The sequence below is a fragment of the Rhizobium gallicum bv. gallicum R602sp genome (assembly GCF_000816845.1).
Classification (GTDB): domain Bacteria; phylum Pseudomonadota; class Alphaproteobacteria; order Rhizobiales; family Rhizobiaceae; genus Rhizobium; species Rhizobium gallicum.
Genome location: NZ_CP006877.1, coordinates 2,031,606 through 2,087,397 on the forward strand (window position 1 = coordinate 2,031,606; position 55,792 = coordinate 2,087,397).

A 55,792-nucleotide genomic window follows, 5' to 3' on the forward strand; every position below is an offset into this window, starting at 1 on the left:
TGCGCTTGCGATCTTGCGATCTCAAGCGTCTGCTTCGTAAAGTCATAGCCGAGATTGATGCGGCCGCCGGAAAGCTGCTGTGCGTCTCCGTCGACATAGATCGACCCGGGCGCAAGATCCGCCCTGGCGGCCAGGGACGGCGCAACATCGCCCGCACTCCGCACGGCGGAAACGGCAACGTCCGCAAAACTGTTTACGCCCTGCCGAATTTCCCCGAGCCCGTTCCTCTTCAAGGTAAATGGCGTCAGATCGGCATGGGTGAGCTTTGCCGTGAACCGCGACGCTTTCCCGGCGCTCCTTTCAGCAAGCACATCCAGCATCGCCACTTCGCCGTTGATTGCCACCTCGCCCGTCAAATGCAGCGAAGATGGTCCCGCATGCGCAAAGACCAGATTGTCGACCACGATCGAAAGCGGACCATTCGCGGTATCGGCGAGCTTGATGTCGATGCCGGAGAGACGCACCGTATCCGTACCCCCGCGCTCGACGAAATCGTCCAGGATATCGAGATGAGAAAACGCAGCTTCCATCGCCTGCGGAATTGCGTCGATGCGAAGCTTGCTTAAGTCCAGCGGGCCGCCGGACGGCAGAAGGGCCGTGTCGAGCGCAATATCGGCGGCTTCGATCGCCGTCACGGCCACCCGGCCGCGAAAAAGCGCAAACGGATCGAGCGCCATGCGCATCGCGCCTGTCGTCGACAGATGCTGCCCGCTTTCCTGATCGACCATATTGACGTTACGGGCTTCAAGCGCGAGCTGTGCACCGGACGTGAAACGGATGACGGTCGAGCCCACTTCTGCCCGGTAGCGGGGACCTATCGCCGAATTCAAGGCGGTCTGCGCCTGGCGCGACAGCGTCGCGTCGAACATTCCGCTTTCGATAGTGAAGATGATCGCCACCAGAAGAAAGAGAACGGCGGCAAAGCAACCAGCCGTCACATTGGCCGCACGCCGCATGCGTGAACGGCGCGGCGGCGGGCAATGCACGATGATGGGGTCTTCGGCCTGTGCGGAGGGAAGCTCATGCAGCGCGACGATGTCTTTTTTGCGAAACGTAACCTTTTCGCCGCGGATCACCGACATGCGCTTTGGATAACCCCGAGTTAGAATGTGGCCGTCCGGTCTGGCGGGACGATTTGAGCTTCAATATATATCCGCGGAACATAGTGTCATCCATAAACCCGGCAAAAGAAAGGTTTCCACATATGGCGGTTCTCGGCATCGGCGCCACGGCGCCGGATTTCAATCTTCCCCGCGACGGCGGCGGGCGGGTATCGCTTGCCGATTTCCGCGGAAAACCGCTGGTTCTGTTCTTCTATCCGAAGGACGATACGACCGGCTGCACCGCGGAATCGCTGGCCTTTACCGCTTTGGCCGACGAATTCGATGCCGCGGGAGCGGCGGTCGTCGGAATGTCCCCTGATTCGGTCAAATGCCACGAACGCTTCATCAAGAAGTACAGCCTTTCCGTTGCGCTCGCCTCGGACGAAGAGAAAACGACGCTGCAGGCCTATGGTGTCTGGAAGGAAAAGAGCATGTATGGCCGCAGTTTCATGGGCGTCGAGCGCACGACCTTTCTGATCCGCACCGATGGTACCGTCGCGATGATCTGGCAGAAGGTCAAGGTACCCGGTCATGCCGAAGACGTTTTGAAGGCCCTCAGGAACCTTACCGCGTGAGCACGCTTTCGATGCCATCTCTGCGCGGTGGCGCGATCGAGGCCATCGGGTCCGCCGATCTCGATCGCAAGACAGCTCTGGCGCAGGAAGCTGCGACCCGCTGGTTTGCACGAAGAATTTCCCTACGTTCGCCGCGCGATGCGTCGCTGCCGGATAGGCCGGGCCGCCCGGATAAGCCGACACTGGTACCCCCGACGCAGGTCGAGAGACGCTCGCTGCACACCATCAACGGTCGCATTGCGCTTCTTCACGCGATCGCCCATATCGAGCTCAACGCCGTTGACCTGGCACTCGATATCGTTGCGCGGTTTGCCACCGAATCGGTTCCCAACTCTTTCTTCGACGGATGGATGCAGGTTGCCTTCGAGGAGGCGAAGCACTTCCGCTTGGTGCGCGGGCGGCTGCGCGATCTTGGCGCCGATTACGGTGATATGCCCGCGCATGACGGCCTTTGGCAGGCGGCGCACGCGACCAGAAACGATCTGACGGCGCGGCTTGCGGTCGTTCCCCTGATTCTCGAGGCCCGCGGCTTGGATGTCACGCCCTCGCTGCAGGCGAAGATGCGTGAAACCGGCGATCACGAAAGTGCGGCCGTCCTCGATGTCATCTACAATGACGAAAAGGGGCATGTGGCAATCGGCGCAAAATGGTTCCGCTTTCTCTGCGCCCGCGAGCGCCGCGACCCGGCCCAGACCTTCAAGGAGCTGGTGCGTGCAAACTTCCGCGGTCCGCTGAAACCGCCATTCAACGACCTGGCGCGCGCCGAAGCCGGCCTCACGCCTTCTTTCTATCGTTCATTGACGGCGACCAGCAATCTGTAAACCTGTGCGTGCATGAATATGCCCGCTAAGGCATTTGTTAACCATAACGGTGTGTAATCATTCCTGATCGAAGCACGGGCGCATCAATTGGGAGATTCTCCGTGACGCATGCACAGCAAAATCGCGTATTCGGCAAGCGCTCGCAGGAACATATCCTCATTCTCGCCAGTGGCGACAAGGTCCGGCACGTAACCATAAAGCCGTGGATGGCAGCCCTCGGCTTCTGTTTTTCCGTCGTTTTCGTGATCGGCTATCTGCTTGCAACCTCCTACCTCGTCCTTCGCGACGACCTGATCGGCGCCACCATGGCGCGCCAAGCCCGCATGCAGCATGATTATGAAGATCGCATTGCGGCCCTTCGTGCGCAGGTCGATCGGGTCACCTCGCGTCAGCTGCTCGACCAGCAGCTGGTGGAAGACAAGGTGGACAAGCTCATGCAGCAGCAGATGGCGCTGACCTCGCGCCATGGCAAGTTTGGCTCCCTCCTCGACCGTGCGGAACATTCCGGCCTGACGAAGAAGGATGCGATGATACCGGCTCAATCCCTCGTGCCCGAAGCAAAGGACAAGCGTGCGTCGGTTTCACCCGGCGCCCGGGCGATCGACATGCTCCTGGCAGGCACGGACGAACCCGCCGACGCAACGCCCGACAATTCCGCGCTCGCCTATGCCCCCACACCCGAAACCGTCGGCGATCGCGCCGACCGCCTGTTCTCGAAGGTCACGCTTTCACTGAAAGGCGTCGAGGAAGAGCAGCGCGCCCGCGTTGAGCAGCTGACTGTGGATGCGGGCGATGCCGCCAGCAATATCGAGAAAGTCCTGACCCGCTTCAAGATTGCCGTACCGGAGCAGGCAGCCGTCAAGCCCGATGATGATGATGATGACAGCGCTGTCGGCGGCCCCTATGCCGAGCCGGAAAACGGCGACAACTTCAACAATTCCCTCGCGCAGCTCGATACCGCCTTGACCCGGCTCGAAGCCGTTCGCAGTACGGCGGAAGCCCTGCCGTTCCGCAATCCGGCCATCGGCAAGGAAATCACCAGTCCCTTCGGCAATCGGCGCGATCCTTTCCTCGGACGTCTTGCCCTTCATTCCGGCGTTGACTTTCGCTTTGCTGCGGGCGAAACGATCCGCCCAACAGCCCCCGGCAAGGTCGTCAATGCCGGCTGGACGGGCGGCTACGGCAACATGGTCGAGATCGATCACGGTAACGGCATTTCTACCCGTTACGGCCACATGTCGGAGATTCTGGTGAAGGCCGGCGACATGGTCGGCCGCTCGGATGTGATCGGTCTTGCCGGAAGCACAGGCCGTTCGACGGGCACCCATTTGCATTACGAGGTACGCCAGAACGGCCGCGCGGTCGATCCGGTGTATTTCTTGAATGCAGGCTTGAAACTCGCGACTTATATCAAATAAACGACTGCGGTAACCACAGTTTTACCTGTTCGACGGCTGCAGAGCCCGTATTCCTTGACTTGCAAGCCGTTTGGGACTATGTCGCGCTGCATTGCGGCATGCAATCCCGCCGACTCAACCAGAGTATGGCCGAACCTGAACGGAAATAGTTTTCCCCTTGACGACATTTGCTGACCTTGGCCTGAGCCAAAAAGTGCTTTCCGCCGTTACCGACGCCGGCTACACGATCCCCACTCCTATTCAGGCAGGAGCAATCCCGTTCGCCCTGCAGCGCCGTGACATTTGCGGGATCGCGCAGACAGGAACGGGCAAGACGGCATCCTTCGTCTTGCCGATGTTGTCGCTGCTGGAAAAGGGCCGCGCCCGCGCCCGCATGCCACGAACGCTCATCCTCGAACCGACGCGCGAACTCGCCGCGCAAGTCGCGGAGAACTTCGAAAAATATGGCAAGAACCACCGATTGAACGTCGCGCTGCTGATCGGCGGCGTTTCCTTCGAAGACCAGGACCGCAAGCTCGAGCGCGGTGCAGACGTTCTCATCTGCACGCCCGGCCGCCTGCTGGACCATTTTGAGCGCGGCAAGCTTTTGATGAGCGCCGTCGAAATCTTCGTCATCGACGAAGCCGACCGAATGCTCGACATGGGCTTCATCCCGGATATCGAGCGTATTGCCAAGCTCATCCCCTTCACACGCCAGACACTGTTCTTCTCGGCGACCATGCCGCCGGAAATCCAGAAGCTCGCCGACCGGTTCTTGCAAAATCCGGAGCGAATCGAAGTCGCAAAGCCGGCCTCCGCCGCCAAGAACATCACGCAGCGTTTCGTTGCTTCGCACGGCAAGGACTATGAGAAGCGCGCCGCACTGCGCGATCTGGTCCGCGCGCAGGAGGACCTGAAGAACGCCATCATCTTTTGCAACCGCAAGAAGGACGTGGCCGACCTCTTCCGCTCCCTCGAACGCCATGGCTTTTCCGTCGGCGCACTCCACGGCGACATGGACCAGCGCTCGCGCACGAATATGCTTCAAAGCTTCCGTGATGGGCAGCTGCAACTACTCGTCGCCTCCGACGTCGCCGCCCGCGGCCTCGACATTCCGGATGTCAGCCACGTCTTCAACTTCGATGTGCCGATTCATGCCGAGGATTACGTGCACCGCATCGGCCGCACCGGCCGTGCAGGCCGTTCCGGCGCTGCCTTCACCATTGTCACAGGCCGTGACCAGAAACATGCCGACGCGATCCAAAAGCTGATCGGCGAGACGGTCGAGTGGCTGCATGGCGATCTTTCCGCTCTTCCGCCTCCGGAACCCGGCCGCGAAGACGATCGCCCACGCCGCGCAGGTACCCGGGATCGCGACAAGGGCCGTGGCCGCGTCAAGGAGCGCCGGGGTCATAAAACTGATATCGGCGCCGATGATAATGCCGCCGAAGCCATCGAAGCAGCAGCACCAGCAAAGGCCGAAAGCGTGAAGCACGAGCGCAAAGCAGAAAACAAGCCGCAGAACAACGCGCGCAACTCTCGGCCCTATCCGGCGAACGATGACAATCGCGAGCGCCGCCGCTATCGCGACCACGACGACGGCCCGACGCCGGTCGGCTTCGGCGACGACATTCCCGCCTTCATGCTGATCGCGGCAAACGCCAAGGTCTAATCTTCCGATGGGCAAACCTGGCATTCATTTTCCAGGTCTCGGTGTCGGCCTGGTGATTTTGCGCGACGGCAAGATCCTGCTTTACAAGCGCATTCGTGTGCCTGAGGCCGGTCATTGGAGCATCGTCGGCGGCAAAGTAGATCATATGGAGCCAATTGCCGAAGCCGCGCGCCGGGAAGCCGAGGAAGAAACCGGATTGACGATTGCTCGCACCGAACTTCTCGGTCATGCGGAAGTGATTTCAGGCGCCGATGCGCAGCATTGGGTCTCGTTTCTCTATATAGCTAGAGAAGTCAGCGGCGATCCGCAGTTGACGGAACCGGAAAAACTCTCGGATTTCGGCTGGTTCACGCGATCACAACTGCCGACACCACTTTCCGACTTTGCCAAGGCCGCAATCGGTTATCTCGACAACGAAGACTTCCGCTGATCATTCGGCTCTAAGCGCCGCCTCATAGGCAAGCCGCACCCATTTCGCCATTTCATCCGGATCGTCATAAGCCGCGTCCGGGATCGACCAGTAAGGCATTTTTACCGGATTGCCCTTCTTGCCCTCATAGAACCATTGGCTGGAGCCTGCTGCGGCAAACTCGGGCGAGCTCTTGTCATCGGCCTTGAGCAGCACTTCGCCTCCAACTTCGACCGCGACGATACGGCCGAGGTGATAGATGCCCTTGCCGCCGAACATACGCTTGATCGTCACGGGGCCGAGCCCCTGAAACATTTCCTCTATACCGGCCGCGTCCATTGCTATTCCTTCAATATGCCGCCTGCTGCGGCAATAGCCTCCGGCGTATCCACGTCAAGATGCGCACTCTCGCCGATATCGACATCGACGACCGGCAGCCGCGCCGTCTCGACGATGTGGCGCGCGCCGACATCGCCTTCGAGTGAAAGCACTGCATGATACAATGATCGCGGCAGAATGACCGGATTTCCGCGTTTGCCTCCGCAGACCGCCCGAACGATCGCCCGGCCCTCGGCCTGCTCGAACGCGCTGATCAAGTGATCGAGGTCCGCCGTCGAGACCCCCGGCATGTCAGCAAGCATGACAAGGACGCCCTCGGCGCCGTTCGCATGGGCATGTGCGAAGCCGGCCGCGAGAGAGCTTGCCATGCCGGAGGCATAATCGGAGTTGAAGACCGGCTGCACGTTCAAGCCTTCAAGTGCTGCTTCAATCTCAGCACGGCGATGCCCCGTTACGGCCACAACCGATAAAGCCCTGCTGGCAACAGCAATGGATGCCGAGCGGCGCATCAGCGGCATGCCATCAAATTCCGCAAGAAGCTTGTGCTGGCCGCCCTCGCCCATGCGGCGCGCCCTGCCGGCGGCAAGCAGGACGATCGCAACGGAAGCGTCGGCGCGTTTCCTGGCAGGCACATCGCGCGGCTGCGGCCGCGATTGTATCTCCATTAGCAGGCCTCCGACGCCCATCCCGGTCACCTCATGCGCACTCGGCTCTTCACCGGCCAGAATGCGGTCGAGGACCCAGTCAAAACCATTTTCCTTCGGACTGCGGGCGCAACCAGGCGCACCGACGACATAAGTCTCGCCGATGCTGCCGAGGACCATCAGATTTCCCGGATCGACGGGCATGCCGACGCTCAAGATACGCCCGCCCGCCTCGCGTATTGCCTGCGGAATGACATCTGCCGCGTCGATGACCGCCGAGGCACCGAAGACGATGACGAGCTTCGGCACCTTCTCCGGGATCCTCATGATATCCTGGATCGAAGCGGCAAGAGCCTTGGTCTCATGCGGCACGCGCCGCTCCCGCAGCAGACGATTGCCGCAAGCAGCCAACCGCCGCTCAAGGATGCGCGCCGTCTTGTCCATCACCGACACTTTCAGCGAAGGCAGTTCCGTGGCAATCAGCGAAACGGCATGATCGGCAAACGGCTTCACCTGAAATGGCCCATTTGCGCGAAGCTCCGCACAGGCGGCAATTAACTTCGCGCCCGGAACCGCCAGGGGAATGATCTTGAAGGTCGCCACCATATCGCCGGCGCTGACACGTGTATGATCGGCAAGACAGGCGAGCGTGATCGCCGGATCGATGCGGTTCAGGCGATCGACGGCCTCCCGGTCAGCCACGAAAAGCCCGTCCGCCACGGCATAGATGTTGACGCGGCCGGTCGCAGCCTCCGAAAAGCGGAGATGATCAGGCGCGATTGCCTCACTCAGCCGTGCCGCCGCTTCGTCCTCGCCTAGATCGCCGTCCTCCAGGCGTGCGGCAATAATCTTCTCGATGCCCGAGTTCTTCAGCCGCTCGACGTCGACAGCGTCAACCACATGGCCTTTGGGTAGAGTCCCATCCGGCATCTTGACGGAATGGGCGAGTATGAGCCCTTCCGCACCGCCGACATCGAATTCGCCAAAGATCATGCTTTGTCACCTTTCGGCGAGGAGACGTCGCGCGAGCGCAAGGTTTGGATGATCTGCGCAAGGATCGCAACGGCAATCTCCGCCGGGCTGGAGGCGCCGATATCAAGCCCGATAGGGCCATTGATCCTCGCCAGTTCGCCGTCGGAACAACCCTCCTTCTTCAGTCGCTCAAGGCGCGAACCGTGGGTCTTGCGGCTGCCGAGCGCACCGACATAGAAACAGCCCGTTCGAAGCGCCTCGGCGATCGGGAAATCATCGATCTTCGGATCATGCGTGACCGCGACGACAGCGGTATAGGCATCGAGCGGACGGTCCTTCAGCACATCGACCGGCCAGTCGGCGGTGAGATCTATGCCGGCGAAACGCTCCGGCGTTGCAAAGGCGGTTCTCGGATCGATGATGCGGACATCGAAGCCTGCAAGCGCCGCCATCTGCGCCAGGACCTGGCTAATATGAACCGCGCCGATGATGACGATATGGGCTGGCGGCAGGTGCACGTTCAGAAAGTACCTGCCGCCATCGATGTCGCAGATGCCGGACTTGCCGGAGCGGAATGCCGCAGCGACGGTATCGCTCAGTGCGCCATCGACCGGCCCGCCTTCGACGATCACGCGATCCGTCCCATGCTCCAAGTTGGTGACCAGCATCACGGCCTTGCGTGCTCGGCGGGCGGCGTTCAGCCGCTCCAGATTGGCGGCGTCCATCAGGCAAGCCTTTCGACAAAGACGCGGATGCGCCCGCCGCAGGATAGTCCGACGCGCCAGGCGGTCTCGTCGGCAACCCCGAATTCCAGCATCTTCGCCTTCCCGTCGCCGATGACGTCCATCGCCTCCGCGATCACCGCACCTTCGACGCAACCGCCGGAGACCGAGCCCTCGAAATTGCCGTCACCATCGACTACCAGATGGCTGCCGGCAGGACGGGGCGCCGAGCCCCATGTTTCGATCACTGTCGCGATCGCCACACTGCGGCCGCTTTTCATCCATTCCTCCGCCGTCATCAGCGGATCGAGGCCGAAAGACGTCTCGCTCATGCAAAACCTCTCATTCTGTCGAGATAGCGCCGGGGATCGTGCGCCGGGGATCTGCCCGCATCGAGCGCCACAGCAAGGTCGTTCAAAGATGATAGATTGTGAACCGGACGGAGTTCGTCAACATGCGGCAGCATGGCGCGAACGCCGCGAGCCCGCGGCTCAAAGCCCTCGAAGCGCAGAAGCGGGTTCAGCCAGATCAGCCGCCGGCAGGATCGGTGCAGCCGGTCCATTTCTTCGGCCAGCAATTCGATGCCTTCCCGCTCCAGCCCGTCGGTGATCAACAGCACCAACGCGCCCTGCCCGAGGACGCGGCGTCCCCACAGCCGGTTGAACTCCCTCACCGTTTCGCCGATACGAGTGCCGCCCGACCAGTCCTTCACCGCGGCGGCACATTCGTTCAGTGCCTCGTCCGGATCCTTGTGGCGCATCTGCCTGGTGACATTGGTGAGCCGCGTTCCGAAAAGGAAGGTATGGACACGGCGTCGGCTCTCCGTCAGCACGTGCAGGAAATGCAGGAAGATGCGGGTGTACTGGCTCATCGAGCCTGAAATATCCGCAAGCACCACCAAAGGCGGTTGGATCTCTTTCTTTTCGCGATAGCGCGGCAGGATCAGCGACCCACCGGTGCGCAGTGCCGAGCGCATCGTCGCGCGTGGATCGACCTGCCGGTGAACACGCGATTGCCTGAAACGCCGAGTTGGAACGCTGTCGAGCGGCAGTTGCAGCCGGACCAATTCTTTTCTCGCCAACGCAATTTCCGCCGCCGACATTTGCGCGAAATCCATCCGGCGAAAGACTTCGTTCCCGGAGGTGGTGAACCGCGCGTCAATCTCGATATCCGGCTCGTCACGAGGGGGCTTGTCGGGCCGATCACCGAGAATCGCATCGCTGGCGCGCGTTTCGCCCGCCTTTGCCTTTTCCCTTTCACGGTTGTCGGGCGCCTGTGGCAACATCATCGCAATCATCTTCTCCACGAGATCGCGGGAGCGCCAGAAAAGCCGGAAGGCTTCGTCGAAGACAGGCTTGTCCTCGTGCCGTTTGACGAAAACCGAAAAGAGCGCCGCGTGGAATTCCTCGCGCGAACCCATGCCGATCGCCTCGACCGCTTCGATAGCATCGGCAATGGATCCCGGACCGATCTTGAGCCCCGCGTTACGCAGCGCTCTGGCGAAGAAGACGATATTGTCGGCAAAGCGCCCCTCGGCCGGCGGCGGCGGAACGACGATCCCATCCTGCGCCGGTTGTGTTTTCATCTTTAACCCGCTGCCCTCAACTCGTCCTTGACCTCGGTCAGCACACGGGCGCCTTCGCCGCCATGAATGCGCGCAATGTCGTCCTGGTATTTCAGGAGCGTGCCGATCGTGTCGGAAATGGTCTCCGGATCGAGCGCCAGACGGTCGAGTTCGGTCAGCGCCGTCGCCCAGTCGATCGTCTCTGCCACGCCGGGGTTCTTGAAGAGATCGAGCGTGCGCAGCTTCTGCACATAGGCGATAATCTGCTGGGAGAGAGCCTGGTTGCAGCCGGGCACCTTCCGGCGGATGATCTCCAGTTCCTGCGCGGCCTCCGGATAATCGACCCAGTGATAGAGGCACCGGCGCTTCAGCGCGTCGTGCACTTCGCGCGTCCGGTTGGTCGTGATGATGACGATCGGCGGCTCGGCGGCCTTGATGGTCCCAAGCTCGGGTATCGTCACCTGGAAATCCGAGAGCACTTCCAGCAGGAAGGCTTCGAAAGCCTCGTCGGTACGGTCGAGTTCGTCGATTAGGAAGACCGGCGCACGGCCTTCCGCAGACGAAAGCGCCTGCAACACAGGGCGGCGGATGAGGTAGCGCTCGGAAAAGATATCGGATTCGATACGGCCGCGATCGGTCAATCCAGAGGCTTCGGCAAGCCGGATCTCCAGCATCTGCGCCGGATAGTTCCACTCGTAGACGGCGGATGCGACATCGAGGCCTTCGTAGCATTGCAGCCGGATCAGCGGCCGGTCGAGCGCCTTCGACAGCACCTTCGCGATCTCGGTCTTCCCGACGCCGGCCTCTCCTTCGAGAAACAGCGGCCGCTTCATCTTCAGGGCGAGAAAGAGGACCGTCGCCAGCGACCGGCCTGCGAGATAATCCTCTCTTGCCAGCATGGCGATCGTCTCGTCGATAGACGCGGGCGGCAGCGGATGATCGGGCATGTCTCCTCCCTTTTAAGGGAGTTATAGCGTGTGATAGTCGCGGTTCATATAGAGCAGCGCCGGTTTTGTTTCGTTGAAACGCACGGCCACGACCTCACCGAAAATGATGTGGTGGGTCGACATCTCCTTGATCTCCATCACCCTGCAATCGAAGGAGGCAAGCGAATCCCAGAGCACGGGCGCACCGGTGACGAGCTTGTCGAACTTGCCGGTCGCAAACCGCTCGTCGTTGCTCATCGGCGTGCGTCCGGAAAAGGCGTCGGCCAGCGCCTGATGGTGCGCGCCAAGCGTGTTCAGCGCGAAAATGCCGCTCTGGAAGAAGATGTCGTTCTTCGGATTGCTGTTGTTGAGGCAGACGAGCACGCAGGCCGGATCGTCGGATACCGAACAGGCCGCGGTAATCGTCACCCCGCGGCGTGTCTCGCCAAGCACCGTCGTCACGAGCTGCACATGACCGCCGAAACGGCTCATGGCATCGCGATAAAGCTGGGGATCGATCGGCTGCCTGTTCAACAAATGCGGTCTCCTGCGGCCGCGCCGCCTGTTCTCGTGCCGCTAATATGGATGGCATCGGTTACCTTTTCTACAATGAAGCCGACGAAATGCGGCGCATTCCGCCTGTTTTTCTTTGACGATTGCCGCCGGGCAGCTAAAAGGGCATGAAGGGCGACAGGGAACCGGCGATTTTCATGAGTATTCTGCGTGGCATAGCGGCTTTTTCGATGCTGTTTCTTGCAGCAGCCGAAAGCCATGCCGCGGGCGTTACGATCGGCGTCATCGCCCCCCAGGGCGGCAACCTGCAGCAGCTTGGCGCCCAGGTATTCGCCGGAGCGAACTATCAGATCACCAAGGATGGCAATACGGTCGTCACAATCAACGAGCCCTGTGAGGAAAACAGTGGTGCCGCGATTGCCGATGCGCTGGTAAACGCCAAGGTACAAGTCGCAATCGGCTTTCTCTGCAGCGAAACGCTGGAAAGTGCATTGCCGAAGCTCAAGGATGCAAACATTCCGGCGATCACCGTCTCGGTGCGCGCACGCATCCTGATGGAAGACGCATTGAAGAACGGTTGGCCGCTGTTTCGTTTGGCGCCGGCCGATGGCGCCGAAGCCGCACGCATCATCGAAGCGATGCTCAACGACTGGGAGGCAGCGCCGATCGCCCTCATCGAGGACGGCACCATCCATGGCCGCGAACTGACCGAGGCCATCCGGAATGCACTTGAGGAAAAAGGGCTGAAGCCCGTCTTTACGGACACCTATCGCCCGGGTCAGGATCAGCAGATCGCCCTCGTCCGCCGCCTGAAGAAGGCCGGCGCCACCAAGGTTTTCATCGGCGGCGACCGCGCCGACGTCGCAGTCATCGCCCGAGATGCCGCAGCTGAGAAGATTCCGCTCGCTATTTTAGGCGGAGATGCAATGCGCGCGGCAAACCAGCCGCTGCCGCTTCCGGACGGCGTGCGTGCCGTCACCATGCCGGAATTCGACACTTTGCAGCCCGCACAAGCCGCAGCGGCGGAGTTGCGCGCGCAAGGCATCGAGCCTGAAGGCTATGTCCTGCCGGCAGCCGCAGCAGCGGCCGTCGCGCAGCAGGCGGCAACGGCCGCCATGGCAGAAGGAAAGACGGTGGCCGAAAAACTCGCAGGCACGAGGTTCTCTACGCCGATCGGCGATCTGACGTTCACGGCTGGCCACGAGCTTTCGGAGAACCCTTACAGGCTGCTGGAATGGCGCCGCGGCATTTTCGCCGCGCCCGCCGCGTCCGGCGATTAACCCGAGACGAGAATGCCGTTTACACAGAGTTCACGAGTGCAGCGTCGATGCTGTTGCCCGTTCGATTGAGCCCTGCTAAACCGCCGCAAGTTCCCCACGGAGGAAGAAGAGTGCCATGACCCTGCCGATCCGGATTGCCCCCTCCATTCTGGCTGCGGATTTTGCCAAGCTCGGACAGGAAGTACGCGATGTGACGGCGGCAGGCGCAGACTGGATCCACCTCGACGTCATGGACGGCCATTTCGTGCCGAACATCTCCTTCGGCGCCGACGTCATCAAGTCGTTGCGCTCCTATACGGACGCGACCTTCGATTGCCACCTGATGATCTCGCCGGCCGATCCTTATCTGGAGGCTTTCGCCAAGGCCGGCTGCGACCGCATCACGGTTCATGCTGAGGCAGGACCGCATCTTCACCGCTCGCTGCAGACGATCCGCAATCTCGGTAAGAAGGTTGGAGTGACGGTCAATCCGGCAACGCCGCTGTCGGCGATCGAGAACGTTCTCGACGACGTCGACCTCATCCTCATCATGTCGGTGAACCCCGGCTTCGGCGGCCAGAAATTCATTCCCGCGATGGCCAGAAAGATTGCAGCCGCGAAGTCCCTAATCGGTGACAGGCCGATCGAGCTTGAGGTCGACGGCGGCGTCACCATCGAGACCGCACCGATCGTTGGCAAGGCGGGCTGCAATGTGCTCGTCGCCGGTTCGGCGATCTTCAAGGGCGCCTCCGTCGAAGCCTACCGCAGCGCCATCAGCGACCTGCGAAGCGCTGCAAAAGCCGGGCGCTCATGACATTGGCATATCGTTGACGATGGACCGAATACGCGCTGCCAGACCACCCATTTTGGAGCTGTTTGGCGGCGCCGCGCTTTGGGGCCTCATGATGATGGCTTCGGCGATGTCGGCGCTTTACATGCGCAATCGCTTCGAGACGGAACACGCGGCCGAACTGGCGCTTCTCTATTTCGCCGGCGGCCTTTTCTCCTGGCCCTTCATGCTGCCGATCGGCCGCTTCTTCGCCTACCGGCGCCGGATCGACACGCGCTTTGCCGCCTTCTTCGTCTGCCTGACGGCGGGCACGATGCTGATGACGGCATTTCTCTTTTCAATGGACTACCGCATTTTCTATTCGCGCTGGCATGCGCCGTTCGGCAGCCTGGTATGGACCTATCAGTTCATCTTCACCGGCGCGAACGCCGTCTATCAGTTCCTGGTCCTCGGTCTGCGGCTCTTCTTGCCGTTCGGCCTCGTCTGCCTGCTTGTAACCAGCTACGCGCTTGCAAAACGCATGCGTTGAGATTACCGCGCGTCTTTGCTACAGGGGCGCCAGAAAGTCTTCCTCGCAACGAAAGCAGTGAGCCATGATCCCGCGTTACTCCCGCCCAGAGATGGTCGCCATCTGGTCGCCCGAAACCAAGTTCCGCATCTGGTTCGAGATCGAAGCACATGCCTGCGACGCGCTGGCCGAACTCGGCGTCATTCCAAAGGAAGCCGCAAAGACGATCTGGGAAAAAGGAGGCGCGGCAGAATTCGACGTCGCCAGGATCGACGAGATCGAAGCCGTCACAAAGCATGACGTCATCGCCTTCTTGACGCATCTTGCCGAATTCGTCGGACCGGACAGCCGTTTCGTGCACCAGGGCATGACCTCGTCCGACGTGCTCGACACAACGTTCAACATCCAGCTGGTGCGCGCCGCCGACATTCTGCTCGCCGATATGGATCGCGTACTTTCAGCGCTGAAAACGCGCGCCTTCGAGCACAAGGACACGGTCCGCATCGGCCGCAGCCACGGCATCCACGCCGAGCCGACCACCATGGGGCTCACCCTCGCCCGCTTCTATGCAGAGATGGGCCGCAACCACGCCCGCCTCGTCGCCGCACGCGCCGAGATTGCCACCGGTGCGATCTCCGGCGCTGTCGGCACCTTCGCCAACATCGACCCGCGCGTCGAAGAACATGTCTGCGCCAAGCTCGGCCTCACGCCTGAGCCGGTCTCGACCCAGGTCATCCCGCGCGACCGCCATGCGATGTTCTTCGCCACACTCGGCGTCATCGCTTCGTCGATTGAGAACATCGCGATCGAGGTCCGCCACATGCAGCGCACCGAGGTTCTGGAGGCCGAGGAATTCTTTTCGCCGGGCCAGAAGGGCTCGTCTGCTATGCCGCACAAGCGTAACCCGGTGTTGACCGAAAACCTCACCGGCCTTTCCCGCTTGGTGCGCATGTCGGTCGTGCCGGCAATGGAAAACGTGGCGCTGTGGCACGAGCGCGATATCAGCCACTCGAGTGTCGAGCGCGCCATCGGCCCGGATACGACGATTACGCTGGATTTTGCCCTGAACCGCCTGGCCGGCGTCATCGAAAAGCTCGTGGTCTATCCCGAGAACATGGAGAAGAACCTCAACAAGTTCCGCGGCCTTGTCCATTCGCAGCGTGTTCTCCTGGCCCTCACCCAGGCCGGCGTTTCCCGCGAGGACGCCTATCGCCTCGTGCAGCGCAACGCCATGAAGGTCTGGGAACAGGGCAAGGACTTCCTCGAAGAACTGCTCGCCGACCAGGAAGTCCGTGCGGCACTTTCGGAAGATGATATCCGAGAGAAGTTCGACCTCGGTTACCACACCAAACACGTCGACACGATCTTCAAGCGCGTTTTCGGCTAACCCCCCGCAGCATTCGAAAACGGCGCCGGAGCAACGGCGCCGTCGTCATTTTTTCTTGCGCGATGGTGCAGCGCGTTTGCTTCCCTGCGATCTTTTGCGGCGTCCTTCAACCGCCTGCGACACATTGCTCGCCTCCGTGCGGCCTTTTCCTCTGGCGGCTTTCGCCACCAGCCGGTCTAGATGTTTCAAATCCTCCTCGTCGAGGTTTTCGATACCGATGAAGCGGTTCTCGGCATGGCTGGTCAGGATGAGTTCATCGAGTTTGGCCTGGATGGCACGCGTGTCGCGCATCTGCGCGTTCTGCAGCACGAAAACCATGAGGAAGGTCACGATCGTCGTGCCTGTATTGATGATCAGCTGCCATGTTTCTGAATAGTCGAAGAACGGCCCCAACACCGCCCAGACAATGATGACCGCGACCGCGAGAACGAAGATGGCCGGCTTCCCCGCCCATTCGGACACGTTGGTGGCAAAGCGGGTAAAAACGTGCCGCGATGCTGGCATGGAAACCTCCTTCAAAGACATCGTCAGATTAACTTTGAAGGAGGTTGCAGGTTCCGCTCGCTTAACGCACAGACTGCATCGTGCCTTATGCAGGCGTGACCAGTTTTCTGTAGAGATGCCATGTTGCGTGGCCGAGGATAGGCATCACCAGCGCCAGCCCGACAAAAAGCGGAATCGTGCCGATGACCAGCGCCGCAGCAATGATCAGGCCCCACAGCATGACCGGTACCGGGTTGACGACAGTTGCGCGGATCGAAGCAGCCATAGCAGCCACCAGCCCTACATCGCGATCGAGAAGCAAGGGAAACGTGACGACGGTCGTCGCCAGAACCACGATGGCGAAGACGAGCCCCAGCAGATTGCCCCAGATGATCAGTTGCATGCCTTCGGACGTGCCGAAAATCTGCGAGGTGAATACTTCGATCGACCGCGGGAAAACATCGCCGAACAGGTTCGTGTAGAGCGTCTGCGCTGCGACGAGCCAGACGATGAAGAAGCCGAATAAAAGCAGCCCGCCGACGATGATCGACGGCAAGGCCGGCGATTGCCTGACTTCGAGCGCATGCCTCCACGACGTATCGAGACCCGCCTCACGGCGGCGGCTGATTTCGTAGAGCCCGATGGCGGCAATCGGCCCGATCAGCGCAAACCCGGACATCAGCGGAAAGATCATCGGCAGAAGGTTTGCGTCCGATGACAAAAGAGCAAGAAAAATGCCAGCAATCGGATACATGAGGCATAAGAACACGTAATGGGAAGGCTTTTCGCGAAAATCGTCCAGCCCGCGACGCAACGCGTCGAAGACGTCTGCGGTGCTGATCTTGTTGATAGCGAGACGTGCGTAGCGCTCGCCTGATCCTGTCATAACATGAAATGCCGACATGGCTTTCTCCTCCGTAAGCCGATCGGCCGGCGGCGGGAATGCATCGGCATTGACGCAGCCGACACGAGAAACCGCAACCGGCAATGGCGCGATCATAACGAATTTCACTGCCGTTGTCGCGCTTTCCCTTGACAGAACGGCCAAGCTTTCTCACATCGGCGGGATCATGAAAGCTTCTGACGTCGATATTCTCATCATCCCTGGCTACACGAATTCCGGCCCCGACCACTGGCAGACCCGTTGGCAAGCAAAGCTCAGCACCGCACGGCGCGTCGAACAGGCGGAGTGGTCAAAACCGGTCCGCGAAGATTGGGTCGCCCGCATCGCCGAGGAGGTGAACGCCTCGTCCCGCCCCGTCGTCCTTGTCGCCCACTCGCTCGGAATACCCTCGGCGATCCATGCGATCCCGCATTTCAGGAAGAAGGTGGCCGGCGCTTTCTTCGTGGCACCGCCCGATGTCGCCAACCCGAAGATCCGCCCGAAGCACCTCATGACCTTCGGTCCCTACCCGCGCGATCCGCTGCCGTTCCCTGCGATCACAGTGGCAAGCCGCAACGACCCATTCGGCAGCTACGAGCATGCCGATGACGTTGCCGCAAGCTGGGGCTCGCTTCTGATCGACGCTGGTGAATCCGGCCATATCAACGCGGAGTCAGGCCACGGCCCCTGGCCGGAGGGAACGATGGTCTTCGCGCAGTTCCTGAGCCGCCTGAAGCCGTAGGCCCTGGCAAACCGAAAGTTTTCCGCGTCTTTCAGGCACCGCTTAACCGTTATTTTATTCAATGACTTCAGACTGCCTGCACGCGAATTGAGCGAGTGCGCAGTGAAGCAGCGAAAACAGGTCAGCGCGATCGATACTGACAACAAGCTTGCGGTGAAGCAGGCACCGGATACCTCCGATCTGGCGGAGCGCGAGAGCCGTTGGAACTATGCGCTCGTCGGCTCTGGCCTCGGCGTCTGGGACCACAACAACCTAATCGGCACCAAATACTACTCCGATACATGGAAAGAAATCCGCGGCATGGCTCCGCACGAGGAGGCCGACGGAGACTACGAGGAATGGCTCAAGCTTCTTCATCCCGATGACCGCGACTTCGTCATCATGGCCATTGAGAAGCAGATCGCAGGGGACCCGGATTATCACGTGTTCGAATACCGGGAGCGCCACAAGAACGGCGGCTGGGTCTGGATCGAATGCCGCGGCGCCTGCGTTGAATGGGACGAAAACGGCGCTCCTGCCCGCATCGTCGGCACGGATACGGACATCACGGCCCGCAAGCGATCCGAGGAGATGCTCGAGCACCTGTCGCGCAGGCTGGATCTCGCTCTCGAAATCTCGCGCATCGGCGTTTTCGAAGCCGATCTCAACGCCGCAACAGTCGAGTGGGACGACCGCTTGCTGGCGATGTACGGGCTTGAAGGCACGCCGCGCGTAAAGCTGAGCGAGGCATGGGAGCAGGCGCTGCACCCGGACGACCGCGAGCGCACGCTGAAGAACCTAGACGCAAGTCTCGAAAAAGACCGCGGCCTGCTGCAGGAGTTTCGTATCATCCGCGGCGATGGCGCCGAACGCGTCATTCGCTCCCGCTCGGCTTTCTTCCTGGATGCCGACGGCAACCGCAAACTCATCGGCGCAAACTGGGATGTCACCGAAGAGGTCAGTCTTCGCAACGATCTGCAGAAGGCAAAGGATCTCGCGGAAGCCCGCAATCAGGAACTCGAAGCCGCCAGGGAAAGCATCGAGCATCTGGCGCTTCACGATTATCTCACGGAACTGCCCAACCGCCGCTATCTCGACCGCATGCTCGATGAGCGTTCCGCCGGATGCCGCGAGAATGGCTTGACGCTCGCGATCCTGCATATCGACCTCGATCGTTTCAAGCAGATCAACGACACCCTCGGCCACCGCGCCGGCGACGCCATGTTGAAACACGCGGCCAGGGTGCTGAAGGAGAGCGTGCGCGCCAGCGATTTCGTTGCGCGCATCGGCGGCGACGAGTTCGTCGTACTTTGCACGATCGACAGTTCTCCGAAGAAGCTTTCCAATATGGCAGCTCGCATCATCCGCGAACTCAGCAAGCCGGTCCGCTACGAAGGCCATGACTGTCGCTTCGGCGCCAGCATCGGCATTGCCGCAGAAAGCGGCAAGGACCTCGATGCAAAGCAGTTGTTGCTCAACGCCGATATTGCGCTTTACCGCGCCAAGGGCGCAGGCCGCAACCGCCATGAATTCTTCTCGAAGGACGCCCGCCGCACCATCATCGCGGCGAAGCGCCTGTCGGACGAAATGCTGCTCGGACTGGAGCGCAACGAATTCATTCCCTTCTATCAATTGCAGTTTCATGCCCAGACGCTGGAGGTTGCCGGCGTGGAGACGCTGGCACGCTGGCGGCATCCGGAGCACGGATTGTTGACACCAGGCCACTTTTTGACGATTGCCGAAGATCTTGACGTCGTCTCAGCGATCGACGGCCTGATCCTCGAGAAAGGGCTGGCTGATCGCGCCGCCTGGGCAAGAGACGGTTTCGTCACACCGAAGCTTTCGGTGAATGTCTCCTCTAGGCGCCTGGCCGATCCGGGCCTTGGCAAGAAGCTGCGGGTGCAGAAGATCGAGCCGGGGATCCTCTCCTTCGAGCTCTTGGAATCGATATCGCTTGACGATTGCGATGATGCAGTCCTGACCAATCTCAGGCAATTGCGCAAGCTCGGGATCGATATCGAGATCGACGACTTTGGCACCGGTCATGCCTCGATCGTCAGCCTGCTCAAACTCAGTCCTCGCACGCTGAAGATCGACCGGGAGCTGATCCGCATGCTGCCGCAGTCGGCCGAGCAGAGAAAGCTCGTCCGTTCGATCATCGATATTGGCCGTTCGCTGAACATCCTCGTCACGGCCGAGGGTGTCGAAAGCATGGATCATGTCCGCATCCTTAGCGATCTCGGCTGCGACATGCTCCAAGGCTATGCCCTGGCCCGGCCGATGCCGGCCATGCAGATTCCGGCTTTTGTACGCAATGCGGGCTGGCGGCGGCACGACGGCGACGCCCACGCCCTTCAGGGTGTTCTTCGCCAGCACATCAAAAGCAACCGCAGCAAATAAAGCCTGCATAAGCGGCCGTGCTGGCGGCTTTGATTCCACCGCATCACAAAAAACTGTAAGCTTATCTCCAGAAAGTCTTCGATTCTCTTGGGCCGCGTTCCTACATATCTGGAATCCGGGGAAGGAGTGACAGGCGCATTGTGAAACTCTCTCTTTTCCTTTATGGGGACGCCACGAGATCCATCCACTCGCGCTATCCCAAGAGCGCCAACGACAGAGAACAACTAAAATGAACCGTCGCCGCCGTATCTACGAGGGCAAGGCCAAGATTCTATATGAGGGACCGGAACCGGGGACTTTGATCCAGTTCTTCAAGGATGACGCCACAGCCTTCAATAAGAAAAAACACGAAGTCATCGATGGCAAGGGCGTTCTGAACAACCGCATTTCGGAATACATCTTCAGCCATCTGAACAAGATCGGCATCCCGACGCACTTCATCCGCCGGCTCAACATGCGCGAGCAGTTAATCCGGGAAGTGGAGATGATCCCCCTCGAGATCGTTGTGCGCAACGTCGCTGCCGGTTCGCTGGCCAAGCGCCTCGGCATCGAGGAAGGCGTGGTTCTGCCGCGCTCGATCATCGAATTCTACTACAAGTCCGATGCTCTCGACGATCCGATGGTTTCGGAAGAACACATCACCGCCTTCGGCTGGGCAAACCCTGCCGAGCTCGACGACATCATGGCGCTCGCCATCCGAGTCAACGACTTCATGACCGGCCTCTTCCTTGGCGTCGGCATCCAGCTTGTCGATTTCAAGATCGAATGCGGACGGCTGTTCGAAGGCGACATGATGCGCATCATCCTTGCCGACGAGATTTCGCCCGATTCTTGCCGCCTCTGGGACATCGAAACCCACGAGAAGATGGACAAGGACCGCTTCCGCCGCGATATGGGCGGGCTTCTCGAAGCCTATTCCGAAGTCGCGCGCCGCCTCGGCATCATCAACGAAAACGAGCCTGTGCGCGGCACCGGCCCGGTTTTGGTCAAGTAAGTCGTTCTGGTCAAAGACAGGGAAGAAGAAGTGATCAAGGCTCGTGTAACCGTCACGCTGAAAAACGGCGTTCTCGATCCGCAGGGCAAGGCAATCGAAGGCGCGCTGAGCGGCCTCGGCTTCACAGGCATCGGCCATGTCCGCCAGGGCAAGGTCTTCGACCTCGAGCTCGAAAGCGCTGACAAGGCTAAGGCTGAAGCCGACCTCAAGGCCATGTGCGAAAAACTACTCGCAAACACGGTGATCGAAAATTATACTATTTCTCTCGACTGACGGTTGCGGAGAAGGTGATGGCTGACATGCAGGCGACACAACAATCTGCATGGCACGATGAGCCAGGTACTTGATCGCCTGGGTCGCATTAAAAATCGTCTCGAACTTCGAGAATTGGCAGAAGCACAAGCAAGGTTTGAACCGCACCCATGAAATCAGCCGTCGTTCAACTTCCGGGCCTCAACCGCGATCGCGACATGATCGCAGCGCTGACGAAAATTTCCGGCCACGCGCCGGTGACAATCTGGCAGACGGAAACCGACATTCCCGACGTCGATCTGATCGTCATTCCGGGCGGCTTTTCCTATGGCGATTATCTGCGCTGCGGTGCGATCGCGGCCCGCATGCCGGTGATGCAGGCTATCGTCGGCAAGGCTCAAAAAGGCGTCAAGGTTCTTGGCGTCTGCAACGGCTTTCAGATTCTCGTGGAAGCCGGCCTGCTGCCGGGCGCGCTGATGCGCAACGCCTCGCTGAGGTTCGTCTGCCGCGAGATCAAGCTTGAGGTCGCCAACGCCGATACGGATTTCACCCGCGCCTATGCCAAGGGTCAGGTCATACGTTGCCCGGTCGCCCACCACGACGGCAACTATTTCGCGGATGCCGAGACGTTGGCTGAGATAGAAGGCAATGGCCAGGTGGTTTTCCGCTATGCGGAAGGCACAAACCCGAACGGTTCGATCAACGACATTGCCGCAGTGATGAACGCCAAGGGCAACGTTCTCGGCATGATGCCGCATCCGGAAAACCTAATCGAAGCAGCCCATGGCGGTTCCGACGGCCGCGGGCTGTTTGCTTCGGCGCTCGACGTAATCGCTGCTTAACCTTCGGCGCGTAAGACGCTTCAAGAGGTCCACCGGAGCAAGATTGATGCGCCCTTCCACGAATATCGCAGCGGTTGCGGCGGCAAGCACGCTGTGCATTTTCATCGCGTCGTGCCAGTCCAGGGCACCCGCCTCCGGCCCGGATCGCAGCGCTCTTTCCACCATGGAGCGCGTTGCCGTCGGCGCCAATTCGTGCTGGTTCAAATCCGGTGATGCTGCATTTTCAGCCTACCGCCTGGCGCCGGAACTCAATTCCTTCACGGGCCGCCCACGAATCCTGGTTGTCCACAAGAACAGCCCGGAAGGCAGGCCGCTGCTCGTTGTTCAGGCAGAAGGCAACCCAGCCCGCCTCCAGGCCTTCGGACCGATGATGTCCGAGCCGGTTTCCACCCGTATTGCTGGCGACGTGACCCGCTGGTCCAGCGGCGGCAAAACCTGCCGCTGATCAATCCCAGAAACGCGATTTGCTGATTTCCTTCGCAGCATCTGCCGGCGAAAGCCCGATGTCGCGCAGCTGCCAATCCGCCATCTCGCGCAGGGCTCGCCGCCCTTCGCGCTTCATGCTCCAGCAAGACAGTCTCTCCTGAATCTTAGCAAGCAGCCCTTCCGTCGGACTGGGTTGCAATTTGTACCGTTCACCAACGGCAACAATTGATACAATGTGCTGATCGATCTTCTGATTCATAGACATCGTCATGAAGGTCCGCTTCGTTACTGACAGTTGTTGATACTCTTGACAGACAAAGGGTGACAATCTATCAAATTGTTACCATGACAAATTGGCTCCCTGATCTTTCGCGCGGCTCCGGCCCAGTCTATATGCGCCTGGCGGACAGCATCGAGTCCGCCATCGCCAGCGGCGCCCTCCCCGCGGGCAGCAAACTGCCACCGCAGCGGAACCTTGCCTATGATATCGGCGTGACGATCGGCACAATCGGCCGGGCCTATGCTTTGGTGCACGAACGCGGACTGGTGGCGGGCGAAGTCGGGCGTGGAACCTATGTGCTTGATCGCGCGGAGACGGCGCCGAGCGAACAGGCCGATCCGCTGACGATTTCGCTTGGCGGCACGCGGGTTCTCGACGCGCCGGCAAACAAGATCCGCTTCGACACCACCGCGGCTCCCGATCTCGGCCAGGGCCGCATTATCGGTCAGATCCTCGCCGAAATCGGGGAGCAGAACATTTCGGAGATATCCTCCTACTCCCGCAATTTCCCACAAAATTGGTTCCTGGCCGGGCAGAGGTGGCTGGCGCGAAATGGCTGGACGCCGGAGACGGAGAATATCGTTCCGACGCTGGGCGCCCATGCGGCCGCGGTGTCGATCATCTCGGCCGTGTCCTCGCCCGGCGATAAGATCGTCTTTGAGAACCTGAGCTACACGCAGGTGAGCCGCAGCGCCCGCCTGCTGGGTCGACGGACGATCACCGTCGATTCCGACGAGAACGGCGTCCTTCCTGATGACTTCGAGCGGCTATGCCAGCAGCAGCATCCCAAGCTCGCCTTTTTGATGCCAACCGCGCACAACCCGACGCTCGCAACCATGCCCTATGAACGCCGCGCCGCGATTGCTGCGACGGCCCGCAGGCATGGCGTCTGGCTAATCGAGGACGACCTTTATGGCGGCATGACGGGTGACGAAATCCCTTTGCTGGCGTCGCTAGCGCCCGACCGTACCTTCCTCGTCAACGGGCTTTCCAAATCGGTCGCGGCCGGCGTCCGCGGTGGATGGGTCGCCTGCCCGCCGCATTTTGCCCAGCGAATCAAAGTCACGCACAAGATGATCACCGGTGGCTTGCCCTTCATTCTCGCGGAGACCTGCGCACGCCTCGTCGAAAGCGGCATCGCCCATGCCATGCGCAAGGCAAGTATCACCGAACTTGCCGTACGAGAGCGGCTCGTCGGCGAATTGCTGGACGGGTTCGATTTCGAATCACACCCGCATGTACCCTTCCTCTGGCTGAAGCTTCCCGATCCCTGGATGTCCGGCACCTTCAAGAACGCCGCGTTTCGCGATGGCGTGCTGGTCGATGACGAGGATGAGTTCAAGGCAGCCCGCGCCGACAAGGTCTATCACCGCGTGCGCATCGGCTTCTCCTCGCCGAAGAGCAAGGACGCGCTTGAAAACGGCCTGATCATTTTGAGAAGCCTGCTGGAAGGCGGCGGCTCGGCCTATGTCGGCGAAATTTAACATCTTCCGCGCCCGAAGGGACGGGGATTTTGAAGGGCGGCTCGGGCCGCCCTTTCACGTTCTCGGGCGGGGGTTTAACCGCCTTCGATGGCCGTGTTCAAGCCGCTAGGATGTTGACCGCCGCGTTGACGTCAGCATGAACATAAGACGCCTTGCTGGCTTGGCAGCGACTCATGCTACCAATTCTCCCGTTCCCCTTGGCGCGGAACAAGGAGGACACCGGATGACGATCCCTAACCGCGGGTTGGTGCTGCGTTCCTTGAGTATTCTGCTGGCGTCATTGATCGCCGACGTGTCGGACGTCTCTGCATCCGCACATGCGGAGGAACGAATTTTCGATGAACTGCGTTTTGGCGCGTCAACCTCGACCCAGGGCGGCAACGAGCGTGAGGACGGCGTTTTCCCCGAAGTTACGGCATTCTTCGATCCCTTCGGCGCCGATTTCGCTACCGATTGGAGCCAAAAGCTGGTGCGCCCCCGCATTCACCTCGGCACGTCGACCGGAACCGGGGGCGAAGCGACCCAAGTCTTCACCGGCCTTTCCTGGACCGCCGATATCAATGACAAGCTTTTTGCCGAAGCCGGTTTTGGGGGCCTTATCCACACCGGCGATCTCGATGACGACGGCGATGGGCCGGCACTCGGCTGCCGACTGCTATTTCATGAATATGTTGGCCTGGGGTACCGTTTCGACACCCACTGGAACGTAACGGCGCAAGTTGCCCATTCCTCGCACGCAGATCTTTGTGACGGTCCGAATGACGGCATGACGCGCGCAGGCGTTCAGATCGGGTATAAATTCTAAGCGAACGCTTGGGCCTCAAAGGCACTTCGTCCGCTCTTTGTTGACCGTGGGCATTTTCCTGTCGCGTGCCGCCCTTACATAGGTTAAAGGACACCGCAAAACGCGCAACGGCAGGGACTTTTCGAGAGCTCATGACCATATCCAATACCCGCCCGATCACCCCCGAACTCATCGCCAGCCACGGCCTGAAGCCGGATGAATATCAGCGGATACTGGACCTGATCGGCCGCGAGCCGACCTTCACCGAACTCGGCATCTTTTCGGCCATGTGGAACGAGCACTGCTCGTACAAATCTTCCAAGAAGTGGCTGCGCACGCTGCCGACCAAGGGGCCGCGTGTCATCCAGGGCCCAGGCGAGAACGCGGGCGTTGTCGATATCGACGACGGGGATTGTGTGGTCTTCAAGATGGAAAGCCACAACCACCCCTCCTATATCGAGCCGTACCAGGGTGCTGCGACTGGCGTCGGCGGCATCCTGCGCGACGTCTTCACCATGGGCGCCCGCCCGATCGCAGCGATGAACGCTCTTCGTTTCGGCGAACCGGATCATCCGAAGACGCGCCATCTCGTCGCTGGCGTCGTCGCCGGTGTCGGCGGATATGGCAATTCCTTCGGCGTTCCGACGGTCGGCGGTGAGGTCGAGTTCGACGCCCGCTACAACGGCAACATCCTCGTCAACGCCTTTGCGGCGGGGCTCGCGAAGTCGAATGCCATTTTCCTGTCGGAAGCCAAGGGCGTCGGCCTGCCGGTCGTCTATCTGGGCGCCAAGACCGGCCGCGACGGCGTCGGCGGCGCGACGATGGCCTCCGCCGAATTCGACGAGTCGATCGAGGAAAAGCGCCCGACCGTCCAGGTCGGCGACCCCTTCACCGAGAAGTGCCTGCTGGAAGCCTGCCTTGAACTGATGCAGACCGGTGCCGTCATCGCCATCCAGGACATGGGTGCGGCCGGCCTCACCTGCTCGGCCGTCGAAATGGGCGCCAAGGGCGATCTCGGCATCCTGCTCGAACTCGACAGGGTTCCGGTCCGCGAAGAGCAGATGACCGCCTACGAGATGATGCTCTCGGAGAGCCAGGAGCGTATGCTCATGGTCCTCGAGCCGGACAAGGAGGCGGTCGCCAAGGCGATCTTCGTCAAGTGGGGCCTGGATTTCGCGATCGTCGGCAAGACCACCGACGACCTGCGCTTCCGCGTCGTGCATCAGGGCGAAGAAGTCGCCAATCTACCGATCAAGGACCTCGGTGACCAGGCGCCGGAATACGATCGCCCCTGGCGGGAATCCGGTAAGCGCGCTCCCCTCCCCGCTGAGCTCGTATCAGCACCGGACGATTATGGTAAGGCGCTGCTGAAACTCGTCGGCTCGCCGAACCAGTCCAGCCGCCGCTGGGTCTACGAACAATACGATACGCTGATCCAGGGCAATTCGCTGCAGCTTCCGGGCGGCGACGCCGGCGTTGTCCGCGTCGAAGGACATCCGACAAAGGCGCTTGCCTTCTCGTCCGATGTCACCCCGCGTTATGTCGAGGCCGATCCGTTCGAAGGCGGCAAGCAGGCCGTCGCCGAATGCTGGCGCAATATCACCGCGACGGGAGCCGAGCCGCTGGCTGCGACCGACAACCTTAATTTCGGCAATCCGGAGAAGCCGGAAATTATGGGCCAGTTCGTCGAAGCCGTAAAAGGCATCGGCGAAGCCTGCCGTGCGCTGGATTTCCCGATCGTTTCCGGCAACGTCTCGCTCTACAACGAGACGAATGGCATCGCGATCCTGCCCACCCCGACGATCGCAGGCGTCGGCCTGCTGCCGGACTGGCAGGCGATGGCGTGCATCGGTGGCGCATCCGATGGCGACCAGCTGATCCTGATCGGCACCGACGGCAGCCATCTGGGCTCCTCGATCTACCTGCGCGATGTGGTCGGCAGCATCGATGGTCCGGCGCCGGAAGTGGATCTCTTCGCCGAGCGCCGCAACGGCGATTTCGTTCGTTCGGCAATCCGCAACGGCCAGGTCACCGCCTGCCACGATATCTCTTCCGGCGGCCTCGCCCTGGCGCTCGCGGAAATGGCGATGGCATCGGGCAAGGGCCTGATGGTGACGCTTGCCGAAGGCAAGGGCGCGCCGCATGCCCTCCTTTTCGGGGAAGACCAGGCACGCTACGTCATCGCGGTCAAACCCGACGTCGCCGGTTTCGTCTGCGCCAATGCGGAAGGCGCCGGCGTGCCCTTCCGCCGTCTCGGCACGCTTGCCGGCAGCGACCTCGTTGTCGATGATCTTTTGTCGCTCCCCATTCAGCAATTGCGCAACGCCCATGAATCGTGGTTCCCTGAATTCATGGATAGCGCAGAGGCACTTGTCGCTGCGGAATGATGTGCAAGGAGTTACGATCATGGCTATGAAACCCGGCGACATCGAAGACATGATCAGGGCCGGGATACCCGGTGCCAAGGTGACGATCCGCGACCTTGCGGGCGACGGTGATCATTACGCCGCCGAAGTCGTGGCCGAAGCCTTCCGGGGCAAGAGCCGCGTCCAGCAGCACCAGATGGTGTATGAGGCCCTCAAAGGAAACATGGGCGGCATCCTGCACGCACTGGCGTTGCAGACATCGGCCCCGGAATGATGCTTCGATTATTGGAATGCCCGGTCACAAGCCGGGCATTTTTTGCAGTCCGCCATCGGCGACAAGAGCGGCAGGCACCGGTCCGGCCGTCAGCAGCGTGAAATCGAAGGCTGCGCGCAGGTCCGGCCCCAGCACGTATTGCCGGTGCACCCGCAGGAAATCCAGCTTGATCTTCTTGTAGTGTTCCGGCGTCAGCATCTGCTTGACGCGGATGAACTGCATTCTTGCCTGCGGTGCGTCCGGGTGGCCCGCTGCAGCGACAACCGGCACCTTGTAGAAATGGATGGCGTCCGTCAGGCAGTGCACGTCGAGCCAGGAGACGGACCGGCAGAACGCGATCCGCCCGACATGGGCGCGCAGCGCTTTTGCGGGTGACAGCAGAGCGCATTGCAGCACCGCCGAACCAAGCGAAGCAAAGACGACCTGCTTGCCGTCGAAGATTTCCGGCTCCTTCTCAAGGAGCAAACCGACGACATGTGCGGCAACGCTCGAGCCCATGCTGTGCGACGAGATCACATATTCGTCAGCATCCTCCAGCAGCGCCTCGCGCGCCGCAGTCGCACAGCGTACGAGCCATGCGTCGACCTCGGGGCGATCCATGCGCCCGAGCGCAACCGCCATTTCCCAATCCGCGAAGAGATGCAGGGCGTAGAAGCGTTCGGCGAAAGGTAGGAAGAGATAGACGAAGAAGCCAGCCGCCGCCGGCAGGCTCCAGACGATATGCCAAATCCCGAGGCCGAAGCCCATCGGTGCCGAAGCGATCGTGGCCATCAGCATGAGGCCGAGCAGCATCAGCACGAACGGAAAGATGAAGAAAAGGCCGAAGCGCCAGGCATGACGGAAATAGCCGGCCAATCCCCCGTCCACGATGATGCGGCCGCAGGCGGCAAAGCCGTCGACTATGCGCTTTGCCGCCGGCTTGGCGCTAAGATGCCGTACGAGCACGTCATGATCGAAAACATGAACCCTGCTTGCGGTCTGCCAGAAATCGGACGCAGCGAGTACGTCGAATTTCGCAAACTCGTAGCAATCGTCTATTTCGGCTAGCTGCGCCTGGAAGCCCCAAACCTTTCCGCTTTGTCTGGCCGCTCGCTCGTAGCGGGCCCGGTGAGCCTCCCCGTCCAGCGGTTCGAAACCCGGGAAGTGAAGTACCACCCTCTTCTTGATCAATTCCATAAATATCTTTCCGGCGAGCTCGGCCCGCCAATTCGCAAAACGCGCATGCATGTGAAATGTGGCGGAAAAGGCTCTCGTGCTGTTGAAGAGCGCTTGCTAACCGAAAGCATCGGGATTTCAATAGCCACGAAAGCGTTTGGGTGCTGGAGGGGTTTGAATGGCTGATATCGTGAAGGAACTCGTGAGCGGCGTTGTCGAGACCGTGCTCAAGGAAATCCTCAAGAAAACTGCGCTCCGAACCACCACCAAGCGAAAGAAGCGAAAGACACGCTCTTCCACGACCGGTCGCTTCACCCGCACTGGCTCAACGGCGAATAAACCCGCCCGCAAACAGGTCAGCAAACGCCGCACTGCCACTGCCCGCAGCAGGCAGCGCAGCCGCTAGGCCTTCCGCCATCGTGCCATCATCCACCGTAAGCATGCTTATCTTTTTTTGATTTTGGCGGCTGGAATTTGAGCCGTCACATGCTATCTAAGGCTCACGATTGAAACGGCAGGCCTTTAACCTGCCTGTTGAAAGGATTAGGTCCCATGAGCGGTATCAACGAATTCATCGACAACGAAATCAAGACGAACGATGTCGTCCTTTTCATGAAGGGCACGCCGCAGTTTCCGCAGTGTGGTTTCTCCGGCCAGGTCGTCCAGATCCTCGATTACCTCGGTGTCGACTACAAGGGCATTGACGTGCTCGCCGATTCGGAAATCCGCCAGGGCATCAAGGACTATTCGAAATGGCCGACAATCCCGCAGCTTTACGTGAAGGGCGAGTTTATCGGCGGCTGTGACATCGTGCGGGAAATGTTCCAGGCCGGCGAGTTACAGCAGCACTTCCAGGAAAATGGCGTGACGGTTCGCGCCGCCTGACAGGTCACCGGGCGTCCGTCCGGTTTCCAAATCTGCTCTAATTCGAGTTCAAGGCGCTGTGCTCAACAGCGCCTTGACCTGTTTATGGGATTTTCATTGTGACAGATTCGTCTCAAGCCGTGTCCGCGGGCCAGAGGCCCATGGGCAAGCGTGAATTCATCGCGCTCGCCGCCTTTTTGATGGCAACCAATTCGCTGGCAATCGATATCATGCTGCCGGCTCTGCAGCAGATCGGCGCCAATCTGGGCGTCGAAAGCGAAAACCACCGGCAATTCGTCGTCTCGTCCTATCTTCTCGGCTTCGGCGGCGCTCAGCTCTTCTATGGCCCGATTTCCGACCGCTTCGGCCGTCGCCTGCCGCTTCTCGTGGGTCTGGGGATTTACATCGCTTCCGCGATTGGGATTGCTTTCATACCCTCGTTTGCCGGCTTACTCGTCTTGCGTTTCATCCAAGGCATCGGCTCTGCGGCAACGCGCGTCATCACCATTTCGATCGTCCGCGACATCTACGGCGGCCGGCAGATGGCCGAAGTCATGTCGCTGATCATGATGGTGTTCATGATCGTGCCGGTCGTCGCGCCCGGGAGCGGCCAGATCATCATGCTCTTTGCGAGTTGGCACATGATCTTCGTCTTCATCGCCGCAATGGGGGCGGCAATCGCCGCATGGACCTTCTATCGCCTGCCGGAGACGCTCGATCCGCGCAACATGCGCCCCTTCACCGCGCGCTCGATCCTCAGCGGCTTCCATCTCGTTCTGACGAACCGCATCGCACTTTGCTATACGCTTGCAACCACCTTCATCTTCGGCTCGCTGTTTGGATTCATCAACTCCGCGCAGCAGATCTATGTCGGCATCTACGATCTCGGCGTCTATTTCCCCTTCGCCTTCGCCGCTGTCGCGGTCTTTATGTCCATTGCGTCGTTTCTCAATTCGCGCTTCGTCGGCAAGTTTGGCATGCGGCGGCTGTCGCATGGATCGCTGCTCGGTTTCGTCGCGGTCAACACACTCTGGATGATCGTGCAGGTCGTTGGCCCGCAGCCGATGCCTTTCTTCCTATTCATCGGCTTCTTCGGCATTGCGATGTTCCAGTTCGGCTGGATCGGCTCGAACTTCAACTCGCTCGCCATGGAGCCGCTCGGCCACGTGGCGGGCACGGCCTCCTCCGTCCTCGGCTTCATGAGCACGATCGGCGGCGCAATCATCGGCGCGGCAATCGGCCAAGCCTTCGACGGGACGGCGCTGCCGATGGTCTCCGGTTATTTCGCCGTGTCGATCATCGGACTCGTCTTCGTCCTCATCGCCGAGAAGGGCCGTCTGTTTCAGCCACACAATCCGCGTCTCTGAGCAGCCATTTCACGATTTTACATTGACTGGATTTGAAGAATGATTCCGAAGCATAAACCGCATACTGAAAATCAAGGCTCCAGCCGGATCGGCATGGGCTTTACGGAATTCGTCATAACGATCGCGCTCATGACCGCCAGCATCGCCATGGCAATCGACAGCATGCTGCCGGCGCTTCCCGCCATCGGCCGCTCGCTGAGCGTGACGAGCACCAACGATGCGCAACTCATCATCGGTGTCTTCTTCTTCGGCTTTGGTGTCTCGCAGATCATCTTCGGCAGCCTCTCCGACACCTTCGGCCGCCGCCGCATCCTGCTCGGCGGCCTCGCCGTCTACGTGCTGGCGATGTTCGGCGCGGCACTGACCGGCAGCTTCGAGATGCTGCTCGTCATGCGCTTCGTCCAGGGTATTGGCGGCGCCGCGGTGCGCATCACCACGATGGCGGTTGTCCGCGACTGCTTCGGCGGCCGCGAAATGGCCCGCGTCATGTCCTACGTGATGATCGTCTTCATGATCGTGCCGATCGTCGCGCCTTCCGTGGGCCAGCTGATCATCAGCTACACCGACTGGCACTGGATCTTCATCCTGCTCGGCATCGTCGGCGCGGTGCTCTTCCTCTGGGCACTGCTACGCCTGAAGGAGTCGCTGCCGGCCGATGAGCGCATCCCGCTGTCCGTCGATTCGATCGTCGACGGCTTCAGGACCGTTCTCACCAACCGCATCACCTGCGGCTACATGATCGGGCTCACGATGTTCACGGGCGTAATTAGCGCCTATGTGATCTCCGTCCAGCAGGTTTTCGGTGAAGTCTACGGCCTCGGGGATTGGCTGCCGATCGCCTTTGCGGCAACGGCAGGCGGCATTGCCGTTGCCAACTTCGCCAACGGCTTCTTCGTGCGCACCTTCGGCATGCGCCGCATCTCGCACACCGCAATGATCTTCTTTACGGTGATTTCGGCGTTCGGCTGGGTCATGGCGCTCGATGCCAAAGTCAATTTCGCGTTGGACTACGCTCTGTTCTCCATTCTGCTGATGATGTTTGCCGTCATCGCCACGAACTTCACGGCAATCAGTCTGGAACCGATGGGCAATCTTGCAGGCACGGCGACCGCCATCACCGGTTTCGTCTCGACCTCCGTCGGCGCGCTGCTCGGAGGAGGCGTCGGCCAGCTCTTCAACGGTACCGTCCAGCCGCTCTTTGCAGGCTTTGCGGTCTTCGGCGCAATCAGCATCGTCGCCACGCTCTTTGCCGAAAAGGGCAAGCTCTTCACCCACCCGGGCGACAGCCCGCAACTCGACCCGGGTGCCGCGCATTTGTGATGGTGTGCCATGTCAGCCTGCGCCTTGCGCCGGCAGGCGGAATTTCGATTTGGAGAATTTGCGATTGGCGCGCGATCAGATATCTGACCAACCCGTCTCAGCCATTCGTATCAGCTCGTCTTCTTCCTTCGAAACCCCCTCTGCCAGCCGGGACGCGGCGACAAAGGGCAACCAGGCGAAAATATCGCCTAGGGCAAGGCCGCTGGCTCTTGCATAGGTTTCGGCATAGCGCATGGCCATTTCGGGAGCTGCATGATGTATCAGGACATAGGTGCGACAGACGTCGGCGGCCGGGCTGCCGGCGCATGCGTCCAACCAATCTACGACCATCGCTTGACCAGGTGAGCCGAGGATGTTTGAGGGATGAAAATCTCCGTGACAGAGAACGTTCCCGTTCGGCAGGGTATCGAGCCCCCTCAGAAGCCTTTCACGATGTGCTGTACTTAAGAATGGCGCATGCCGAATATTTGAGCCCAGTCTCGCCTTGAGCTCCGGAAGGGCGCGGGCGGCTTGGCCGTGGATTTCCCTGTGCAGCCGCACCATTTCATCCAGGTATTTTGGAATCAACGCGGGCTGGGAGATCATCGCATTGGCAAAAGGCTGCCCGCGGGCCCGGGTCATCAACAGCCCCCAGCGGTCGCCATACTGTCTGACGTCTGAAATTTTTGGCGCCGGCAGGCCAAATGGCTCGATGTGCGCCAGAATCGCGGCTTCTCTGAACGCAGCATTTTTGGACGCGGTGACCCTGTAAAGCTTAAGGACCAGCGCCCCATGCTCGTAGACCTCCGCCTCCTTGCCGGTACCGAGTAGATCGCCGATATCAACGGAGTTCATCACGCCGGATCAGACAACATATTCGAGGTGCGCCTCGCTGGCGGCGACCAGGAATTTCTTCCGCACCTCAGCGGCCGGCGTCGCGTCGTTGAAGGCATCCAGACATGTAATCTCGGCGCGGTAGAGCGCCGGGCCATCGTGGATCGGCCATTCGGTGACCATCAGCTTGTAGGCATCGTGAACCGTCTTGACGACGCGATAGCGTCCGCCGAGTTTGATCCTGACGGGCGGGAATTTCCGGATATCCTTTTTCTCCATGACGCAATACCTCACGCAAAACATTCGACTCAACGAATCACCAGGCGACTCGTTCCAGCGCATTTCGCTCGGGTCTCGAGCAGCCTGACGGCACGCCGCGCGCGACGATGCGGACACTTTCCATGACCTTTTGTTCATCTGGCGTTCATATTTCTTGTGGCCATCGCCCTTTCGGGCTAATCTGCCCTGGCAACGATGGAGCAAGAGATGATCAAGACCACCGTCGCGGCTTCAGTATTTGCCGCTTATGCCTTTGCGATGTTCGCAATCGCATCCCTCCCGCAAAACTCGCCCGGCATCCCGGTCGATCAGGTGACGACAAGTTCGACGAACTAAGCCCAGCCCGACGCGAAAAACCCCGCTTAGAAGCGGGGCTATATCGTGATCAAAACTGCTTGGGAGGAAATATGCATTCCCTATATGTCGGGCATGGATCGAGGCTTACGCCCTCGCTCCTCAGACCGTGAAAACCTCCCGCCGCAGCAACTCCCACGACGCCTTGTCCGGAGCGATCAGCAACCCACCGCCGACGTGGTGCGGAAGGTAGGCCGTTCCATCGAAACGCGCCGCATGGGCGCCCGCCTCCTGGCAGATCAGCGTTCCCGCCAGATGATCCCAGGGCATCAGCTTATTGTACATCAGGTAATGCACGTGTCCTGACGCGAATGTCCGGTATTCATGCGCGGCGCAGCGGTAATTCACGAGGAAGCGTACCTTTGCGAGATTTGCGAGAATTTCCGGACGCTTCTCCTTCGGTAGGTAGCCGGTCGAAGCCATACCGACCATCTGTTCCAATGCCACCGGCGCTGCCACCGAAAGCCGCTGCGACTCGCCCTCCGGCCGTCGCAGCCAGGCGCCGCCCCCCTTTTCCGCCATCACCCAGTCGTCACCCATCGGGTCGTAGATGATGCCGGCAACGGTTTCACCCTTCGACACGACCGAAGCCATGACGCCGAAGGCGGGAATGCCGGAAGCAAAATTGAAGGTGCCGTCGACTGGATCGACGACGATCGCAAGATCCGCTCCCTGCAGCTTGCCGAGCAGCGCAGGGTCGGCAGCAACCGACTCCTCGCCGATGAAGACTGCGTCCGGCCAGCGTTTTGCCGCCTCCGCCTTCATCATCCGCTCAGCCTGCTCGTCGGCTTCCGTCACCAGGTCAGTCGCCTCGGTCTTGACCCGTACGTCGCCGCTGCCAAGCCGCCGGAAGCGCGGCAATATCTCGGCCTTCGCCGCCCGCCTGAGGAGATCGGAGAGCGTCGTCACATCAACAGTCGAAGTCATGGCATGTCCTTACTCTTGAGCGTTAGCCCAGTTATGCGCTCTTCGGTGACGGCTCTGTGACCATCAGGCTGGAAAAATCGAAAAGCTGCGGATCGAGCAGGTGTGAGGGGTTCACATGCGCAAGCGCCCGCAGCATCGTGTCCTTGCGCCCCGGCATGCGCCGCTCGATATCCGCAAGCATATCCTTCATCGCATTGCGCTGCAGGCCGTCTTGCGAGCCGCAGAGATCGCAGGGGATGATTGGAAACCGCATGGCCGCCGCAAACTTCGCCATGTCGTCCTCCGCGCAATATGCAAGCGGCCTGAGCACCATGAGGTCGCCTTCGTCGTTGAGCAGCTTCGCCGGCATGGAGGCGAGACGCCCGCCATGGAAAAAGTTCATAAAGAAGGTCTCGAGGATATCCTCGCGGTGATGGCCGAGCACCAGGGCATCACAGCCCTCCTCCCGCGCGATGCGGTAAAGGTTGCCGCGGCGAAGACGGGAACAGAGGGCGCAGTAGGTCGCCCCCTCCGGTACCTTCTCCTTCACGATCGAATAGGTATCCCGATATTCGATGCGGTGCTTTACACCGATCCTCGTCAGAAAATCCGGCAGGATATGTTTCGGAAAGTTCGGCTGGCCCTGGTCGAGATTGCAGGCCATCAGCTCGACCGGCAGCAGTCCACGCCATTGCAAGTCGAGCAGCAGCGCCAGCAAACCGTAGGAATCTTTGCCGCCTGAAATGCCGACCAGCCAGCGCTTTTGACCCTTCAGCATGCCGAAATCGTCGAAGGCTTGGCGAACCTGCCGGAGCAGGCGCTTGCGCAGCTTGTTGAACGAGACGGAACCCGGGGCATCGGCAAAGAGCGCATGGGCGGTCACGCCGTCTCCCGCAGCCTCCCCGAATGCCTCATCAATGTTGGCTGCGATATTCATCGTCCTACCCAATCCAATGACTCTGCCTTAGCAGAAAGCCATGCGTCTACGAAGCATCAATCGCCGAAAACCGACCAGCCTGTGCGCGCTGCAAGCATTTCCAGCGCCACGGCCGCGAGCTGCGAATTGCCCACCTTGTTCAAACCCGGCGACCAGGCGGCGATCGAGGCGACCCCCGGGGCAACGGCGAAGATGCCGCCGCCGACGCCGCTCTTGCCGGGAAGGCCGACATGATAGGCGAAGTCGCCCGAGCCGTCGTAATGGCCACAGGTGAGCATCAGTGCATTGATGCGCCGCGCGCGCTTCGGCGACACGACCGAATGGCCGGTCATGGGATTGCTGCCGCGGGCTGCAAGGAACAGCCCGGCCTTTGCTAATTGCTCGCAGCTCATAGACAGCGCGCATTGATGGAAATAGACGCCAAGCACATGTTCGACCGGATGATCGATATTCTTGTAGGCGCGCATGAAATTGGCGAGCGCGAAATTCCGGTATCCGGTCTGCGTCTCGGAGCGCGCCACCTTCTCATCGATCGTCACCGACTCGTCGTCCGCCAGATAGCGAACGAAGCGGAGCAGTTCGCCGATCGCCTCGCGCGGCGCATGACCGGCCATCACGACGTCGGTGACGGCGATTGCCCCGGCATTAATGAAGGGATTGCGCGGGATTCCGTGCTCATGCTCGAGCTGGACAATGGAATTGAAGGCTGACCCGGAAGGTTCGCGCCCGACGCGCTTCCAGAGTCCCTCGCCGACCTTGCCGAGCGCTAAGGTCAGCATGAAGACCTTGGAAATGCTCTGGATGGAGAACGGCACGCCGGCATCGCCGGCGCGGTAGATCTTGCCATCGACCGTCACGACCGCCATGCCGAACTGGTGCGGATCGATCTTTGCAAGCTCAGGGATATAGTCCGCGACCTTGCCCTCGCCGATGCGGGGGGTCAGCTCCTTGTAGATGCTGTCGAGGACAGCCTGCAAATCCACCATGGCTTCTCTCCAGAGAACAAAAAAGCCGCCCAGGAGGCGGCTTTTCCGTATGCGAAAACGCCTCGCGTTGATTAACGCGAATAGAATTCGACCACCAGATGCGGCTCCATGACGACCGGATACGGAACGTCGGAGAGCGAAGGAACGCGTGCGAAGGTCGCAACCATCTTGTTGTGATCAGCTTCGATGTATTCCGGAACGTCGCGCTCAGCGAGGCCGATGGATTCCAGAACGGTTACGAGCTGCTTCGACTTCTGGCGAACTTCGATGACGTCGCCGGCCTTGCAACGGTAGGAACCGATGTTGACGCGGACGCCGTTCACGGTCACGTGGCCGTGGTTCACGAACTGGCGGGCAGCGAAGACGGTCGGAACGAACTTGGCGCGATAGACGATCGCGTCGAGACGGGACTCCAGAAGACCGATCAGGTTCTCCGAGGTGTCACCCTTGCGGCGGTTGGCTTCGTCGAAGATCGCGCGGAACTGCTTCTCGCGCAGGTCACCGTAGTAACCCTTCAGCTTCTGCTTGGCGCGCAGCTGCACACCGAAGTCGGAAAGCTTGCCCTTGCGGCGCTGACCATGCTGGCCCGGGCCGTATTCGCGGCGGTTCACCGGGGATTTAGGACGGCCCCAGATGTTTTCGCCCATACGGCGGTCAATCTTGTACTTGGACGATTCGCGCTTGCTCATCGTATTTCCTTTCAGAGTGTTAGGACGGTTTGTTTCCAAACCGCGCGAAGGAAACACGCCCTCCTTTGGCTTTCTTCCGAAAGCCCGACAGGACTATCCTATTACGCGAACAGGACAAATCCACGGGACATGTCAAATGAAACACCGGACATTGCTGCCCGGTGCTCACGCGGTCTTTAGGGGCTCGTCATGAAAATGTCAACAGCGGAGCGCGTTGGGGGATATCGCGTTTATCGCTATATTCAGCTGCTCGTTGATCGCTATCGCGAACATCACAATGCCCGCACATCGGTCGCTCGAAATTTCTCAGGTTGGTTGGGCCACACGTGCAATTACACAAAGTGGCCTCATAAGAATTATTTCCAATCCCCGGCATCCCGACCGCACGAATTCTCCGCTGATGTTGTGGAATTGCCAGCCGAGCTAGAATCTCATCCGAGCAGTTTTGGCCGGAGGCGGTCAGTATCTGGATAACCTCTTTTCAGACCGAATCGCTTACCGTCGTCCCGACAGATAATAGATACATTCTGTTAGGATAGGCGGCCGACACGGCGGCTAACTTGCAAGTTCGACCGACGCACCGATACCGATGCCGTCATCGGCGGTGTCGAAGCCTCCATCTGATTGAAGCTTAGCTGTGCGTCATTCCGCCGCTTGTCGCGCATCATCAGGCGCATTCGCATCGCCCGGCGCAGTCTGGCAGTTCATATCCGGAAACGCCACGATGCGTTTGCCCGCGAAATCAGTGTGCACGACGATCGTGCCCTGCTCCTCGAAATAGCCGAGGAGACGCCTGGCCCGGCGAGCCGAATGCGTGCCGTAGGCACGCGCGATCCGGGCGTCGGAGGGGCAAGGCTCGCCGCAGACCGCGGCCTTGGCCAGCATCAGGAACACGCCCTGCAGATCGTCGGTCACGCTGGTTGAAAGCGACAGCGCCGTCGCCCACCCTTCCGTCGCGGCCGTTGCGGCATCGACGCCCGAGCGCGAGATTGCCACGTGCCGGCGGAAATCCGGAAGCGACATCGGCGGCCCGGGCACGCGGCGCATCCGCAGCCGCACCAGGAATTCCTGATAGAGTACAGAATCCGTCCGGAAACCCGAAGCCGGATCGTCGAGGATTTCCAAAAGCATGGCCGAAAGCCGTTCCTCGCGCTCCTCGGTGGAGAGATCCGGATGGTTTGCACGCGGCTCGGCAGGCGCTGCCGTCGCAGCGGGCGCGGAGCGCGAAAGTTCTGCCAGGATGTCCGTCGTCGGCCGTGGCGCCGGTGCCGTTCGGCGCATGATTGGCCGCTGGAATTCCTCAGGGGAAGGCGTGAAGATCAGATCCTCGACATCCCGCGGTGCATCCGGCAGCGGCATCAGCTTCGGGCTCGACGAGCGCGCTGAGGTTTCCACGGCACCGATCTGGATCGGCAGCGGACGGCGAGACAGTGCCGGACCGAGGGCCACGAAGTTGCCGCGTTTCAGATCGCGGAACATTTCGGCCTGGCGCCGGTCCATGCCGAGAAGGTCGGCGGCACGCGCCATGTCGATGTCGAGGAAGGTGCGGCCCATCAGGAAGTTCGAGGCTTCCGCCGCAACGTTCTTTGCAAGTTTCGCGAGGCGCTGCGTGGCGATCACCCCCGCCAGCCCGCGTTTGCGGCCGCGGCACATCAGGTTCGTCATGGCACCCAGCGACATCTTGCGGGCGTCTTCGGAAACATCGCCACCAACCGACGGGGCAAACATCTGTGCCTCGTCGACGACGACGAGCACCGGGTACCAGTATTCGCGATCGGTATCGAACATACCGTTCAGAAAGGCGGCAGCAGCCCGCATCTGGTGCTCGATGTCGAGACCTTCGAGCGTCAGGACGCAGGAAACGCGATGCTGGCGGATACGGTTGGCAATGCCCGCAAGCTCAGCCTCGGTCCGTTCGCCATCGACGACGACGTGGCCGAATCGGTCGCTGAGCGTGACGAAGTCGCCTTCCGGATCGATGATGACTTGCTGGACCCATTGCGCGGACTGCTCAAGCAGGCGTCGCAGCAGATGCGACTTGCCGGAGCCGGAATTGCCCTGAACGAGAAGACGGGTCGCCAGAAGCTCCTCGATATCGAGCGTCGCCGGGGTGTTCCCTGACGCCATTCCCATATCGATACCAACCTGCAATGCAATGACCTATCAGATGAGACTCAATGATGCGAAGCGCCATTGTCCCGAAACGGCGCGCTTCCGTCTATCAAAGATTTCCGGACATTTCGCCCACGCGTTTGCAAAACCCACAGCGAATGCGGATATTTTGCCTACGCGGTCGGGCGTTCATCGCCGGGCCGGCTTCCCAGGCTGCGCATGCGCCCACGCCATGCGCAATGCATTCTCGAGATCCTCCTCGCTCAGTCGCGACAGATCGGTGGCCGTCCAGCCCCGCCTGCCCCAGGCATTCGGCACCGGCGAGAAGGCGTCCGGCAACATCATCGATTTGAATTGCTGTTCGTCGGGCGTGAAATTGAAGTTTGCCGTCCGGCCGTCGGCGGCGAGTGTGACGTAGATTCGCGCGACCTTGAATGCCATTCGATCGAAATGCGGCGCCTCGACCGTACCCGCCAGCGATAGCGCGATGCGCCGCAAGTCTTCGCCCGTCGCCATTGCACGCCCACCTTCGAGGTTGATCCGATCGTGCACAGTATCCTATCACGATTGAGTACCGGAAGCGTCACCTGACTGTCAGCCCGAAGCCTTGCATCAAGCGCGTTGTGGCGAAATCCGGATTGCCGGAGGTGAAGACCGCAAAGTCGAAATTGTCGGGGTGAACGCCATCGGCTACCTGCGGCACAAGGCTGCGCGCCCGCCGAGCGATTGCCTCCGCCGGATCAAGCCAGTCCACGGGCCATGGCGCAAGCCTCCGGAAAAGGTTCGCCATGAAGGGATAATGCGTGCAGGCAAGCACGACGATGTCCGTCTTGCGGCCGTCCTTTTCGACGAAGCACTGGTCAATTTCCGTCATGATGGCCTCGTCCGAGACGGCGTCGCCGCGGATATAGGCCTCCGCCATGCGCGCCAGGTTTTCCGAACCCACGAGGCGTACGTGGCATTGCTGCGCGAAGGACTGGATCAGATCCCGCGTATAGGCGCGCCTGACCGTGCCGGGCGTGGCAAGCACGGAGACGAGGCCGGAACGCGTCCGCTCGGCGGCGGGCTTGATCGCAGGCACCGTGCCGACGAAGGTCTTCTGCGGAAAGGCGGCGCGCAGATCGGCACCGACCAGCGTGAAGGCGGTATTGCAGGCGATGACGCAGACTTCCGGATCATATTCCCCGAGCAGCCTGCCAAAAAGCGTGATGATACGCTCCTTCAGCGCCTGCTCTTCCCATCCACCATAAGGAAATCCCGCGTCGTCGGCGATGTAGATGAAGCCGCGTTCCGGCATCAGCACGCGGGCTTCGCGGAGCACAGTCAGTCCCCCGATACCGGAATCGAAGATCAAGACCGGTTTCAGCTCATTCGCCGCTGATGTCATCTTTTGGCTGTTCCTTGGCGTCTGCAGGCGGCCGGCTTCCGCGCGGATACTTGCGCGAGAAGCGGTCAAGGGAGGATATCACACCGCGCAGCACGCTGATTTCCTGTTCCGTGAAGGCGCGGCGCGAAAGGACTGCACGCAGATTGTCTACCATTTTCGGCTTTTTCCCGGCAGGATGGAAATAATTGCGTGCCTCTAGCGCCTCTTCCAACTGGTCGAAAAGGCCGAAGAGCTGCTCCTTCGTCGATTGCGTCTGCGACGTCGCCTGGAACGGCACGGTGCCTTTATCCTCCATGCCGGATTTCATCCACTCGTAGGACATCAGAAGCACAGCCTGCGCGATGTTCAGCGAGGCAAAGGCGGGATTGACCGGGAAGGTCACGATCTCGTCGGCGAGCGCCACTTCCTCGTTGGTCAGGCCCCAGCGTTCACGGCCGAAAAGGATGCCCGTGCCCTCGCCCGAGCGAAATTTCGCCCGCAGCGTTTCGGCGGCTACCACCGGGGACCGCACCGGCTTGAAGCCATCGCGTTCGCGCGCCGTCGTCGCATAGACGAAATTGAGGTCGGCGACCGCCTGCTCCAGCGTCTCGAAAACCTTAGTGCTTTCGATGACGTGATCGGCTTTCGAGGCGGCGGCCTGTGCCTTCTCGTTCGGCCAACCGTCGCGCGGATTGACGAGGCGCAATTCGGCAAGGCCGAAATTCGCCATCGCTCGCGCCACCATGCCGATGTTCTCGCCCATCTGCGGCTCGACCAGAATGATGACCGGTCCTTCGGCCAAAAGTTTACGTTCGCTGTTCGTGCCTGCCATGAATGCCGTCCTTGCTTTCATGCGGGGAATAGCTTTGCACAACCGAAACGGCAAGGCCCATGCCTTAGGATAGACCAGTTCGGGGTGCAGCCGATCAAATCGGACGTCGCCTTCACTCGCCCTTGGCGATTGCAACCATTTCCGCCTTCAGCGAGGGCATTTCCTTTGTGTCGGCATTCTCCATCATGATGTCGTCAATCAGTGGCTTGCCGCCATCAATGACCATCTCGAAACGCACGCTTGAGATGGTCTGCGCCTCCGGGGCATCGCCGCAGGCCATCTTGCGGAAGCTGACGACGACCTCCTCCTTCCCGTCGGCAGCCGTCTGGGGTGTCAGCGTCAGGTCTTGGAGCGGGCATGCGTCCTGGGCGTTGACGATCACGTCGTAGTCGAAGGGCGAGATGCCCTCCTCCATCGCCGGGTGCTTCTCGGCCTCATGATATTTCGCGACAAAATCCTTGCTGTAGAGTTTGTCGAGCTTTCCAGGGCCGAAGATATCAATCCATTCGGTGTCGTTGCCCGACCAATTCTTGACGGTCGCATCGATGATTTCCTGCACCGGGGCCGGAATCTCCGCTCCATCGCAGACGCCAGGAAGACCAACGACGGCGAGAAACAGAAGGGCGATCGTCTTCATAATGAAATATCCGGTTCGAAAGGCAATAGCGACGGACACTAGCCGAATCTTCAGACTTGGCAAAGGCACGCCAAAATGCGCCTTGAACGGCGCTTGCGGCTTTGCGTTCCCGGCTCGCAATGCTATAGCGCTCGGGATTTTTTCGTCACCCACCCGGGACCTGCGTCCCCATCCAGCTTACGAGGCAGATACATGAAGAAGATCAAGGTCGCCAATCCCGTCGCCGATCTCGACGGCGATGAAATGACTCGCATCATTTGGCAGCTCATCAAGGATAAGCTGATCCATCCGTATCTCGACCTCGACATCGACTACTACGATCTCTCGGTCGAAAACCGCGACGCGACCAACGATCAGGTCACGGTGGACGCCGCCAATGCCATCAAGAAATACGGCGTCGGCATCAAGTGCGCGACGATCACGCCGGACGAAGCCCGCGTGAAGGAATTCAGCCTCAAGGAAATGTGGAAGAGCCCGAACGGCACGATCCGCAACATCCTGGGCGGCGTCATCTTCCGCGAACCGATCATCTGCAAGAACGTTCCGCGCCTCGTTCCGGGCTGGACCAAGCCAATCGTCGTCGGCCGTCACGCCTTCGGCGACCAGTACCGCGCAACCGACTTCAAGTTCCCCGGCAAGGGCAAGCTCACCATCAAGTTCGTCGGCGAAGACGGCCAGGTCATCGAGAAGGAAGTCTTCAACGCGCCGGGTGCCGGCGTTGCCATGGCCATGTACAACCTCGATGAATCGATCCGCGAATTCGCCCGCGCCTCGATGATGTACGGCCTGATGCGAAAGTGGCCGGTCTACCTTTCGACGAAGAACACCATCCTCAAGGCCTATGACGGCCGATTCAAGGATATCTTCGAGGAAGTCTACGAGACCGAGTTCAAGGATCAGTTCAAGGAAGCCGGCATCACCTACGAGCACCGCCTGATCGACGACATGGTCGCCTCGGCGCTGAAGTGGTCCGGCGGTTACGTCTGGGCGTGCAAGAACTATGACGGCGACGTCCAGTCCGACACCGTTGCCCAGGGCTTCGGTTCGCTCGGCCTGATGACCTCGGTTCTGCTCACGCCGGACGGCAAGACGGTCGAAGCCGAAGCCGCACACGGCACGGTCACCCGCCACTACCGCCAGCACCAGAAGGGCCAGGAGACCTCGACGAACTCGATCGCCTCGATCTTCGCCTGGACCCGCGGCCTCGCGCACCGCGCCAAGCTCGACGACAATGCCGAGCTCGCCCGCTTCGCCTCAACGCTGGAAAAGGTCTGCGTCGACACCGTCGAAGCCGGTTTCATGACCAAGGACTTGGCACTGCTGATCGGCCCCGACCAGCCGTGGCTCTCGACCACTGCCTTCCTCGACAAGATCGACTCCAACCTCCAAAAAGCCATGGGCGCCTGAGGCGCCCGAAGACATCGAACAACGAAACGGCGGGCTCTTCCCGCCGTTTTCATTTCAGCGACAGAATGGGGAGCGCCAGAATGACCACGACCATCCGCCCGCTGCAGGCCTCTGACCGCGCCGCCTGGGAGCCTCTGTGGGCCGCCTACCAGTGCTTCTACGAAGTCGTCATTCCGCCGGAGACCACCGACCTGACCTGGAGCCGCTTCCACGATCGGGCCGAAGAGATGTACGCGCTGGGCGCCTTCGACGGCGATGGCCGCCTCACCGGGATCGTGCACGCCATCTTCCACCGCTCCTGCTGGCTGCCGCAATGGACCTGCTATCTACAGGACCTCTATGTCGAAGCCGACCAGCGCGGCCTTGGAACTGGAGCGGCCTTGATCGAGGCCGTTGCCGACCTTGCGCGTAATAACGGCGCCGGACGCCTCTACTGGATGACACATGAGACCAATGCGACGGCGCGGCGCCTCTACGACCAGATCGCCGAACGCTCCGGATTCATCCAGTACCGCAAGGCGCTTTGAGCAGAAGGCTTGATTTTGCTTGGGCGCACGCTAAACCGAAATTAAGAACAAGAGGAGGAGAACATGGCGGAGGAACTGGTATTCTATACGAACCCGATGTCGCGCGGCCGCATCGCCCGCTGGATGCTGGAGGAGACCGGCGTTCCCTACCGCACGGAAATCATGACCTTCGGGGGCACGATGAAGGCGCCGGAATACCTGACCGTCAACCCGATGGGTAAGGTGCCGGCGATACGGCATGGCGATACGGTCGTCACGGAATGCGCCGCAATCTGCGCCTATCTCGCCGAGACCTTTCCGGAAAAGGAGCTCGCTCCAAGACCGAATGAACGCGGCAGCTATTACCGATGGATGTTCTTCGCCGCCGGCCCACTTGAAGCCGCTGCCACGAACCGTGCACTCGGCTTTGTGACGCCCGCCGAAAAAAGCAGGATGGCTGGTTACGGCAGCTTCGGCGACGTCATGGATACGCTCGAAAAAGCTGTCAGCGCCTCGCCCTATATCGCCGGCGACCGCTTCACGGCCGCCGATGTCTACGTCGGTTCGCATATCGGCTGGGGGATGGGCTTCGGCACGTTCGAAAAGCGCCAGGCCTTCGCGGATTATCTTGGTCGCGTGACCAACCGCGAAGGCTACAGGCGAGCCACCGCGCTGGACGATGAAGTCATGAAGCAGATGCAGTAGGCGTCATGCGAGCGGCATGTAGATATCCGTCAGCAATTCGGTCGGCGGAACGTCGCGGGGATTGTTGAGATATTCCTCGAACATCGCGCCGTCCTTAATCTGCCTGCCCGATTTCGGAAAGCCATTCCGCCTAGAGCCATTGATAGGCGCTGTGCATATCGGCGTAGGGTCCCTTATGGCGGAGAACGGCATGTTCGCCGCCGTCGATCGTCCGCCGTTCGAAAGGCGGTTCAATCGGTCCGCCTGACCCGCCAGTCGCACAGGCGATGGAGCCCAGATTCTCCGCCGGCACGATATCCGGATCGTCGCAATAGACACCGATCATCCGCATCTCCGGTTTTGCCAGGCCGCGGGCATGGAGCGCGCCGAAGAGCGTCTCGAACGCCTTGCCGATCTGCAAAGAGGAGCCTGTATGGACAACGCCGTTCAATTCGATCGGCACTATCTTGCGTAAGGTTATGTCGAACATGGCCGCTGTCTCTCCGAAAGGTGAGGGGTCAAAGGTTTTATGGCTTCCCTCTTTCCGGTAGCGCGCTGGCGGCATGCCGTAGACGGATTTGAAGATGCGGTTAAAGGATTGGAGATTGGGATAGCGGGATCGCTTCGCAATCTCGCCGACAGTGAGATCCGTGCAGACGATATCGCCGCAGCGCGATGCAGCCGCAGCCGATTGACGGCGCCGCCAGCGTCTCGCCGTAAATCGCGCGATAAATCTTGTGCCAGTGATAGCTCGACATGCAGGCGATTTCGGCAAGGCGCACTATATCCGGATCCTCGTCGAGATGATCGTGGATACAGGCCGAAACTCGCCACAGGCGGTTTTTATAAAGTGCCCATGCCGTCGCCATTCATGTCAAAGCCTCGTGCAAATCGATCGGCTGCAGAAAACCATAACCCGATTTGCCAAATCCTGCGGAATTGCGTGCCGATCACGGGGGGGCACCCATACAAAGGCGGAGGACCAGCCCCGCCTTTCGAACCTCGCCGTCAGATGAAATCAGCTAGCAAGTGCTGCCGCCACCGCCTCGATCGCCTCGTCGGCCTTGGAGCCGTCGGGGCCACCCGCCTGTGCCATGTCCGGCCGGCCGCCGCCGCCCTTGCCGCCAAGGGCAGCAGATGCGATGCGCACGAGATCGACGGCGCTGAACCGCGCCGTCAGGTCCGGCGTTACGGCAACGACTGCGCTTGCCTTGCCGTCGTCAGAAACGCCGATCAGCGTCACGACGCCCGAACCGATGCTTGATTTGCCATCGTCGGCAAGCCCTTTGAGATCCTTCGGATCGACGCCGGTGACCGCCTTGCCGAGGAATTTCACGCCGGCAACCTCACGCGCCGCGTCCGTCGAGCCGCCCTGCCCGCCGCCCATGGCAAGCTTGCGCTTGGCATCGGCAAGTTCCCGCTCGAGCTTGCGGCGCTCGTCCATCAACGCTTCGACGCGCGAAAGCACGTCGGCAGGCTGAACCTTCAGCGACGAAGCAAGCGTTTTCAAACGCTCGTCCTGTTCGGCCAGATATTCGCGGGCATTCTCACCGGTAACCGCCTCGATGCGGCGGACACCCGCGCCGACGGCACTTTCGCTAAGGATGCGCACAATCCCGATCTGACCAGTCGCGGCGACATGCGTGCCGCCGCAGAGTTCGATCGAATAAGGCTTGCCGGCCTTCGTGCCGCGAACGCCCTGCCCCATAGCGACGACTCGCACTTCATCGCCGTATTTCTCGCCGAACAGCGCCATCGCACCTTCGGCAATCGCGTCGTCCACGCTCATCAGCCGCGTCGTTACCGGCGCGTTCTGCAGCACGATCTCGTTTGCCATATCCTCAACGACCTTGAGTTCTTCGGCGGTGATCGGCTTCGGATGCGAAACATCGAAACGCAGGCGTTCGGGCGCAACCAGCGAACCCTTCTGCGCCACATGCGTACCCAGCACTTCGCGCAGCGCCTCATGTAGCAAGTGCGTTGCCGAGTGATTGGCGCGCAGGCGCGACCGGCGTGCATGATCGACGGTCAGCGCGATGGCCTCGTCGGCCTTCAGCGAACCTTCGACGACAGTCCCTGAATGCACGAACAGACCTTCGCCCTTCTTCTGCGTATCGGTAATCTCCACTTTCGCATGATCCGAGCTGATGATGCCGGTGTCGCCCATCTGGCCGCCGGATTCGCCGTAGAACGGCGTCTGGTTGACGACGATCTGCACCTTGTCGCCGGCCGAGGCGGACGCCACGGCGGCACCGTCCCTGACGATCGCCTGGATGACGCCTTCGGCGGTCTCCGTGTCGTAGCCCAGGAATTCGGTCGCGCCATGCTTCTCCTTGAGTTCGAACCAGATGGTCTCGGTCGCCTTGTCGCCCGAGCCTGCCCAATGCGAGCGGGCTTCGGCCTTCTGACGCTCCATCGCATCGGTAAAGCCGGCGAGATCGACGCCGATTTCGCGGGCCCGCAGCGCATCCTGCGTCAGGTCGAGCGGGAAGCCGTAGGTGTCATAGAGCTTGAATGCCGTCTCGCCGTCGAGCATATCGCCCTTGCCGAGCGTCGTCGTCGCGTCGGAAAGCAGCGAAAGGCCTCGCTCCAGCGTCTTGCGGAAACGGGTTTCCTCGAGTTTCAGCGTCTCGGAGATCAGTGCTTCGGCGCGTGCGAGTTCCGGATAGGCGCGACCCATCTGCTGGACGAGTGCCGGCAGCAGCTTCCAGATCAGCGGTTCCTTGGCCCCCAGCAGTTGCGCATGGCGCATGGCCCGGCGCATGATGCGGCGCAGCACGTAGCCGCGGCCTTCGTTCGACGGCAGCACGCCATCGGCAATGAGGAATGCGGAGGAGCGCAGATGGTCGGCGATGACGCGGTGGCTCGCCCGGCGCTCACCCTCGGCCCTGACGCCTGTTGCCTCCTCCGAAGCTTCGATCAGCGCGCGAAAGAGATCGATATCGTAATTGTCGTGCTTGCCCTGCAGCACGGCCGCCACGCGCTCAAGTCCCATGCCGGTATCGATCGAGGGGCGCGGAAGGTCGACGCGCTCTTCCTTCGTCAACTGCTCATATTGCATGAAAACGAGGTTCCAGATCTCGATGAAGCGGTCGCCGTCTTCCTCCGGAGATCCGGGCGGGCCGCCCCAGATGTGATCGCCGTGATCGTAGAAGATCTCCGAGCAGGGGCCGCAAGGGCCGGTATCGCCCATCGCCCAGAAATTATCGCTGGTCGGAATGCGGATGATCTTTTCGTCCGAAAGCCCGGCGATTTTCTTCCAGAGGTTAAAGGCTTCGTCGTCCGTGTGATAGACGGTCACCAGCAGGCGCTTGGCGTCGAGACCGAATTCCTTGGTGATCAGGTTCCAGGCAAGCTCGATCGCCCGTTCCTTGAAATAATCGCCGAAGGAGAAATTGCCGAGCATCTCAAAAAAGGTATGGTGGCGCGCGGTATAGCCGACATTGTCGAGGTCATTGTGCTTGCCGCCGGCGCGGACGCATTTCTGCGCCGTCGATGCCGTCCGGTAGGGGCGCTGTTCCAGGCCCGTGAAGACGTTCTTGAACTGTACCATGCCGGCATTGGTGAACATCAGCGTCGGGTCGTTGCGCGGCACGAGCGGGCTCGACGGCACGATCTCGTGGCCGTTCGTCTTGAAATAGTCGAGGAAGGTCGACCGGATATCGTTCACGCCGCTCATGCTATGCCCTTCAATGCTGCCCAAGGGCAGGTCAAACTCAAATCCAGTGGCTTTTATCGTCCGCATTAACCACTGTCCAGCAGACAAAGAGAACCGGCCGCATTCTGATCAAGGAATGCGGCCGGTTTCGATACATCAAAACTGAAGCTGCAAATTACATATCCGTGTCTGTATCGCCATCGTTGGCGTCCGGCCCGCCATTCTGCAGGAATCGGTCAGCAATCAGCCCCGCATTCTGCCGAAGCGCCATCTCGATCTCGCGGCCGAGATCCGGGTTGTCGCGGATGAAGAGCTTGGCATTCTCGCGGCCCTGGCCGAGGCGCTGGCTGTTATAAGAGAACCAGGCACCGGACTTCTCAACGATGCCCGCCTTGACGCCGAGATCAATCAATTCGCCAGTCTTCGAGACACCCTCGCCATACATGATGTCGAATTCCACCTGCTTGAAGGGAGGCGCCATCTTGTTCTTGACGACCTTGACGCGGGTCTGGTTGCCGACAACCTCTTCGCGCTCCTTGACCGCGCCGATACGGCGGATGTCGAGCCGGACGGAGGCGTAGAACTTCAGCGCGTTGCCGCCTGTCGTCGTTTCGGGCGAGCCGAACATGACGCCGATCTTCATGCGGATCTGGTTGATGAAGATGACCATGGTGTTCGACTTGGAGATCGACGCCGTGAGCTTGCGCAGCGCCTGGCTCATCAGGCGCGCCTGCAGGCCCGGAAGGCTGTCGCCCATCTCGCCCTCGATTTCGGCGCGCGGTGTCAGCGCTGCAACGGAGTCGACGACGAGAACGTCGACGGCGCCGGAGCGCACCAGCGTATCGGTGATTTCGAGCGCCTGCTCACCGGTATCCGGCTGCGAGATCAGGAGGTTCTGGAGATCGACGCCGAGTTTGCGGGCATAGACCGGATCGAGCGCATGTTCTGCATCGACGAATGCGCAGATGCCGCCCTTTTTCTGCGCTTCGGCGATCGTCTGCAACGCAAGCGTCGTCTTGCCGGAACTTTCGGGTCCGTAGATCTCGATGATGCGGCCCTTGGGCAAACCGCCGATGCCGAGCGCGATATCGAGGCTGAGGGAACCGGTCGAAATAGTTTCGATCTCGACAACATTCTCGTTGGAGCCGAGTTTCATGATCGAGCCCTTGCCGAACGACCGCTCAATCTGTGAGAGTGCCGCTTCAAGCGCCTTGCTTTTGTCCACCGATTTGTCCTCTACGAGCCGCAATGAATTTTGAGACATCCGATCCACCTTTAGGTTATTGAAGCCGCTTGAGCAATGTCTGGTTTGTACCCTATATGTTCCAAGCGCACAATAGGTGCCCAAACAATTGAAAGAAAAAGGTAAAACAGCCCGTGTTCTATATATGTTTTATCAATGTAAAGCAACGCCTTAGGAGGCGTCACGCCAAGGCTGCCGCATCCGGCGCCCTGCTACGATTCGTTTCCTCCATCGGCTGGGAGCATTCAGGGCGATGAAAAGAATCCTCGTTCTGGGCGGCGCACATATCGATCGGCGCGGGCGCATTTCCGGCGAGACGGCGCCAGGCGCCAGCAACCCGGGCGCTTGGTTCGAGGAGCCGGGCGGCGGCGGCTTCAATGCTGCGAGAAACCTTGCACGGCTCGGCGCTCACGTCACCATGATCTCGCCGCGCGGAGGCGATCCGGCAGGCGAGATGGTGACGGAGGCGGCTTATGCAGCCGGCGTCAACGACCGGCCGTTCGTCTTTCTCGATCGCAAGACCCCGAGCTACACGGCCATTCTGGAGCGGGACGGCAACCTGGTGATCGCGCTCGCGGACATGGAGCTTTACCGCTATTTCGTCCCGCGCCGGCTGGCGATCCGCTGGGTGCGCGAAGCCTTTGCCGCAAACGACCTCATCCTTTTCGACGCGAACCTGCCGGAAGAGACGATCGTGGCGATCGTCAGCCGCGCCAATTCGCTCGGCGTAGCCGTGGCCGCGATTGCCATCTCGCCGGCAAAGGTGGTCAAGCTCAAGCCCTGCATATGCGGTATCGACCATCTCTTCCTCAACGAGGCGGAGGCCGCAGCCCTGACCGGCCAATGCCCGGACAAGCCGCAGGATTGGGTGTCACTGCTCGGTGATATAGGCCTGAAGAGCGGTGTCGTTACGCGCGGGCAGCGCGAACTGATCGCCTTCGGCAAGGGGGGCACCTTCTGCCTGCAGCCGCCGTCGGTCGAGACCATTGCCGACGTAACTGGCGCCGGAGATTCGCTTGCAGCCGGCGTCCTGTTTGCCTTGATGCAGGATCTGCCGCTCGAGGAAGCCCTGCGGCACGGCGTGGCCGCTGCTGCACTCACGGTCCAGTCGCCTTATGCCGTTAACGAAAAACTCTCCGCGGAACTGCTTGCCGAAACCCTTGCCCTTGTTCAGCGTGCCAAAATTCTGCATTGAAGCGGCAACATCGATGAAACGGAAGAGACAATGACGAAACCGATCTCCCCCCTCCTGCCGGTCTCCTATTCCAAGGAGGTTGCAGCTGCAAAGCAGCGCGGCGCGCCGCTGGTGGCGCTTGAATCGACGATCATCAGTCATGGCATGCCCTACCCCGGCAATATCGAAATGGCTCGCAGTGTCGAGGCGATTATCCGCGAGCAGGGTGCCGTTCCGGCAACGATTGCCGTCATTCACGGCGTCCTGCACATCGGCTTGGAGCCGGACGAGCTTGAGAAGCTCGCGAAGGAAAAGGACGTGATGAAAGTCTCGCGCGCCGATCTCGCCTTCGCGATCGCCGAGCGCCGCACCGGTGCCACGACGGTAGCTGCCACGATGATCGCCGCTGCCCGCGCCGGCATCAAGGTCTTTGCGACCGGCGGCATCGGCGGCGTGCATCGCGGTGCCGAAGAGAGCTTCGATATCTCGGCCGACCTTCAGGAGCTTGCCCGCACCGGCGTCATCGTCGTCTGCGCCGGCGCAAAGGCGATCCTCGATATCCCCAAGACGCTGGAAGTGCTGGAGACCAGCGGCGTTCCTGTCGTCACCTACGAGAGTGCCGAGTTCCCGGCCTTCTGGTCCCGTTCCTCGGGCCTGCGCAGCCCGTTGACGTTGAACAGCCCGGCCGCCATCGCCAATTTCCAGATCACCCGCGAACAGCTTGGCATCGAGGGCGGCATGCTGATCGCCAATCCGGTTCCGGAAGGAGATGAAATTCCGCGCGAGGAGATGGAGATCTATATCGAGCGCGCACTCGACAGCGCCGAGCGCGACGAAATCAGCGGCAAGACCGTGACACCTTATCTTCTCAGCACGATATTCGATCTGACCGACGGACGGAGCCTGCAGACAAATATCGCGCTCGTCGAGAACAATGCCCGCCTGGCGGCAGAAATTGCCGTGGCGCTCGACGATTGAGATTTTGACGGGAAGGCTTGCCGCCTCCCCTACTCGCCTTCCAGGGTTTCCTTGACGACGACGGCGAGCTGCTTCAGCGAGAAGGGCTTCGGCAGGAACCCAAACTTGGCGTCCGGAGGCAGGTTGCGGGCGAAAGCGTCTTCCGCATAGCCGGAAACGAAGATGAATTTCAGGTCCGGATACCGCTTGCGCAATTCGCGCAGCAGCGACGGCCCGTCCATTTCTGGCATGACGACGTCAGAAACGACGATGTCCACCTTGCCGTCCAGCTCGTCCATGATGTCGAGCGCTTCGACGCCTGAGCCCGCCTCGTGCACGGTGTAGCCGCGCGTTTCCAGCATGCGCTTGCCGCCGCGGCGCACCGCTTCCTCGTCCTCTACGAGCAGAATGACGGCGTTGCCCGTCAGGTCTTCCGGTTGCTCCGGCTGAGCTGCGGCCGGCATTTGTGCAGCCGCACCGGCCTCGGCTGCCGCAACAGCGTCCGCCTCGGCGGCGACAGCCGCGTCAATGGCGTGGCGCGGCAGGAAGACCCGGAAGGTCGTTCCCTTCCCGACTTCGGATTCCGGCTGAATATAGCCGCCGGATTGTTTGACGATGCCGTAGACCATCGCCAGCCCGAGACCCGTGCCCTTGCCCACCTCCTTGGTTGTGAAGAAGGGCTCGAATATCTTGTCCATGATGTCGGGCGCAATGCCGGTGCCGGTATCGGCCACCTCGATCAGCACCATGTCCTCATGCGGCATGTAGGAATAATTGAAATCGGCCACTTCCGCCGCCGTCACGTTGCGGGTGCGCAGCGTCAGCTTGCCGCCCTCAGGCATCGCGTCGCGCGCATTGACGCAAAGATTGATCAGCACCTGCTCGAACTGCGACAGGTCAGTCTTCACCGGCCAGAGATCGCGGCCGTATTCGACATCGAGCTTGACGTTGGTGCCGGATAACAGCCGGTCGACAAGCATGCGCAGGTCGCCGACGACATCCGTGAGGTTCAATACCGTCGGACGCATCGTCTGCTTGCGCGAGAAGGCAAGCAGCTGGCGGACGAGAACCGCGGCGCGGTTCGCATTGCGCTTGATTTCCATCAGGTCGGCAAAGCTTGCATCGGACGGCCGCGCCTGCAGCAGCAGATGGTCGGAAGACAACAGGATCGCCGTCAGCACGTTGTTGAAGTCGTGCGCGATACCGCCGGCAAGCGTGCCGACCGCATTCATCTTTTGCGTCTGCGCCATCTGCGCTTCCAGCGCCTTTTGCTCCGTCATCTCGACGGCATAAACGATCGCGGCCTCTTCCGGCGCCTCGTCGCTCTGGTCGATGACTGCGTTGACGTAGAAACGGAAATGACGCGCTTCATCGTTCGGCATGCGCGAGTCGATCGGCGGGATATCGCCCTGGCGATCCCTTGCCGCAACCAGGGCATCTTTCAGCCTCTGTCGATCGCTTTCCTGAAGGATGACTTCGAGCGCTGCGCCATTTTCGACGTCATCGCGCGAAACGATGCCGGAGAAGAGCTTGAGGAATGGCGCATTCGTGCGCAGGATCCGACCGTCGCCGTCGACCGAGGCAATCGCCATCGGCGTGTTGTTGAAGAAGCGCGTGAAGCGCATCGCCGCGGCAGAAGCGGATTGCTCGTTCTCGCCGCCCGATTGCCGCCTGAGCACGATCGTCCGGCTCTCGCCCGGCGCACCGTCGCGCATGGAAGTCACGCTGTGTATGATCTGCACCGGCAGGCTCTGTCCGTTCGCCTTCTTAAGATCGAGGTCGAGCGTATCGGTTTTCTTGAGACCAGGCTCGGCCTGCACCGACTGGATCAGTGCCAGCCCGCCTCCTGCCACAAGATCTCCGATCGTCATCGAGCCCGGCACGAACTTCGTGAGATCGAGCCCCAGCCATTCGGCAAGTGTTGCGTTCAGGTAGAAAATCTCGCCCTTGCGCCCTGCCGAGAAGAACCCTGCCGGCGCATGGTCGAGGTAATCGATCGCGTTCTGCAGTTCCTTGAAGAAGCGCTCCTGGTCATCGCGCTCGGCGGTGATGTCGCTGATCTGCCAGATATGTAGCGGCTTGCCGGCACCTTCCTCGGTTCGCAGGGTTCGCGCCTTGAGACGGTACCAGTGAGCGCCAGAATTGTTCGTTGCCGGGCCAAGGGTCCGAAGCAGACGGAATTCCTCCTGGCCTTCCTTGCCCTCGCGCAGCCCGTTCGACAGACGGTAAAGCGCCTCGTTCGATTCTCGGTGGCGCGAAAGCAGCGCTTCGAGCGTCTGCACTTCGGTCGGTTTGCGGGCGCCGGTCAGCTTTCCATAGGCCGCGTTGGCGTAAATGATCCGGCCCTTCCCATCGGTAATCAGCGAACCGTCCGGATGGCTGTTGAGAAATGACCTAGCGAGACTATCCGATTGCCGCTGGGGCATGACCTCGATGAAGCCGATCACCGAGGAAACGAGGAAGAAGATGCCGACCATGGCCAGCACGCCCAGCACGCCGAGGACCATCTCGTTTTCGAGAGAATCCTTGAAGTACACGAAGCTGCCTGCGGCTGCGACAAGCACAAGCGCCAGAAGAATGATGCGAACAGCCGTTCCCGAGCGTCCTCCGCGATCCACGATCGGGGCATTGTAGTCGTCAGCCTGACGTGGTGTCGTCATCTATTCCTCACATGAGCCTGTCCAACATTCGCTTATAATCTCAAGACAAAGCAGGAATCAGGCGATCGTTCCTTCTTAGCAAGTTGCTGCGTCCGCAAAAACACTGTGAAGAGCCAAGAATGCTTGAATTCACAACGAACGGCGCCAATTTCGACAACCAAGCGCGCCGCAGAAACATGTCCTGGCGTTCGGACATGACTGGACAATCAGGCTGCCTATTGCCTAAGGAGCTGAAAAGCCGTCATGTTATGGCGAACGCGGCAACCGGAGTAGAAGATTATGTTCGACGAAGTAATGGGCGCCTATGGCAGCCGTTTCCTCCTCGCAGCGGGCGGCGTCGGCATCGCGCTGGTGCTCCTGATCGGTATCTTGTGGATCCTCCGCAGCCGAGCGCCCTCACCCTTTGTACGCGGCGGCAAGAACCGTCAGCCGCGATTGCAGGTGCTGGATGCCGCAGCCGTCGATACGCGCCGGCGGCTGGTGCTTGTGCGCCGTGACGACGTTGAGCATCTGATCATGATCGGTGGTCCGACCGACATCGTTATCGAAAGCCGCATCCTGCAGGATACAGATGAGGGTTCCGACCACGCATTCATAGCGCCCTTAGCCCCGCCGGAGCCTGTCGTCTCGACGCCCGAAGAGCCGCCTGTCAAGCCGGCAAGACCGGTCACCGCTTTCGAGCGCGAACCGGAACCTGACGAACCCTATTCTCCGGCTCCAGCCCCCGCGCCTGCCGTCGAGCCGCGTCTGCATCCCGTAGCAATCACTCCTGCAGTAGCACCCGCTGAACAGGAGCCCGCGGTGCCGTCTGCGGCAACATCGGCCGTGGCGGCAAAAATCGAGCGGGAGCCTGCCAGCCCTGCTGCTTTGCCGCCGATCATTTCGAGGCCGGCGGAGCGGCCCGCCGCCGCCCCCGTGTTCGAGGCAGCCAACGCCGCCGACATCCTCGACGCGGCGCGCCAGCGCGTTCTGCCGCAGCAGCGGATGGAGCCGCAGGTCTCGACGCCGCCAGCACAGAGCCTTCCGACCGTTGCCGAAGGCATACCTGTCGTGACCGGCGACGCTGCTACCACGTCGAAGGCAGCGCCCAGCGACT

General features: G+C 60.7%; 56 protein-coding genes and 1 pseudogene (2 of these 57 only partly in view). 30 read left to right on the forward strand and 27 right to left on the reverse strand.

Features of this window, described 5'->3' with window-relative positions:
• On the reverse strand, nt 1–1,082 hold the start of the coding sequence (locus RGR602_RS10170; protein ID WP_039844997.1) for a YhdP family protein. The gene continues 2,317 nt to the left of window position 1, outside the view; only the first 1,082 of its 3,399 coding nucleotides appear in the window; its start codon is at nt 1,080–1,082; its stop codon lies beyond the left edge, outside the window.
• Between the two features lie 122 nt (nt 1,083–1,204).
• Here RGR602_RS10170 and RGR602_RS10175 point away from each other — a divergent pair, with 122 nt between their 5' ends.
• The 5 genes from RGR602_RS10175 (at nt 1,205) to RGR602_RS10195 (ending at nt 5,998) form a co-directional block, all read left to right on the forward strand.
• A complete protein-coding gene (locus RGR602_RS10175; RefSeq protein ID WP_039844998.1) occupies nt 1,205–1,678 on the forward strand; it encodes a peroxiredoxin in 474 nt (157 codons plus the stop codon).
• A gap of 11 nt (nt 1,679–1,689) precedes the next feature.
• A complete protein-coding gene (locus RGR602_RS10180; protein ID WP_039846773.1) occupies nt 1,690–2,499 on the forward strand; it encodes a ferritin-like domain-containing protein in 810 nt (269 codons plus the stop codon).
• 101 nt (nt 2,500–2,600) lie between these two features.
• The gene (locus tag RGR602_RS10185; protein ID WP_039844999.1) at nt 2,601–3,917 is read left to right on the forward strand and encodes a M23 family metallopeptidase; all 1,317 of its coding nucleotides are present in this window, start codon (nt 2,601–2,603) and stop codon (nt 3,915–3,917) included.
• Between the two features lie 157 nt (nt 3,918–4,074).
• Nucleotides 4,075–5,568: a DEAD/DEAH box helicase gene (locus RGR602_RS10190; RefSeq protein WP_039845000.1), complete on the forward strand. Its 1,494-nt coding sequence runs from the start codon at nt 4,075–4,077 to the stop codon at nt 5,566–5,568.
• Nucleotides 5,569–5,575: 7 nt separating this feature from the next.
• On the forward strand, nt 5,576–5,998 hold the full coding sequence (locus RGR602_RS10195; RefSeq protein WP_039845001.1) for an NUDIX domain-containing protein: 423 nt from the start codon (nt 5,576–5,578) through the stop codon (nt 5,996–5,998).
• Here the strand turns inward: RGR602_RS10195 and RGR602_RS10200 are convergent, their stop codons facing one another.
• From RGR602_RS10200 to RGR602_RS10230, 7 genes are read right to left on the reverse strand one after another with little or no spacing between them, the layout of a single operon-like run.
• The gene (locus tag RGR602_RS10200; protein ID WP_039845002.1) at nt 5,999–6,316 is read right to left on the reverse strand and encodes a TfoX/Sxy family protein; all 318 of its coding nucleotides are present in this window, start codon (nt 6,314–6,316) and stop codon (nt 5,999–6,001) included.
• A gap of 2 nt (nt 6,317–6,318) precedes the next feature.
• The gene (locus tag RGR602_RS10205; protein WP_039845003.1) at nt 6,319–7,953 is read right to left on the reverse strand and encodes an NTP transferase domain-containing protein; all 1,635 of its coding nucleotides are present in this window, start codon (nt 7,951–7,953) and stop codon (nt 6,319–6,321) included.
• On the reverse strand, nt 7,950–8,657 hold the full coding sequence (locus tag RGR602_RS10210; protein WP_039845004.1) for an XdhC family protein: 708 nt from the start codon (nt 8,655–8,657) through the stop codon (nt 7,950–7,952). The genes RGR602_RS10205 and RGR602_RS10210 overlap by 4 nt, the downstream gene beginning before the upstream one ends.
• The gene (locus RGR602_RS10215; RefSeq protein WP_039845005.1) at nt 8,657–8,986 is read right to left on the reverse strand and encodes an XdhC family protein; all 330 of its coding nucleotides are present in this window, start codon (nt 8,984–8,986) and stop codon (nt 8,657–8,659) included. Before RGR602_RS10215 ends, RGR602_RS10210 begins: the two co-directional genes overlap by 1 nt.
• Complete coding sequence (locus RGR602_RS10220; RefSeq protein ID WP_039845006.1) at nt 8,983–10,239, reverse strand: vWA domain-containing protein; 1,257 nt, start codon at nt 10,237–10,239, stop codon at nt 8,983–8,985. The genes RGR602_RS10215 and RGR602_RS10220 overlap by 4 nt, the downstream gene beginning before the upstream one ends.
• Nucleotides 10,240–10,241: 2 nt before the next feature.
• Nucleotides 10,242–11,165, reverse strand: a complete 924-nt coding sequence (locus tag RGR602_RS10225; protein WP_039845007.1) for an AAA family ATPase — start codon at nt 11,163–11,165, stop codon at nt 10,242–10,244.
• A gap of 21 nt (nt 11,166–11,186) precedes the next feature.
• On the reverse strand, nt 11,187–11,681 hold the full coding sequence (locus RGR602_RS10230; RefSeq protein ID WP_039845008.1) for a flavin reductase: 495 nt from the start codon (nt 11,679–11,681) through the stop codon (nt 11,187–11,189).
• Between the two features lie 173 nt (nt 11,682–11,854).
• Here RGR602_RS10230 and RGR602_RS10235 point away from each other — a divergent pair, with 173 nt between their 5' ends.
• From RGR602_RS10235 to purB, 4 genes are all read left to right on the forward strand, one after another.
• Nucleotides 11,855–12,937, forward strand: coding sequence for an ABC transporter substrate-binding protein (locus RGR602_RS10235; RefSeq protein ID WP_039846774.1), 1,083 nt, complete (start codon nt 11,855–11,857; stop codon nt 12,935–12,937).
• 115 nt (nt 12,938–13,052) lie between these two features.
• Nucleotides 13,053–13,730, forward strand: coding sequence for a ribulose-phosphate 3-epimerase (gene rpe / locus RGR602_RS10240; protein ID WP_039845009.1), 678 nt, complete (start codon nt 13,053–13,055; stop codon nt 13,728–13,730).
• 19 nt (nt 13,731–13,749) lie between these two features.
• Nucleotides 13,750–14,235 (forward strand): hypothetical protein, encoded by a 486-nt coding sequence (locus RGR602_RS10245; protein ID WP_039845010.1) that lies wholly within the window; start codon nt 13,750–13,752, stop codon nt 14,233–14,235.
• 64 nt (nt 14,236–14,299) lie between these two features.
• Entirely contained in the window at nt 14,300–15,601 is a 1,302-nt protein-coding gene (purB, locus tag RGR602_RS10250) for an adenylosuccinate lyase (RefSeq protein WP_039845011.1), read from the forward strand.
• Nucleotides 15,602–15,646: 45 nt separating this feature from the next.
• Here purB and RGR602_RS10255 read toward each other — a convergent pair whose 3' ends face one another.
• Both RGR602_RS10255 and RGR602_RS10260 read right to left on the reverse strand, forming a co-directional pair.
• Nucleotides 15,647–16,105, reverse strand: coding sequence for a low affinity iron permease family protein (locus RGR602_RS10255; RefSeq protein WP_039845012.1), 459 nt, complete (start codon nt 16,103–16,105; stop codon nt 15,647–15,649).
• Between the two features lie 85 nt (nt 16,106–16,190).
• Nucleotides 16,191–16,988 (reverse strand): DUF2189 domain-containing protein, encoded by a 798-nt coding sequence (locus RGR602_RS10260; RefSeq protein ID WP_039845013.1) that lies wholly within the window; start codon nt 16,986–16,988, stop codon nt 16,191–16,193.
• Nucleotides 16,989–17,154: 166 nt separating this feature from the next.
• On the opposite strand from RGR602_RS10260, the gene RGR602_RS10265 reads away from it, so the two are divergent.
• From RGR602_RS10265 to RGR602_RS10290, 6 genes are all read left to right on the forward strand, one after another.
• The gene (locus RGR602_RS10265; protein WP_039846775.1) at nt 17,155–17,709 is read left to right on the forward strand and encodes an RBBP9/YdeN family alpha/beta hydrolase; all 555 of its coding nucleotides are present in this window, start codon (nt 17,155–17,157) and stop codon (nt 17,707–17,709) included.
• Between the two features lie 129 nt (nt 17,710–17,838).
• Complete coding sequence (locus tag RGR602_RS10270) at nt 17,839–20,088, forward strand: bifunctional diguanylate cyclase/phosphodiesterase (RefSeq protein WP_039846776.1); 2,250 nt, start codon at nt 17,839–17,841, stop codon at nt 20,086–20,088.
• Nucleotides 20,089–20,317: 229 nt separating this feature from the next.
• Nucleotides 20,318–21,082, forward strand: a complete 765-nt coding sequence (purC, locus tag RGR602_RS10275; protein WP_022715264.1) for a phosphoribosylaminoimidazolesuccinocarboxamide synthase — start codon at nt 20,318–20,320, stop codon at nt 21,080–21,082.
• Between the two features lie 30 nt (nt 21,083–21,112).
• Complete coding sequence (gene purS / locus RGR602_RS10280; protein WP_039845014.1) at nt 21,113–21,355, forward strand: phosphoribosylformylglycinamidine synthase subunit PurS; 243 nt, start codon at nt 21,113–21,115, stop codon at nt 21,353–21,355.
• Nucleotides 21,356–21,504: 149 nt separating this feature from the next.
• Nucleotides 21,505–22,176 (forward strand): phosphoribosylformylglycinamidine synthase subunit PurQ, encoded by a 672-nt coding sequence (purQ, locus tag RGR602_RS10285; protein WP_039845015.1) that lies wholly within the window; start codon nt 21,505–21,507, stop codon nt 22,174–22,176.
• A gap of 46 nt (nt 22,177–22,222) precedes the next feature.
• Nucleotides 22,223–22,621: a lipoprotein gene (locus RGR602_RS10290; protein WP_039845016.1), complete on the forward strand. Its 399-nt coding sequence runs from the start codon at nt 22,223–22,225 to the stop codon at nt 22,619–22,621.
• Here the strand turns inward: RGR602_RS10290 and RGR602_RS35125 are convergent, their stop codons facing one another.
• A complete protein-coding gene (locus RGR602_RS35125; protein ID WP_223843994.1) occupies nt 22,622–22,861 on the reverse strand; it encodes a DUF1127 domain-containing protein in 240 nt (79 codons plus the stop codon).
• A gap of 86 nt (nt 22,862–22,947) precedes the next feature.
• On the opposite strand from RGR602_RS35125, the gene RGR602_RS10300 reads away from it, so the two are divergent.
• The 4 genes from RGR602_RS10300 to RGR602_RS10315 all read left to right on the forward strand — a co-directional run bounded on the left by RGR602_RS10300 (nt 22,948) and on the right by RGR602_RS10315 (nt 27,790).
• Entirely contained in the window at nt 22,948–24,366 is a 1,419-nt protein-coding gene (locus RGR602_RS10300; RefSeq protein ID WP_039845017.1) for an aminotransferase-like domain-containing protein, read from the forward strand.
• 223 nt (nt 24,367–24,589) lie between these two features.
• On the forward strand, nt 24,590–25,171 hold the full coding sequence (locus RGR602_RS10305) for an acyloxyacyl hydrolase (protein ID WP_039845018.1): 582 nt from the start codon (nt 24,590–24,592) through the stop codon (nt 25,169–25,171).
• A gap of 131 nt (nt 25,172–25,302) precedes the next feature.
• Entirely contained in the window at nt 25,303–27,537 is a 2,235-nt protein-coding gene (gene purL / locus RGR602_RS10310) for a phosphoribosylformylglycinamidine synthase subunit PurL (RefSeq protein WP_039845019.1), read from the forward strand.
• Nucleotides 27,538–27,556: 19 nt separating this feature from the next.
• Nucleotides 27,557–27,790: a BolA/IbaG family iron-sulfur metabolism protein gene (locus RGR602_RS10315; RefSeq protein WP_039845020.1), complete on the forward strand. Its 234-nt coding sequence runs from the start codon at nt 27,557–27,559 to the stop codon at nt 27,788–27,790.
• Between the two features lie 24 nt (nt 27,791–27,814).
• On the opposite strand, the gene RGR602_RS10320 is transcribed toward RGR602_RS10315, so the two are convergent.
• Nucleotides 27,815–28,966, reverse strand: coding sequence for a hypothetical protein (locus tag RGR602_RS10320; protein ID WP_039846778.1), 1,152 nt, complete (start codon nt 28,964–28,966; stop codon nt 27,815–27,817).
• A 157-nt stretch (nt 28,967–29,123) separates the two neighbouring features.
• Between RGR602_RS10320 and RGR602_RS10325 the strand changes: the two genes are divergently transcribed.
• The 4 genes from RGR602_RS10325 (at nt 29,124) to RGR602_RS10340 (ending at nt 32,496) form a co-directional block, all read left to right on the forward strand.
• Nucleotides 29,124–29,351: a hypothetical protein gene (locus tag RGR602_RS10325; RefSeq protein ID WP_039845021.1), complete on the forward strand. Its 228-nt coding sequence runs from the start codon at nt 29,124–29,126 to the stop codon at nt 29,349–29,351.
• Nucleotides 29,352–29,497: 146 nt separating this feature from the next.
• The gene (gene grxD / locus RGR602_RS10330) at nt 29,498–29,830 is read left to right on the forward strand and encodes a Grx4 family monothiol glutaredoxin (protein ID WP_039845022.1); all 333 of its coding nucleotides are present in this window, start codon (nt 29,498–29,500) and stop codon (nt 29,828–29,830) included.
• A gap of 140 nt (nt 29,831–29,970) precedes the next feature.
• Nucleotides 29,971–31,176, forward strand: a complete 1,206-nt coding sequence (locus tag RGR602_RS10335; protein ID WP_039845023.1) for a multidrug effflux MFS transporter — start codon at nt 29,971–29,973, stop codon at nt 31,174–31,176.
• A gap of 39 nt (nt 31,177–31,215) precedes the next feature.
• Nucleotides 31,216–32,496 carry a multidrug effflux MFS transporter gene (locus RGR602_RS10340; protein ID WP_039845024.1) on the forward strand — a complete coding sequence of 427 codons (1,281 nt, stop codon included), beginning with the start codon at nt 31,216–31,218 and terminating at the stop codon, nt 32,494–32,496.
• 75 nt (nt 32,497–32,571) lie between these two features.
• Here the strand turns inward: RGR602_RS10340 and RGR602_RS10345 are convergent, their stop codons facing one another.
• The gene (locus RGR602_RS10345) at nt 32,572–33,330 is read right to left on the reverse strand and encodes an aminoglycoside phosphotransferase family protein (RefSeq protein ID WP_039845025.1); all 759 of its coding nucleotides are present in this window, start codon (nt 33,328–33,330) and stop codon (nt 32,572–32,574) included.
• 9 nt (nt 33,331–33,339) lie between these two features.
• Complete coding sequence (locus tag RGR602_RS37060; protein WP_039845026.1) at nt 33,340–33,588, reverse strand: DUF982 domain-containing protein; 249 nt, start codon at nt 33,586–33,588, stop codon at nt 33,340–33,342.
• A 207-nt stretch (nt 33,589–33,795) separates the two neighbouring features.
• Here RGR602_RS37060 and RGR602_RS39190 point away from each other — a divergent pair, with 207 nt between their 5' ends.
• The gene (locus tag RGR602_RS39190; protein ID WP_257788081.1) at nt 33,796–33,924 is read left to right on the forward strand and encodes a hypothetical protein; all 129 of its coding nucleotides are present in this window, start codon (nt 33,796–33,798) and stop codon (nt 33,922–33,924) included.
• Nucleotides 33,925–34,044: 120 nt separating this feature from the next.
• On the opposite strand, the gene RGR602_RS10355 is transcribed toward RGR602_RS39190, so the two are convergent.
• The 9 genes from RGR602_RS10355 to RGR602_RS10395 all read right to left on the reverse strand — a co-directional run bounded on the left by RGR602_RS10355 (nt 34,045) and on the right by RGR602_RS10395 (nt 42,407).
• Nucleotides 34,045–34,869: an inositol monophosphatase family protein gene (locus RGR602_RS10355; protein WP_039845027.1), complete on the reverse strand. Its 825-nt coding sequence runs from the start codon at nt 34,867–34,869 to the stop codon at nt 34,045–34,047.
• Nucleotides 34,870–34,900: 31 nt separating this feature from the next.
• On the reverse strand, nt 34,901–35,785 hold the full coding sequence (ttcA, locus tag RGR602_RS10360; RefSeq protein WP_039845028.1) for a tRNA 2-thiocytidine(32) synthetase TtcA: 885 nt from the start codon (nt 35,783–35,785) through the stop codon (nt 34,901–34,903).
• Between the two features lie 56 nt (nt 35,786–35,841).
• Nucleotides 35,842–36,771, reverse strand: coding sequence for a glutaminase (locus RGR602_RS10365; protein WP_039845029.1), 930 nt, complete (start codon nt 36,769–36,771; stop codon nt 35,842–35,844).
• A 71-nt stretch (nt 36,772–36,842) separates the two neighbouring features.
• Complete coding sequence (gene rpsD, locus RGR602_RS10370; RefSeq protein WP_039845030.1) at nt 36,843–37,460, reverse strand: 30S ribosomal protein S4; 618 nt, start codon at nt 37,458–37,460, stop codon at nt 36,843–36,845.
• Nucleotides 37,461–38,102: 642 nt separating this feature from the next.
• Nucleotides 38,103–39,611, reverse strand: a complete 1,509-nt coding sequence (locus RGR602_RS10375) for an ATP-binding protein (RefSeq protein WP_039845031.1) — start codon at nt 39,609–39,611, stop codon at nt 38,103–38,105.
• Between the two features lie 150 nt (nt 39,612–39,761).
• The gene (locus tag RGR602_RS10380) at nt 39,762–40,088 is read right to left on the reverse strand and encodes an MmcQ/YjbR family DNA-binding protein (protein ID WP_039845032.1); all 327 of its coding nucleotides are present in this window, start codon (nt 40,086–40,088) and stop codon (nt 39,762–39,764) included.
• Between the two features lie 67 nt (nt 40,089–40,155).
• Entirely contained in the window at nt 40,156–40,959 is an 804-nt protein-coding gene (gene murI / locus RGR602_RS10385; RefSeq protein WP_039845033.1) for a glutamate racemase, read from the reverse strand.
• Nucleotides 40,940–41,770, reverse strand: a complete 831-nt coding sequence (locus tag RGR602_RS10390) for an RNA methyltransferase (protein ID WP_039846779.1) — start codon at nt 41,768–41,770, stop codon at nt 40,940–40,942. The genes murI and RGR602_RS10390 overlap by 20 nt, the downstream gene beginning before the upstream one ends.
• Nucleotides 41,771–41,882: 112 nt before the next feature.
• Nucleotides 41,883–42,407 carry a hypothetical protein gene (locus RGR602_RS10395; RefSeq protein ID WP_039846780.1) on the reverse strand — a complete coding sequence of 175 codons (525 nt, stop codon included), beginning with the start codon at nt 42,405–42,407 and terminating at the stop codon, nt 41,883–41,885.
• 192 nt (nt 42,408–42,599) lie between these two features.
• Here RGR602_RS10395 and RGR602_RS10400 point away from each other — a divergent pair, with 192 nt between their 5' ends.
• The 3 genes from RGR602_RS10400 to RGR602_RS10410 all read left to right on the forward strand — a co-directional run bounded on the left by RGR602_RS10400 (nt 42,600) and on the right by RGR602_RS10410 (nt 45,025).
• Nucleotides 42,600–43,814, forward strand: coding sequence for an NADP-dependent isocitrate dehydrogenase (locus tag RGR602_RS10400; RefSeq protein WP_039845034.1), 1,215 nt, complete (start codon nt 42,600–42,602; stop codon nt 43,812–43,814).
• 80 nt (nt 43,815–43,894) lie between these two features.
• Entirely contained in the window at nt 43,895–44,341 is a 447-nt protein-coding gene (locus tag RGR602_RS10405; protein WP_039845035.1) for a GNAT family N-acetyltransferase, read from the forward strand.
• A 63-nt stretch (nt 44,342–44,404) separates the two neighbouring features.
• Nucleotides 44,405–45,025 carry a glutathione S-transferase family protein gene (locus RGR602_RS10410; protein ID WP_039845036.1) on the forward strand — a complete coding sequence of 207 codons (621 nt, stop codon included), beginning with the start codon at nt 44,405–44,407 and terminating at the stop codon, nt 45,023–45,025.
• A 3-nt stretch (nt 45,026–45,028) separates the two neighbouring features.
• Here the strand turns inward: RGR602_RS10410 and RGR602_RS10415 are convergent.
• The 3 genes and pseudogenes from RGR602_RS10415 to recA form a co-directional block, all read right to left on the reverse strand.
• Nucleotides 45,029–45,873 (reverse strand): annotated as a pseudogene (locus RGR602_RS10415) (AraC family transcriptional regulator).
• Between the two features lie 149 nt (nt 45,874–46,022).
• Nucleotides 46,023–48,683 (reverse strand): alanine--tRNA ligase, encoded by a 2,661-nt coding sequence (gene alaS / locus RGR602_RS10420; protein WP_039845037.1) that lies wholly within the window; start codon nt 48,681–48,683, stop codon nt 46,023–46,025.
• A gap of 154 nt (nt 48,684–48,837) precedes the next feature.
• Nucleotides 48,838–49,926: a recombinase RecA gene (recA, locus tag RGR602_RS10425; RefSeq protein ID WP_028739637.1), complete on the reverse strand. Its 1,089-nt coding sequence runs from the start codon at nt 49,924–49,926 to the stop codon at nt 48,838–48,840.
• Between the two features lie 232 nt (nt 49,927–50,158).
• On the opposite strand from recA, the gene RGR602_RS10430 reads away from it, so the two are divergent.
• A complete protein-coding gene (locus RGR602_RS10430; protein ID WP_039845038.1) occupies nt 50,159–51,100 on the forward strand; it encodes a carbohydrate kinase family protein in 942 nt (313 codons plus the stop codon).
• Nucleotides 51,101–51,130: 30 nt separating this feature from the next.
• On the forward strand, nt 51,131–52,057 hold the full coding sequence (locus RGR602_RS10435; protein WP_039845039.1) for a pseudouridine-5'-phosphate glycosidase: 927 nt from the start codon (nt 51,131–51,133) through the stop codon (nt 52,055–52,057).
• A 29-nt stretch (nt 52,058–52,086) separates the two neighbouring features.
• Here RGR602_RS10435 and cckA read toward each other — a convergent pair whose 3' ends face one another.
• Nucleotides 52,087–54,696, reverse strand: a complete 2,610-nt coding sequence (gene cckA / locus RGR602_RS10440; protein WP_039845040.1) for a cell cycle histidine kinase CckA — start codon at nt 54,694–54,696, stop codon at nt 52,087–52,089.
• Between the two features lie 279 nt (nt 54,697–54,975).
• Here cckA and RGR602_RS10445 point away from each other — a divergent pair, with 279 nt between their 5' ends.
• Nucleotides 54,976–55,792, forward strand: partial view of a flagellar biosynthetic protein FliO gene (locus tag RGR602_RS10445; protein WP_039845041.1) — the 5' portion only. It continues 212 nt past the right edge of the window; 817 of the gene's 1,029 nt are visible here — the first part of the coding sequence; the start codon lies at nt 54,976–54,978; its stop codon lies beyond the right edge, outside the window.

Bases quoted from the DNA above. Each gene is read 5' to 3' on its own strand.
- rpe (WP_039845009.1), top strand. From the start codon at position 13,053: ATGACCCTGCCGATCCGGATTGCCCCCTCCATTCTGGCTGCGGATTTT.
- cckA (WP_039845040.1), bottom strand. From the start codon at position 54,696: ATGACGACACCACGTCAGGCTGACGACTACAATGCCCCGATCGTGGAT.
- RGR602_RS10195 (WP_039845001.1), top strand. From the start codon at position 5,576: ATGGGCAAACCTGGCATTCATTTTCCAGGTCTCGGTGTCGGCCTGGTG.
- purB (WP_039845011.1), top strand. From the start codon at position 14,300: ATGATCCCGCGTTACTCCCGCCCAGAGATGGTCGCCATCTGGTCGCCC.
- RGR602_RS10245 (WP_039845010.1), top strand. From the start codon at position 13,750: ATGGACCGAATACGCGCTGCCAGACCACCCATTTTGGAGCTGTTTGGC.
- RGR602_RS10290 (WP_039845016.1), top strand. From the start codon at position 22,223: ATGCGCCCTTCCACGAATATCGCAGCGGTTGCGGCGGCAAGCACGCTG.
- RGR602_RS10390 (WP_039846779.1), bottom strand. From the start codon at position 41,770: ATGGCAGGCACGAACAGCGAACGTAAACTTTTGGCCGAAGGACCGGTC.
- RGR602_RS10410 (WP_039845036.1), top strand. From the start codon at position 44,405: ATGGCGGAGGAACTGGTATTCTATACGAACCCGATGTCGCGCGGCCGC.
- RGR602_RS35125 (WP_223843994.1), bottom strand. From the start codon at position 22,861: ATGAATCAGAAGATCGATCAGCACATTGTATCAATTGTTGCCGTTGGT.
- RGR602_RS10305 (WP_039845018.1), top strand. From the start codon at position 24,590: ATGACGATCCCTAACCGCGGGTTGGTGCTGCGTTCCTTGAGTATTCTG.
- RGR602_RS10315 (WP_039845020.1), top strand. From the start codon at position 27,557: ATGGCTATGAAACCCGGCGACATCGAAGACATGATCAGGGCCGGGATA.
- RGR602_RS10395 (WP_039846780.1), bottom strand. From the start codon at position 42,407: ATGAAGACGATCGCCCTTCTGTTTCTCGCCGTCGTTGGTCTTCCTGGC.
- RGR602_RS10320 (WP_039846778.1), bottom strand. From the start codon at position 28,966: ATGGAATTGATCAAGAAGAGGGTGGTACTTCACTTCCCGGGTTTCGAA.
- rpsD (WP_039845030.1), bottom strand. From the start codon at position 37,460: ATGAGCAAGCGCGAATCGTCCAAGTACAAGATTGACCGCCGTATGGGC.
- RGR602_RS10205 (WP_039845003.1), bottom strand. From the start codon at position 7,953: ATGATCTTTGGCGAATTCGATGTCGGCGGTGCGGAAGGGCTCATACTC.
- RGR602_RS10225 (WP_039845007.1), bottom strand. From the start codon at position 11,165: ATGCCCGATCATCCGCTGCCGCCCGCGTCTATCGACGAGACGATCGCC.
- purC (WP_022715264.1), top strand. From the start codon at position 20,318: ATGAACCGTCGCCGCCGTATCTACGAGGGCAAGGCCAAGATTCTATAT.
- RGR602_RS10405 (WP_039845035.1), top strand. From the start codon at position 43,895: ATGACCACGACCATCCGCCCGCTGCAGGCCTCTGACCGCGCCGCCTGG.
- ttcA (WP_039845028.1), bottom strand. From the start codon at position 35,785: ATGAATATCGCAGCCAACATTGATGAGGCATTCGGGGAGGCTGCGGGA.
- RGR602_RS10340 (WP_039845024.1), top strand. From the start codon at position 31,216: ATGATTCCGAAGCATAAACCGCATACTGAAAATCAAGGCTCCAGCCGG.
- alaS (WP_039845037.1), bottom strand. From the start codon at position 48,683: ATGAGCGGCGTGAACGATATCCGGTCGACCTTCCTCGACTATTTCAAG.
- RGR602_RS10235 (WP_039846774.1), top strand. From the start codon at position 11,855: ATGAGTATTCTGCGTGGCATAGCGGCTTTTTCGATGCTGTTTCTTGCA.
- RGR602_RS10200 (WP_039845002.1), bottom strand. From the start codon at position 6,316: ATGGACGCGGCCGGTATAGAGGAAATGTTTCAGGGGCTCGGCCCCGTG.
- RGR602_RS10380 (WP_039845032.1), bottom strand. From the start codon at position 40,088: ATGGCGACGGGCGAAGACTTGCGGCGCATCGCGCTATCGCTGGCGGGT.
- purL (WP_039845019.1), top strand. From the start codon at position 25,303: ATGACCATATCCAATACCCGCCCGATCACCCCCGAACTCATCGCCAGC.
- RGR602_RS10365 (WP_039845029.1), bottom strand. From the start codon at position 36,771: ATGGTGGATTTGCAGGCTGTCCTCGACAGCATCTACAAGGAGCTGACC.
- RGR602_RS10180 (WP_039846773.1), top strand. From the start codon at position 1,690: ATGCCATCTCTGCGCGGTGGCGCGATCGAGGCCATCGGGTCCGCCGAT.
- RGR602_RS10345 (WP_039845025.1), bottom strand. From the start codon at position 33,330: ATGAACTCCGTTGATATCGGCGATCTACTCGGTACCGGCAAGGAGGCG.
- RGR602_RS10220 (WP_039845006.1), bottom strand. From the start codon at position 10,239: ATGAAAACACAACCGGCGCAGGATGGGATCGTCGTTCCGCCGCCGCCG.
- RGR602_RS10300 (WP_039845017.1), top strand. From the start codon at position 22,948: ATGACAAATTGGCTCCCTGATCTTTCGCGCGGCTCCGGCCCAGTCTAT.
- RGR602_RS10355 (WP_039845027.1), bottom strand. From the start codon at position 34,869: ATGACTTCGACTGTTGATGTGACGACGCTCTCCGATCTCCTCAGGCGG.
- RGR602_RS10325 (WP_039845021.1), top strand. From the start codon at position 29,124: ATGGCTGATATCGTGAAGGAACTCGTGAGCGGCGTTGTCGAGACCGTG.
- grxD (WP_039845022.1), top strand. From the start codon at position 29,498: ATGAGCGGTATCAACGAATTCATCGACAACGAAATCAAGACGAACGAT.
- RGR602_RS10255 (WP_039845012.1), bottom strand. From the start codon at position 16,105: ATGCCAGCATCGCGGCACGTTTTTACCCGCTTTGCCACCAACGTGTCC.
- RGR602_RS37060 (WP_039845026.1), bottom strand. From the start codon at position 33,588: ATGGAGAAAAAGGATATCCGGAAATTCCCGCCCGTCAGGATCAAACTC.
- RGR602_RS10265 (WP_039846775.1), top strand. From the start codon at position 17,155: ATGAAAGCTTCTGACGTCGATATTCTCATCATCCCTGGCTACACGAAT.
- RGR602_RS10335 (WP_039845023.1), top strand. From the start codon at position 29,971: ATGGGCAAGCGTGAATTCATCGCGCTCGCCGCCTTTTTGATGGCAACC.
- recA (WP_028739637.1), bottom strand. From the start codon at position 49,926: ATGTCTCAAAATTCATTGCGGCTCGTAGAGGACAAATCGGTGGACAAA.
- RGR602_RS10210 (WP_039845004.1), bottom strand. From the start codon at position 8,657: ATGGACGCCGCCAATCTGGAGCGGCTGAACGCCGCCCGCCGAGCACGC.
- RGR602_RS10435 (WP_039845039.1), top strand. From the start codon at position 51,131: ATGACGAAACCGATCTCCCCCCTCCTGCCGGTCTCCTATTCCAAGGAG.
- RGR602_RS39190 (WP_257788081.1), top strand. From the start codon at position 33,796: ATGATCAAGACCACCGTCGCGGCTTCAGTATTTGCCGCTTATGCCTTT.
- RGR602_RS10260 (WP_039845013.1), bottom strand. From the start codon at position 16,988: ATGTCGGCATTTCATGTTATGACAGGATCAGGCGAGCGCTACGCACGT.
- murI (WP_039845033.1), bottom strand. From the start codon at position 40,959: ATGACATCAGCGGCGAATGAGCTGAAACCGGTCTTGATCTTCGATTCC.
- RGR602_RS10215 (WP_039845005.1), bottom strand. From the start codon at position 8,986: ATGAGCGAGACGTCTTTCGGCCTCGATCCGCTGATGACGGCGGAGGAA.
- purQ (WP_039845015.1), top strand. From the start codon at position 21,505: ATGAAATCAGCCGTCGTTCAACTTCCGGGCCTCAACCGCGATCGCGAC.
- RGR602_RS10430 (WP_039845038.1), top strand. From the start codon at position 50,159: ATGAAAAGAATCCTCGTTCTGGGCGGCGCACATATCGATCGGCGCGGG.
- RGR602_RS10175 (WP_039844998.1), top strand. From the start codon at position 1,205: ATGGCGGTTCTCGGCATCGGCGCCACGGCGCCGGATTTCAATCTTCCC.
- RGR602_RS10400 (WP_039845034.1), top strand. From the start codon at position 42,600: ATGAAGAAGATCAAGGTCGCCAATCCCGTCGCCGATCTCGACGGCGAT.